Source organism: Nocardia transvalensis NBRC 15921, assembly GCF_000308875.1.
Lineage (GTDB): Bacteria > Actinomycetota > Actinomycetes > Mycobacteriales > Mycobacteriaceae > Nocardia > Nocardia transvalensis.
This window is the reverse complement of the sequence record NZ_BAGL01000063.1, coordinates 1-55,727: the sequence shown is the minus strand read 5'-3', so window position 1 is coordinate 55,727 and position 55,727 is coordinate 1. Positions and strand designations below refer to the sequence as shown.

59 protein-coding genes (1 of these 59 running past the window's edge) are annotated in these 55,727 nt (G+C 68.8%); 36 read left to right on the top strand and 23 right to left on the bottom strand.

The window, feature by feature from the left end; genetic code table 11:
• Window positions 1-68, top strand: partial view of a class I SAM-dependent methyltransferase gene (locus ON41_RS22180; RefSeq protein WP_040749645.1) — the final stretch only. It extends 757 nt beyond the left edge of the window; only the last 68 of its 825 coding nucleotides appear in the window; the start codon falls outside the window, past its left edge; the stop codon is at window positions 66-68.
• Between the two features lie 7 nt (window positions 69-75).
• On the opposite strand, the gene ON41_RS22175 is transcribed toward ON41_RS22180, so the two are convergent.
• The 8 genes from ON41_RS22175 to ON41_RS41765 form a co-directional block, all read right to left on the bottom strand.
• The gene (locus ON41_RS22175; protein WP_040749644.1) at window positions 76-525 is read right to left on the bottom strand and encodes a DUF350 domain-containing protein; all 450 of its coding nucleotides are present in this window, start codon (window positions 523-525) and stop codon (window positions 76-78) included.
• Between the two features lie 34 nt (window positions 526-559).
• Window positions 560-1,726 carry a glutathionylspermidine synthase family protein gene (locus tag ON41_RS22170; protein WP_040749643.1) on the bottom strand — a complete coding sequence of 389 codons (1,167 nt, stop codon included), beginning with the start codon at window positions 1,724-1,726 and terminating at the stop codon, window positions 560-562.
• The gene (locus ON41_RS22165) at window positions 1,726-2,550 is read right to left on the bottom strand and encodes a hypothetical protein (protein WP_246460841.1); all 825 of its coding nucleotides are present in this window, start codon (window positions 2,548-2,550) and stop codon (window positions 1,726-1,728) included. The genes ON41_RS22170 and ON41_RS22165 overlap by 1 nt, the downstream gene beginning before the upstream one ends.
• Window positions 2,551-2,799: 249 nt before the next feature.
• Entirely contained in the window at window positions 2,800-3,081 is a 282-nt protein-coding gene (locus ON41_RS22160) for an acylphosphatase (protein WP_040749788.1), read from the bottom strand.
• A 28-nt stretch (window positions 3,082-3,109) separates the two neighbouring features.
• A complete protein-coding gene (locus ON41_RS22155) occupies window positions 3,110-3,565 on the bottom strand; it encodes an OsmC family protein (RefSeq protein ID WP_040749642.1) in 456 nt (151 codons plus the stop codon).
• Window positions 3,566-3,623: 58 nt separating this feature from the next.
• A complete protein-coding gene (locus ON41_RS22150; protein WP_040749787.1) occupies window positions 3,624-4,295 on the bottom strand; it encodes a response regulator in 672 nt (223 codons plus the stop codon).
• Window positions 4,296-4,393: 98 nt separating this feature from the next.
• Window positions 4,394-6,916: an ATP-binding protein gene (locus ON41_RS22145; protein WP_040749641.1), complete on the bottom strand. Its 2,523-nt coding sequence runs from the start codon at window positions 6,914-6,916 to the stop codon at window positions 4,394-4,396.
• Window positions 6,913-7,065, bottom strand: a complete 153-nt coding sequence (locus ON41_RS41765; protein WP_157185580.1) for a hypothetical protein — start codon at window positions 7,063-7,065, stop codon at window positions 6,913-6,915. Before ON41_RS41765 ends, ON41_RS22145 begins: the two co-directional genes overlap by 4 nt.
• Before the next feature lie 318 nt (window positions 7,066-7,383).
• On the opposite strand from ON41_RS41765, the gene ON41_RS43655 reads away from it, so the two are divergent.
• From ON41_RS43655 to ON41_RS22125, 4 genes are read left to right on the top strand one after another with little or no spacing between them, the layout of a single operon-like run.
• A complete protein-coding gene (locus ON41_RS43655; protein ID WP_306307787.1) occupies window positions 7,384-7,575 on the top strand; it encodes a potassium-transporting ATPase subunit F in 192 nt (63 codons plus the stop codon).
• Window positions 7,576-9,252, top strand: a complete 1,677-nt coding sequence (gene kdpA / locus ON41_RS22135; RefSeq protein WP_040749639.1) for a potassium-transporting ATPase subunit KdpA — start codon at window positions 7,576-7,578, stop codon at window positions 9,250-9,252.
• On the top strand, window positions 9,249-11,405 hold the full coding sequence (gene kdpB, locus ON41_RS22130; protein WP_040749638.1) for a potassium-transporting ATPase subunit KdpB: 2,157 nt from the start codon (window positions 9,249-9,251) through the stop codon (window positions 11,403-11,405). Before kdpA ends, kdpB begins: the two co-directional genes overlap by 4 nt.
• Before the next feature lies 1 nt (window position 11,406).
• Window positions 11,407-12,291: a potassium-transporting ATPase subunit C gene (locus ON41_RS22125; RefSeq protein ID WP_040749637.1), complete on the top strand. Its 885-nt coding sequence runs from the start codon at window positions 11,407-11,409 to the stop codon at window positions 12,289-12,291.
• 16 nt (window positions 12,292-12,307) lie between these two features.
• Here ON41_RS22125 and ON41_RS22120 read toward each other — a convergent pair whose 3' ends face one another.
• Complete coding sequence (locus tag ON41_RS22120) at window positions 12,308-13,027, bottom strand: phosphotransferase (protein WP_040749636.1); 720 nt, start codon at window positions 13,025-13,027, stop codon at window positions 12,308-12,310.
• Window positions 13,024-13,626 carry a TetR/AcrR family transcriptional regulator gene (locus tag ON41_RS22115; protein WP_040749635.1) on the bottom strand — a complete coding sequence of 201 codons (603 nt, stop codon included), beginning with the start codon at window positions 13,624-13,626 and terminating at the stop codon, window positions 13,024-13,026. The genes ON41_RS22120 and ON41_RS22115 overlap by 4 nt, the downstream gene beginning before the upstream one ends.
• A gap of 112 nt (window positions 13,627-13,738) precedes the next feature.
• On the opposite strand from ON41_RS22115, the gene ON41_RS22110 reads away from it, so the two are divergent.
• Window positions 13,739-14,116, top strand: a complete 378-nt coding sequence (locus ON41_RS22110) for an ester cyclase (RefSeq protein ID WP_040749634.1) — start codon at window positions 13,739-13,741, stop codon at window positions 14,114-14,116.
• 15 nt (window positions 14,117-14,131) lie between these two features.
• Here ON41_RS22110 and ON41_RS22105 read toward each other — a convergent pair whose 3' ends face one another.
• Window positions 14,132-14,620, bottom strand: a complete 489-nt coding sequence (locus ON41_RS22105; RefSeq protein WP_040749633.1) for a DinB family protein — start codon at window positions 14,618-14,620, stop codon at window positions 14,132-14,134.
• A 17-nt stretch (window positions 14,621-14,637) separates the two neighbouring features.
• Entirely contained in the window at window positions 14,638-15,264 is a 627-nt protein-coding gene (locus ON41_RS22100) for a class I SAM-dependent methyltransferase (protein ID WP_040749632.1), read from the bottom strand.
• Between the two features lie 87 nt (window positions 15,265-15,351).
• Here ON41_RS22100 and ON41_RS22095 point away from each other — a divergent pair, with 87 nt between their 5' ends.
• Window positions 15,352-15,951, top strand: coding sequence for a helix-turn-helix domain-containing protein (locus ON41_RS22095; protein ID WP_040749786.1), 600 nt, complete (start codon window positions 15,352-15,354; stop codon window positions 15,949-15,951).
• Window positions 15,952-16,016: 65 nt separating this feature from the next.
• Here ON41_RS22095 and ON41_RS22090 read toward each other — a convergent pair whose 3' ends face one another.
• Window positions 16,017-16,688: a TetR/AcrR family transcriptional regulator gene (locus tag ON41_RS22090; RefSeq protein WP_051162161.1), complete on the bottom strand. Its 672-nt coding sequence runs from the start codon at window positions 16,686-16,688 to the stop codon at window positions 16,017-16,019.
• 77 nt (window positions 16,689-16,765) lie between these two features.
• Between ON41_RS22090 and ON41_RS22085 the strand changes: the two genes are divergently transcribed.
• Window positions 16,766-17,695: a zinc-binding dehydrogenase gene (locus ON41_RS22085; RefSeq protein WP_040749631.1), complete on the top strand. Its 930-nt coding sequence runs from the start codon at window positions 16,766-16,768 to the stop codon at window positions 17,693-17,695.
• 149 nt (window positions 17,696-17,844) lie between these two features.
• Complete coding sequence (locus ON41_RS22080; protein WP_051162159.1) at window positions 17,845-18,279, top strand: hypothetical protein; 435 nt, start codon at window positions 17,845-17,847, stop codon at window positions 18,277-18,279.
• Window positions 18,280-18,447: 168 nt separating this feature from the next.
• On the opposite strand, the gene ON41_RS22075 is transcribed toward ON41_RS22080, so the two are convergent.
• Both ON41_RS22075 and ON41_RS22070 read right to left on the bottom strand, forming a co-directional pair.
• Window positions 18,448-19,791 (bottom strand): SCP2 sterol-binding domain-containing protein, encoded by a 1,344-nt coding sequence (locus tag ON41_RS22075; RefSeq protein ID WP_040749630.1) that lies wholly within the window; start codon window positions 19,789-19,791, stop codon window positions 18,448-18,450.
• A 76-nt stretch (window positions 19,792-19,867) separates the two neighbouring features.
• Window positions 19,868-21,097, bottom strand: a complete 1,230-nt coding sequence (locus ON41_RS22070; RefSeq protein WP_040749629.1) for a L,D-transpeptidase — start codon at window positions 21,095-21,097, stop codon at window positions 19,868-19,870.
• A gap of 231 nt (window positions 21,098-21,328) precedes the next feature.
• On the opposite strand from ON41_RS22070, the gene ON41_RS22065 reads away from it, so the two are divergent.
• The 6 genes from ON41_RS22065 (at window position 21,329) to thpD (ending at window position 26,284) form a co-directional block, all read left to right on the top strand.
• Window positions 21,329-22,048, top strand: coding sequence for a response regulator transcription factor (locus tag ON41_RS22065; protein ID WP_040749628.1), 720 nt, complete (start codon window positions 21,329-21,331; stop codon window positions 22,046-22,048).
• Window positions 22,035-23,069 carry a HAMP domain-containing sensor histidine kinase gene (locus tag ON41_RS22060; RefSeq protein ID WP_051162157.1) on the top strand — a complete coding sequence of 345 codons (1,035 nt, stop codon included), beginning with the start codon at window positions 22,035-22,037 and terminating at the stop codon, window positions 23,067-23,069. Before ON41_RS22065 ends, ON41_RS22060 begins: the two co-directional genes overlap by 14 nt.
• A gap of 191 nt (window positions 23,070-23,260) precedes the next feature.
• Complete coding sequence (gene ectA / locus ON41_RS22055; RefSeq protein WP_051162155.1) at window positions 23,261-23,728, top strand: diaminobutyrate acetyltransferase; 468 nt, start codon at window positions 23,261-23,263, stop codon at window positions 23,726-23,728.
• Window positions 23,725-24,987 (top strand): diaminobutyrate--2-oxoglutarate transaminase, encoded by a 1,263-nt coding sequence (gene ectB, locus ON41_RS22050; protein ID WP_040749627.1) that lies wholly within the window; start codon window positions 23,725-23,727, stop codon window positions 24,985-24,987. The genes ectA and ectB overlap by 4 nt, the downstream gene beginning before the upstream one ends.
• 3 nt (window positions 24,988-24,990) lie before the next feature.
• Window positions 24,991-25,383, top strand: coding sequence for an ectoine synthase (locus ON41_RS22045; protein ID WP_040749626.1), 393 nt, complete (start codon window positions 24,991-24,993; stop codon window positions 25,381-25,383).
• Window positions 25,384-25,402: 19 nt separating this feature from the next.
• Entirely contained in the window at window positions 25,403-26,284 is an 882-nt protein-coding gene (gene thpD / locus ON41_RS22040) for an ectoine hydroxylase (protein ID WP_040749625.1), read from the top strand.
• A gap of 294 nt (window positions 26,285-26,578) precedes the next feature.
• On the opposite strand, the gene ON41_RS22035 is transcribed toward thpD, so the two are convergent.
• Window positions 26,579-27,703: an acyl-CoA dehydrogenase family protein gene (locus ON41_RS22035; protein ID WP_040749624.1), complete on the bottom strand. Its 1,125-nt coding sequence runs from the start codon at window positions 27,701-27,703 to the stop codon at window positions 26,579-26,581.
• A 2-nt stretch (window positions 27,704-27,705) separates the two neighbouring features.
• On the bottom strand, window positions 27,706-28,935 hold the full coding sequence (locus ON41_RS22030) for an acyl-CoA dehydrogenase family protein (protein WP_040749781.1): 1,230 nt from the start codon (window positions 28,933-28,935) through the stop codon (window positions 27,706-27,708).
• A 169-nt stretch (window positions 28,936-29,104) separates the two neighbouring features.
• On the opposite strand from ON41_RS22030, the gene ON41_RS22025 reads away from it, so the two are divergent.
• The 5 genes from ON41_RS22025 (at window position 29,105) to ON41_RS22005 (ending at window position 36,778) form a co-directional block, all read left to right on the top strand.
• Window positions 29,105-29,551 (top strand): DUF1707 SHOCT-like domain-containing protein, encoded by a 447-nt coding sequence (locus ON41_RS22025; RefSeq protein WP_040749623.1) that lies wholly within the window; start codon window positions 29,105-29,107, stop codon window positions 29,549-29,551.
• A gap of 69 nt (window positions 29,552-29,620) precedes the next feature.
• Complete coding sequence (gene smc / locus ON41_RS22020; RefSeq protein ID WP_040749622.1) at window positions 29,621-33,241, top strand: chromosome segregation protein SMC; 3,621 nt, start codon at window positions 29,621-29,623, stop codon at window positions 33,239-33,241.
• A gap of 34 nt (window positions 33,242-33,275) precedes the next feature.
• Window positions 33,276-34,094: an alpha/beta fold hydrolase gene (locus ON41_RS22015; protein WP_040749621.1), complete on the top strand. Its 819-nt coding sequence runs from the start codon at window positions 33,276-33,278 to the stop codon at window positions 34,092-34,094.
• Window positions 34,095-34,180: 86 nt separating this feature from the next.
• Window positions 34,181-35,074 carry a hypothetical protein gene (locus ON41_RS22010; RefSeq protein WP_040749620.1) on the top strand — a complete coding sequence of 298 codons (894 nt, stop codon included), beginning with the start codon at window positions 34,181-34,183 and terminating at the stop codon, window positions 35,072-35,074.
• Window positions 35,075-35,284: 210 nt separating this feature from the next.
• The gene (locus ON41_RS22005; protein WP_083905538.1) at window positions 35,285-36,778 is read left to right on the top strand and encodes a trypsin-like peptidase domain-containing protein; all 1,494 of its coding nucleotides are present in this window, start codon (window positions 35,285-35,287) and stop codon (window positions 36,776-36,778) included.
• A gap of 89 nt (window positions 36,779-36,867) precedes the next feature.
• Here ON41_RS22005 and ON41_RS40465 read toward each other — a convergent pair whose 3' ends face one another.
• Together ON41_RS40465 and ON41_RS22000 are read right to left on the bottom strand one after the other, a co-directional pair.
• Entirely contained in the window at window positions 36,868-37,029 is a 162-nt protein-coding gene (locus tag ON41_RS40465; RefSeq protein ID WP_083905537.1) for a DUF397 domain-containing protein, read from the bottom strand.
• Between the two features lie 131 nt (window positions 37,030-37,160).
• The gene (locus ON41_RS22000; RefSeq protein WP_040749619.1) at window positions 37,161-37,928 is read right to left on the bottom strand and encodes a 2-phosphosulfolactate phosphatase; all 768 of its coding nucleotides are present in this window, start codon (window positions 37,926-37,928) and stop codon (window positions 37,161-37,163) included.
• 140 nt (window positions 37,929-38,068) lie between these two features.
• Between ON41_RS22000 and ON41_RS21995 the strand changes: the two genes are divergently transcribed.
• On the top strand, window positions 38,069-38,518 hold the full coding sequence (locus ON41_RS21995; protein WP_040749618.1) for a hypothetical protein: 450 nt from the start codon (window positions 38,069-38,071) through the stop codon (window positions 38,516-38,518).
• Between the two features lie 18 nt (window positions 38,519-38,536).
• Here ON41_RS21995 and ON41_RS21990 read toward each other — a convergent pair whose 3' ends face one another.
• Complete coding sequence (locus tag ON41_RS21990; protein WP_040749617.1) at window positions 38,537-39,427, bottom strand: NmrA/HSCARG family protein; 891 nt, start codon at window positions 39,425-39,427, stop codon at window positions 38,537-38,539.
• A 127-nt stretch (window positions 39,428-39,554) separates the two neighbouring features.
• Here ON41_RS21990 and ON41_RS21985 point away from each other — a divergent pair, with 127 nt between their 5' ends.
• Complete coding sequence (locus tag ON41_RS21985; RefSeq protein WP_040749616.1) at window positions 39,555-40,346, top strand: TetR/AcrR family transcriptional regulator; 792 nt, start codon at window positions 39,555-39,557, stop codon at window positions 40,344-40,346.
• Window positions 40,347-40,355: 9 nt separating this feature from the next.
• The gene (locus ON41_RS21980) at window positions 40,356-40,808 is read left to right on the top strand and encodes a putative glycolipid-binding domain-containing protein (protein WP_157185579.1); all 453 of its coding nucleotides are present in this window, start codon (window positions 40,356-40,358) and stop codon (window positions 40,806-40,808) included.
• A gap of 3 nt (window positions 40,809-40,811) precedes the next feature.
• On the opposite strand, the gene ON41_RS21975 is transcribed toward ON41_RS21980, so the two are convergent.
• Both ON41_RS21975 and ON41_RS21970 read right to left on the bottom strand, forming a co-directional pair.
• Window positions 40,812-41,192, bottom strand: a complete 381-nt coding sequence (locus tag ON41_RS21975) for a GNAT family N-acetyltransferase (protein WP_040749615.1) — start codon at window positions 41,190-41,192, stop codon at window positions 40,812-40,814.
• A 196-nt stretch (window positions 41,193-41,388) separates the two neighbouring features.
• Window positions 41,389-41,778 carry a DUF2237 family protein gene (locus ON41_RS21970; protein ID WP_040749614.1) on the bottom strand — a complete coding sequence of 130 codons (390 nt, stop codon included), beginning with the start codon at window positions 41,776-41,778 and terminating at the stop codon, window positions 41,389-41,391.
• A 172-nt stretch (window positions 41,779-41,950) separates the two neighbouring features.
• Here ON41_RS21970 and ON41_RS21965 point away from each other — a divergent pair, with 172 nt between their 5' ends.
• From ON41_RS21965 to ON41_RS21930, 8 genes are all read left to right on the top strand, one after another.
• Entirely contained in the window at window positions 41,951-42,358 is a 408-nt protein-coding gene (locus ON41_RS21965) for an RpiB/LacA/LacB family sugar-phosphate isomerase (protein WP_040749613.1), read from the top strand.
• Window positions 42,359-42,647: 289 nt separating this feature from the next.
• Entirely contained in the window at window positions 42,648-44,075 is a 1,428-nt protein-coding gene (ftsY, locus tag ON41_RS21960) for a signal recognition particle-docking protein FtsY (RefSeq protein ID WP_040749612.1), read from the top strand.
• A 217-nt stretch (window positions 44,076-44,292) separates the two neighbouring features.
• A complete protein-coding gene (locus tag ON41_RS21955) occupies window positions 44,293-45,639 on the top strand; it encodes an ammonium transporter (RefSeq protein ID WP_040749611.1) in 1,347 nt (448 codons plus the stop codon).
• 4 nt (window positions 45,640-45,643) lie between these two features.
• Window positions 45,644-45,982 (top strand): P-II family nitrogen regulator, encoded by a 339-nt coding sequence (locus ON41_RS21950; RefSeq protein ID WP_024806477.1) that lies wholly within the window; start codon window positions 45,644-45,646, stop codon window positions 45,980-45,982.
• Window positions 45,983-46,118: 136 nt separating this feature from the next.
• On the top strand, window positions 46,119-48,545 hold the full coding sequence (locus ON41_RS21945) for a [protein-PII] uridylyltransferase (protein ID WP_040749610.1): 2,427 nt from the start codon (window positions 46,119-46,121) through the stop codon (window positions 48,543-48,545).
• 214 nt (window positions 48,546-48,759) lie between these two features.
• The gene (locus ON41_RS21940; RefSeq protein WP_040749778.1) at window positions 48,760-49,071 is read left to right on the top strand and encodes a hypothetical protein; all 312 of its coding nucleotides are present in this window, start codon (window positions 48,760-48,762) and stop codon (window positions 49,069-49,071) included.
• 54 nt (window positions 49,072-49,125) lie between these two features.
• Entirely contained in the window at window positions 49,126-50,694 is a 1,569-nt protein-coding gene (gene ffh / locus ON41_RS21935) for a signal recognition particle protein (protein ID WP_040749609.1), read from the top strand.
• Between the two features lie 19 nt (window positions 50,695-50,713).
• On the top strand, window positions 50,714-51,814 hold the full coding sequence (locus ON41_RS21930) for an amidohydrolase family protein (protein WP_040749608.1): 1,101 nt from the start codon (window positions 50,714-50,716) through the stop codon (window positions 51,812-51,814).
• 186 nt (window positions 51,815-52,000) lie between these two features.
• Here ON41_RS21930 and ON41_RS21925 read toward each other — a convergent pair whose 3' ends face one another.
• A complete protein-coding gene (locus tag ON41_RS21925; protein WP_040749607.1) occupies window positions 52,001-52,489 on the bottom strand; it encodes a MarR family winged helix-turn-helix transcriptional regulator in 489 nt (162 codons plus the stop codon).
• A 52-nt stretch (window positions 52,490-52,541) separates the two neighbouring features.
• On the opposite strand from ON41_RS21925, the gene ON41_RS21920 reads away from it, so the two are divergent.
• From ON41_RS21920 to trmD, 5 genes are all read left to right on the top strand, one after another.
• Window positions 52,542-53,678, top strand: coding sequence for a questin oxidase family protein (locus tag ON41_RS21920; protein WP_246460839.1), 1,137 nt, complete (start codon window positions 52,542-52,544; stop codon window positions 53,676-53,678).
• Between the two features lie 254 nt (window positions 53,679-53,932).
• Entirely contained in the window at window positions 53,933-54,364 is a 432-nt protein-coding gene (rpsP, locus tag ON41_RS21915) for a 30S ribosomal protein S16 (RefSeq protein WP_040749606.1), read from the top strand.
• 2 nt (window positions 54,365-54,366) lie between these two features.
• A complete protein-coding gene (locus tag ON41_RS21910) occupies window positions 54,367-54,609 on the top strand; it encodes an RNA-binding protein (RefSeq protein WP_040749605.1) in 243 nt (80 codons plus the stop codon).
• Complete coding sequence (gene rimM / locus ON41_RS21905) at window positions 54,610-55,134, top strand: ribosome maturation factor RimM (protein WP_040749604.1); 525 nt, start codon at window positions 54,610-54,612, stop codon at window positions 55,132-55,134.
• 29 nt (window positions 55,135-55,163) lie between these two features.
• A partial coding sequence (gene trmD / locus ON41_RS21900) for a tRNA (guanosine(37)-N1)-methyltransferase TrmD (RefSeq protein WP_040749776.1) occupies window positions 55,164-55,727 on the top strand: 564 nt, incomplete at its 3' end.

Here is a 55,727-nt window from a genome sequence, read left to right as displayed (position 1 = left end):
TGTACCGGGTGCTCTCGCGAATTCCCGCGCTGCGCAGATCCTTTCGGGTCCTGCGCTACACGTTCTGACGCGCCGCTACGAGATCGCGACGGCGACGACCAGACCGAGTCCGAGGTGCGCGGCGGCGACGACCAGCGACTGCACCGAGTAGCTCTCCGCGTGCAGCAGGTCGCCGATGTCGATGCCGAGCACCCACTCCAGCACTCGGACCGAGACCACCTGCACGACAATGCCGAGCAGGCCGTAGATGGCCGCGGCGATGATCCCCTCGGACAGCTTGCCGCTCGAGGAGTAGACCGCCAGCACGACGATCAGCGCCATGCTGACCATTCCGGAGGCCGTGACCACGACCGCGTTCGGGTTACCGGCGGCGACCATCTTGCGCAGCGGCCCGGGCGTGGTGATGTCGATCGCGTAGAAGCCGATCAGCATGAGGGCCAGCCCGACGATCGCGTACAGGACGATGGCGCCGATGCCGTGCCCGATATTCCCCCAGTACCCCGACTCGAGCGCGAGTGTGGTCATCGATGGTCCTCCAGATGGTGTGTGCGGCACGGTATCAGTGCTGCGGAATACGGTGCGGGACGAAGGTGGAGCTGTCGTCGGTGATCAGGCCGGGAGTCTCGCGGATGCCCAGGCCCGCCGAGGTGTCGCCGACGATCCAGGCGCCCAGTACCGGGCGCATGCCGTCGAAATCCGGCAGCGGATCGAGCAACTGGTAGACGAAGCCCTCCTCGCCGTACACCCCGCCGGTGGCCGTCTCCATACCGGCGCCGACGATGGTCATATTCGCGCCCTCGCGGCCAAGTTTGGGTTTGCGGATGTACTCGGTGAGCTCGTGCGGGTCATCGATGTAGGCGGGCAGCAGATTCGGGTGACCGGGGTACATCTCCCACAGCACCGCCAGCAGCGCCTTGTTCGACAGCATCGCCTTCCACAGCGGCTCGACCCAGGTCGTCTCCGGCAGGGAATCGACTACGCGCTTGCCGAATTCGTCGTCCAGCGCCCACTCCCACGGGTACAGCTTGAACAGCGACTCGATCGGGGCGTCGGCCAGATCGACGAAACGCTCCAGCTCCGTGTCGAATCCGATCTCCTCGATCGGCAGCGCCACCGTGTGGAATCCGGCCTCGGCCGCGGTCTCCTGCATGTACGCGGTGGTGACGTTGTCCTCGCCGGAGCCGTCGGCCGACGACCAGGTGAAGTGCAGGTCGCCCGTCGGGAGCGTCTCGCGCAGTTCGCCCCAGCGCTCGACCAGCTTCTCGTGCAACGAATTCCACTGGTCGTCGCCGGAGTGGGTGTCGGTCAGCCAGTGCCACTGCACGATCGCCGCCTCCAGCAGCGAGGTCGGCGTATCGGCGTTGTACTCCAGCAGTTTCGCCGGGCCGCGGCCGTCGTAGCGCAGGTCGAACCGGCCGTACACGTACGGGTCGGAGCGCTGCCAGGATTTCTTGATCGGCTCCCAACTCCATTGCGGCAGACCGAATTCGGCGAATCGCTCGGTGAGGACGATCTGCTCGACGGCGTGCAGGCACATCGTGTGCAGGACCTCGACCTGTGCCTCGAGCGCGAGGATCTCGTCCAGATCGAATTCGTAGTGGACCGATTCGTCCCAGTACGGCCGCGGCTGCCCGTTGACGTCGCGGCCGGGTGAACCGAAAACCAGGCCCTGATCCTGAATGATCTTCTGCCAGCCCGGTCGCGGATTACTGCGCACCCGCCGCACTAGGAACCTCCACTGGTGCTGCTGCTCTTGGAACCGAGACCGCCGCGAACGACGGTGCCGCTCTTGGTCTTCACCGTCGCGCTCTTGGGCGCGACCGTGCTGCCGCCGGTGGGCGGCCGGCCGACGGTGTTGTTACCGCCGTAGTAGTAGCGGTACTGGTGACCGTTGTAGATGAAGAAGCCGGGGAATCCGCCGCCGCCGTAGTATCCACCGCCGGAGGTGGTGGCGTACTGCTGGGCGCGTTCGCACTCGTCGTCGGGGACGACGGTCTGCTGCCCGTTGTCGTCGGTGATACACGACGCGGTGACCTCGTCGGGCGCGGTGACCGCGCGGTAGGTGAGGTATCCGGCGCCGACCACCGCGGCGATGCCGACCACGGCGACGCCGCCGATCAGCATCCGCTTGCGGGTGCGCTTCTTCTGCTCCAGCGCCTCGGCCGCGGCGCGCTCGGCCTCCTCGGCCCGCTTGCGCGCCTTGTCCCGGGCGCGCGCCTCGGCCACCGTCGGCGGCCGCGGCTGGGTGACCCCCGCCTCCTGCCGCTCGATACTGCCGCGCATGGTGCGCGGGGGTTCGGTTGTGCCGCCGGGGGTTTCGCCGGGCGACGGTACGCCCATGCCGCCGGATTCGGACGCACTCGCGAACGGATCGGGTATGCCGGGCAGGGGTGCGCCGATGCCGCCGGATTCGGTGGTGCTGGGGAAGGGGTCGGGCAGGCCGGGTAAGGGCGTCGTGGGCTGTGCGAATCCGGGCCCGGGCGGTGTGCCGAATCCCGGACCGCCCGATCCGGATTCCGGCCCCGTGGGCCCGCCTGGAGGTTGGGGCATGCGAACGGTCTCGTCGGCGTCCGGACGATTCATGCGTGCCGTGTCGTCCGCATCCGGGCGATTCGCGCGCGAAGGGTCGTCCGCGTCCGGACGATTCATGCGTACGGTGGGCTCGGCATCCGGGTGTTCGGGCGCACCACCCGGAGTGCCGTCGGGTTTACCGGATTCGGAGTCGCCAGGGTCCGGAGAATTGCCGGGACGGTTGCCGGAATGTTCACTTGCCAACGATCGACTCCCTGTTCCCCACCGCTACCGTTCCTCGAATCCGGCCCATTCGCCCTGCGCGGCGCCCCAGTCTTCCACAACCAGGTCGACGCGGCCAGGCGTGTTGCCGGACCGCAACAACGTGAGCAGTCTGTCACATCGGTCCCTCGGACCCTCTGCTATGACATGCACGCGGCCGTCCCGAGTGTTACGCGCGTATCCGGTCAAACCGAGTTCGAGGGCGCGGGATCGGGTCCACCACCGGAACCCGACGCCCTGCACGGTGCCGTGCACCCACGCGCTCAACCGGACCGGATCGGCGGTCATCGCCCGGCCCGCGCGCACCGCCGGATGCTCACGCCTCCACCTCGAACGACAGGTTCACCTTGCTGCCGGCCTTCAGCGTGCGGCCCACGGTGCACACCTTGTCGATGGCTCGCTGCACGGTTACCAGCAGCCGTTCGCGGGCCGCGTCGTCGAGTTCGGACAGATCCAGCTCGACCACCTCGTCGAGTTCGGGATAGACCTCGTTCTCGCGGTCGGCGGCGCCGGACACCCGGATGGTGACGTCGTAGTTCTCGCCGAGCCGGTTCGACAGCGGAAAGTCCGAACTCATGCCGGTGCAGGCGGCCAGGGCGATCTTCAGCAGCTCACCCGGCGTGAACACGCCCTCGACGCCCTCGGACCCGACGAGCACCTCCGCCCCGCGGGAGCTACGCCCGGTGTAGCGCCGGGTCCCCGTGCGCTCGACCCACAGCTGGGCCGGGCCCGAGGCGGTCGTCGAAGCCTGGGCAGAGGTCTGTTCAGTCATGACTCGAGTTTGCCATCCGAGGAGGAGTGAGCGTGGTCACGGCAGAAGTGGTGAGGGCCTAGGACTGGAAGCGGTAGCCCATGCCCGCCTCGGTCAGCAGATGCTTGGGGTGGGAGGGATCGTCTTCCAATTTGCGGCGCAGCTGGGCGAGATAGACGCGGAGGTAATGGGTTTCGGTGGCGTAGGACGGCCCCCAGACCTCGCGCAGGAGTTCGCGGCGGCCCACGAGTTTGCCCTGGTTGCGGACCAGCATTTCCAGGACGCCCCACTCGGTCGGGGTCAGGTGGACGTCGACGCCGTGCTTGGTGACCTTCTTGGCCGCGAGATCGACTGTGAACGAGGAGGTTTCGACCACCGGGTCGGAGCCCTCGCCGACCGCGGCCCCGCGCCGGACCGCCGCGCGCAGCCGGGCCAGCAGTTCGTCCATGCCGAAGGGCTTGGTCACGTAGTCGTCGGCGCCGGCGTCGAGCGCCTCCACCTTGTCGGCCGAATCGGTGCGCGCCGACAGCACGATCACGGGCGACTGGCTCCAGCCTCGCAGCCCGGCCAGCACGTCGATGCCGTCCATATCCGGCAGTCCGAGATCGAGGACGACGACGGCGGGATGTTTCTCCGCGGCCGCCCGCAGCGCGGCGGCCCCGGTGGCCGCGGTGATCACCTCGTAGCCGCGGACCGACAGGTTGATCCGCAGCGCGCGCAGGATCTGCGGTTCGTCGTCGACCACCAGCACCCGGACCGCCGCCGAGGCCGGCTGGTCGCGTTCCCGCGTGCCGCCGTGGTGACGCGCGGCCTCCTGCCGTCCGTCGCTGCTCGGTGTAGTCACGCGTACTACTCCTGTTCTCGTGCCGGTTGCCGGGTCGCGTTCTGCGCGGCCGGGAGATCGATCACCATGGTGAGACCCCCGCCGGGGGTCGGTTCGGCGTGCACCGTGCCGGCCATCGCCTCGACGAATCCGCGCACCACCGACAGTCCCAGCCCGACGCCGGTGGAGTTGTCGCGATCGCCCAGCCGTTGGAACGGTTCGAACATCTGGTCTTCCATGCCCGTCGGCACTCCGGGACCGTAGTCCACCACCGTGATCGACACGCGGTTGCCGGTGGGTTCCGCGGTGACGCGCACCGGCGTGTCGCTCGGGGCGTAGCGCAGCGCGTTATCGATGAGATTGGCCAGCACCCGTTCCAGCAGGCCGCTGTCCGCGTGCACCGAGGCGTCGCCGACTTCGACCTTGATCCTATCCATGGCCGCGCGGCGCAGACCCCGGGTGCCCATCCCGACGCCGACCACCGCGCGATTGACGACCTCCTCCAGATAGACCTGCTTGAGCTGCGGTTGCACCACCCCGACCGCCAGCCGCGACGAATCCAGCAGATTGCCGACCAGCGAGGTCAGTTGATCGACGGATTCCTCGATGGTCTCGAGCAGTTCGGCGGTGTCCTCGGGCGAGAATTCGACGTCGTCGCTGCGCAGGCTGGACACCGCGGCCTTGGCGCCCGCCAGTGGGGTGCGCAGGTCGTGACTGACCGCCGACAGCAGGGCCCGGCGCAGCCGGTCGGCCTCGAGGACGCTGGCCGCGGCCTGGGCCTCGTCGGCCAGCCGGCGGCGCTGTTGCAGCCCGGCCGCCTGATTGGCGACCGCGCCGAGCACCAGCCGGTCGCCCGGGGTCAGCCGGCGGCCGGTGAGCAGCAGCCAGTGCATATCGTCGCCGGCCTCGATCGCGACGTCGGCGTCGGCGACGCGACGGGGTGGATCCTCGCCGACACAGGCGATCACCTCGTCGTCGGTGGCGAAGCTGACCGCGTGCTGCCCGAAGGTCTCGCGCGCGCGTTCCAGCAGGTCGTGCAGGTCGGCGCCGTGCAGGACAGCCCCGGCGAAGACGGTGAGCAGTTCGGCCTGCTGCGAGGCCCGCCGCGCCTCGCGAGTGCGCTTGGCGGACACGTCCACCAGCGCGGCGACCGCGACGGCCACCATCAGCATCACCACGATGGTGAGGAAGTTGTTCAGCTCGGCGATGGTGAGGCTGTGCCGCGGCGAGACGAAGAAGAAGTTCAGCAGCACGCCGCCCAGCAGCGCCGACAGCGCCGCCGGGGCGACGCCGCCCAGCAGTGACACCGCGATCACGCCGATGAAGTACAGCGCGCTCTCGCCCGCCAGATCCAGATGATCGTCCAGCCAGACGTTGCACACCGCGGTGATCACCGTCGGCACCAGCACCGCGGCCACCCAGGAGGCGAGCTTGCGCTGCCGGGGCGTCACCGACGACCACCGGAATCCGCGCTTGGACTCCGCGTGGGTGACCATGTGCACGTCGATCTTTCCCGACGCCTGCACGACGGCTGAGCCGATGCCCTCGTCGAGAATGCGGGCCCACCGCGAGCGCCGCGAGGTGCCCAGCACCAGCTGGGTGGCGTTGACCTGACGGGCGAAGCCCAGCAGCGCCTCGGGCACGTCCTCGCCGGTGACCGTGTGCAGACTCGCGCCCAGGCCGCCGGCCAGATCCCGCAGCCGGGCCAGCCGCTGCGTGGACACTCCGGCCAGGCCGTCGCCGCGGACCACGTGCACCACGATCAGATCCGCGCTGGACTTGGTGGCGATGCGGCTGGCGCGGCGCACGATGGTCTCCGACTCCGGGCCGCCGGTCACCGCCACGACCACGCGCTCGCGGGCCTCCCAGGTGTCGGTGATCTTGTGGTCGTCGCGGTACTTGGCCAGCGCCGCGTCGACCTGGTCGGCCAGCCACAGCAGCGCCAATTCCCGCAGCGCCGTGAGGTTTCCGGGCCGGAAGTAGTTGCGCAGCGCGGCGTCCACCTTCTCCGCGGCGTAGACGTTGCCGTGCGACAGCCGCCGCCGCAGCGCCTCGGGCGTGATGTCCACGAGTTCGATCTGCTCGGCCCCGCGCACCACCCAGTCCGGGACGGTCTCGCGCTGCACGACGCCGGTGATCTGCTGCACGACGTCGTTGAGGCTCTCCAGGTGCTGCACGTTGACCGTGGACACCACATCGATCCCGGCGTCGAGCAGTTCGTGCACGTCCTGCCAGCGCTTCTCGTTCCGGGATCCGGGCACGTTGGTGTGCGCGAGTTCGTCGATCAGGACCACCGCGGGACGGCGGCGCAGCACCGCCTCGACATCCAGTTCGGGCAGGGTGGCGCCGCGGTACTCGATGTTCTTCTGGGGGACCCGTTCGATGCCCTCGAGCAGTTCGGCGGTCTTCTTGCGTCCGTGCGTCTCCACCACCGCCGCGACCAGGTCGCGGCCGCGCTCCAGACGCCGATGCGCCTCGCCGAGCATCGCGAACGTCTTGCCCACACCGGGGGCCGCGCCTAGGTAGATCCGCAGTTGGCCGCGCTTCACTCGTCCATCATGGCGCGCGTATCCGCGCGCGCGTCCCGCGGCACGCGCTGGGTCGCCGCCCCTGTTGTGGCGAGTACCCGCAGGCCCAGCGCGCAGGCCAGGAAGCCGAGGAGCACCGAGGCGGTGACCGCGAAATCCGGCACTGTCATCTCCTTACGTCAGCTGCGACGGCACCCTTTTTCCGGCACGCTTTCGGCCGGAATCCTTAGGTGCCAGACATGGATCCCGGCCAAAAGCATGCCGGGAAATCAAAAGCATGCGGGATGCGGGAGCTGCGAGCGAGCGTGGTCGGCAGTATTAACGGCTTCTTGACGGAACCCTGCCCAGCCTTGACGTTCTCCGAGCGGCCTCCGAGGACGCCTGTAAGGGGTCCGTCAAAGCGGCGACTTTCCCCGCAAAGAACGCGTTAACGACCTCTGAGACAGGCAGAACTGGCGTTTCACTCACTGCGGCGCATCTTGCGATGCGTGTTGTCCAAGAAAGGTTCTCTCCATGTCTGTCGTGGTGTTCACCCTGGTGACCGTGGCGGTTTTCGCTCTGCTCGGTCTGATCCAACGGGGGGTGGAACGGCTGTGACGCAGAACATCATCGGTCTGGTGCTGGCCGTCGGCGTCGCGCTGTATGTCGTTGCGGCGCTGCTGTTCCCGGAAAGGTTCTAGGTGAACACGACTACAGCGGGGATTCTTTTCGCGGTCTCCCTGATCCTCGCGCTCGCCGTGGTGCACATCCCGCTCGGTGACTACATGTATCGGGTGTACGCGGGACAGCAGCACTCCCGCGTCGAGCGCGGCATCTACAAGCTCATCGGCGTCCAGCCGGGCGTCGAGCAGAACTGGGGCGTGTACGCCCGCAGCGTGCTGGCGTTCTCGGCGATCAGCGTGCTGTTCCTGTTCTTCCTGCAACTGGTGCAGGGCCATCTGCCGTGGCACCTCGGCGAGCCGGGCACCGAGATGACCGGCGGCCTGGCCTGGAACACCGCGATCAGTTTCGTCACGAATACGAACTGGCAGAACTACGCCGGTGAGTCCACGATGGGCCACACCGTGCAGATGGCCGGCCTCGCCGTGCAGAACTTCGTGTCGGCCGCCGTCGGCATGGCCGTCGCGATCGCGCTGGTCCGTGGCTTCGCCCGGCGCGATACGAGCGATCTGGGCAACTTCTGGGTGGATCTGGTGAGGGGAACCATCCGAATCCTGCTCCCGATCGCGTTCGTCTTCGCCCTGGTGCTGATCGCCGGCGGCGCGGTGCAGAACTTCCACGTCTTCGACCAGGTCGCGCAGACTGTCGGCAATACCGGATCGCAGACCCTGCCGGGTGGTCCGGTCGCCAGCCAGGAGGTCATCAAGGAGCTGGGCACCAACGGTGGCGGCTTCTTCAACGTGAACTCCGCGCATCCGTTCGAGAACCCGACGACCTGGACGAACTGGGTCGAGATCTTCCTGATCCTGATCATCGCGTTCTCGCTGCCGCGCACCTTCGGCCGCCTGGTCGGCAACCCGAAGCAGGGCTACGCGATCGTGAGCGTGATGGCCGCCCTGGCGATCCTCAGCACCGTGCTGACGAACTACTTCCAGCTGATCCATCACGGCACCGTGCCGACCGCCGTCGGCTCGGCGATGGCCGACGTGGAAACCCGCTTCGGCGTATCGAATTCGGCGACCTTCGCCTCGGCGACCACGCTCACCTCGACCGGTGCGGTCGACTCCGCGCACGACTCCTACACCAGCCTCGGCGGCCTGTGGCCGCTGTTCAACATGCAACTCGGTGAGGTCGCGCCCGGCGGTGTGGGCTCGGGCCTGTACGGCATGCTGATCCTGGCCGTGATCACCGTCTTCGTCGCGGGCCTGATGGTCGGGCGCACGCCGGAATATCTGGGCAAGAAGATCACCCCGCGCGAGATCAAGCTGGCCGCCTCGTATTTCCTGGTCAGCCCCCTGATCGTGCTGGTGGGCACGGCTAGCGCCATGGCGTTGCCGGGCGAGCGCGCGAGTATGGCCAACACCGGACCGCACGGCCTGACCGAGGTGCTGTACGCCTTCGCCTCGGCGGCCAACAACAACGGTTCGGCGTTCGCGGGCCTGTCGGGCAATACCGACTGGTACAACACCGCGCTGGGCCTGGCCATGGTGTTCGGCCGGTTCGTTCCGATCATCCTCGCCCTCGCGCTGGCCGGATCGCTTGCCGCACAAGGACATACCCCCGCGTCGATCGGCACGCTGCCGACGCACCGGCCGCAGTTCGTCGGCATGGTCGTCGGCGTGACCCTGATCCTGGTCGCACTCACCTTCCTGCCCGCGTTGGCGCTCGGGCCGCTCGCCGAAGGAATCCATTCATGACCACCCCCACCCTGGACACCACGGAGACGAAGCCCGAGTCCTCGGCGCACACGTCCGGCCGTGTCGGCAGCGGCGTCTTCACCCCGCGGATGCTGGTGAAATCGCTGCCCGACGCCGTCCGGAAGCTGGATCCGCGCACGCTGTGGCGCAATCCGGTGATGCTGATCGTCGAGATCGGCGCGGTCTGGTCGACCATCCTGGCCATCGCCGATCCGACGTTCTTCGGCTGGGCGATCGTCGTATGGCTGTGGCTCACAGTGCTTTTCGCGAACCTGGCCGAGGCCGTCGCCGAGGGGCGCGGCAAGGCTCAGGCCGACACCCTGCGCAAGGCCAAGACCGATACCGTCGCACGACGGCTGGTGGACTGGGATCCGGGGCAGGAGAACGTCACCGACGAACAGGTTCCGGCGCCGGAACTCGCCCGCGGCGATCACGTCGTGGTCGAGGCGGGCCAGGTGATCCCGGGCGACGGCGACGTCGTGGAAGGCATTGCGTCCGTGGACGAGTCGGCCATCACCGGTGAATCCGCGCCGGTGATCCGCGAATCCGGCGGCGACCGCTCGGCCGTCACCGGCGGCACCACCGTGCTGTCGGACCGGATCGTCGTCGAGATCACGCAGGAGCCCGGCGGCTCGTTCATCGACAAGATGATCGCGCTGGTCGAAGGCGCCAGCCGGCAGAAGACGCCGAACGAGATCGCGCTGAACATCCTGCTCGCCGCGCTGACGATCATCTTCGTATTCGCGGTGGCGACGCTGCAACCGCTGGCGATCTTCGCCAAGGCGAACAGTCCGGGCGTCGATGACACCCTGGCGCTGGATGTGCACGGTGTCACCGGGATCGTCATGGTGTCGCTGCTGGTCTGCCTGATCCCGACGACCATCGGCGCGCTGCTGTCGGCCATCGGCATCGCGGGCATGGACCGCCTGGTGCAGCGCAATGTGCTGGCCATGTCCGGCCGTGCCGTGGAGGCCGCGGGCGACGTGAACACGCTGCTGCTGGACAAGACCGGCACCATCACCCTCGGCAATCGCCAGGCGTCGGAGTTCGTGCCGATGCCGGGCGTCTCCGAGGACGAGATCGCCGATGCCGCACAGCTTTCCAGCCTCGCGGACGAAACGCCCGAGGGCCGCTCGATCGTGGTGTACGCCAAGCAGGCCTACAACAAGCGGGAGCGCACGCCCGGCGAGCTGACCGGGGCCACCTGGGTGGAATTCACCGCCCAGACCCGCATGTCGGGCGTGGACCTGTCCGACGGTCATCAGCTGCGGAAGGGTGCCGCGAGCGCGGTCACCGAGTGGGTGCGTGCGCAGGGCGGTGCGGTGCCCGAGGCGGTCGGTGTGACGGTCGACGGTATCTCCGCCTCCGGCGGCACCCCGCTGGTGGTCGGCGAGATCTCCGGCGGAAAAGCCCGGCTGCTCGGCGTGATTCACCTCAAGGACGTCGTGAAGCAGGGCATGCGTGAGCGTTTCGACGAGATGCGGCGCATGGGCATCCGGACGGTGATGATCACGGGTGATAATCCGTTGACAGCCAAGGCGATCGCCGACGAGGCGGGGGTCGACGACTTCCTCGCCGAGGCCACGCCGGAGGACAAGCTGGCGCTGATCAAGTCGGAGCAGGACGGCGGCCGCCTGGTCGCGATGACCGGTGACGGCACCAACGACGCGCCCGCTCTGGCCCAGGCCGACGTCGGCGTCGCGATGAACACCGGCACCTCGGCCGCCAAGGAGGCCGGGAATATGGTCGATCTGGATTCGGATCCGACCAAACTCATCGAGATCGTGGAGATCGGCAAGCAGTTGCTGATCACGCGCGGCGCGCTGACCACGTTCTCCATCGCCAACGATATCGCCAAGTACTTCGCGATCATTCCCGCGCTGTTCGTGGTGCTGTTCCCCGGCCTGGACGTGCTCAACATCATGCGGCTGCACAGCCCGCAGTCGGCGATTCTGTCAGCGGTGATCTTCAACGCGCTCGTCATCGTGGCGCTGATTCCGCTGGCGCTGCGGGGCGTGAAGTACACGCCGTCGAGCGCGTCGACGCTGCTGTCCCGCAACCTGGCGATCTACGGTGTCGGCGGCATCATCGCGCCGTTCATCGGTATCAAGATCATCGACCTCGTCGTCCGTTTCCTCCCTGGGATGTCCTGATATGCGTATGTCAACCTGGATCCGGCAACACCTCGCGGCGCTGCGTGCGCTGCTGGTGCTCACGGTGATCACCGGAATCGCCTATCCTGTGGCGGTTTTCGTGGTCGCGCAGCTGCCCGGGCTGCACGACAAGGCGAACGGGTCGCTGATCGAACAGGACGGGAGGATCGTCGGCTCGTCGCTGATCGGGCAGGCGTTCACCGACGGCAACGGCAACGCGCTGGCGCAGTACTTCCAGAGCCGCCCGTCGGCGTCCGGAAAGGGCGACGGCTACGACCCGACCTCGACCAGCTTCACCAACCTCGGCCCGGAGAGCACCCTCGCCGAGAACCCGGACGACGCCAAGCAGAGCCTCCTCACCCAGGTGTGCGCGCGCAGCAAGGCGATCGGCGAACGCGAGGGCGTGGACGGCAGCCGTCCGTTCTGCACCCCCTCCGGCGTCGGCGCGGTCCTGGCGGTCCTGGGCCCGCGCGACGCGCGCGGTGGTGTCCCGCACCCGACCCGGGTGGTGAGCGTAAACGAGACCTGCCCGGCCGCACCGTTCCTGGACACCTACGAGGGTGTGGAGGTCGAGTGCGCCCGGATCGGCGAGGACTACTCGGCGGGCTTGATCGTCCCGATCCGAGGCGACGCCCCCGCCGACACCCCCGTCCCCTCCGACGCCGTAGTCACCTCCGCCTCCGGCCTGGACCCCCAGATCTCCCCGGCCTACGCGACCCTCCAAATCCCCCGAGTAGCCAAGGCCCGCAACCTCTCCGAGGCCGACGTCCGCGCCGCCGTAGCCGCCCACACCGACGGCCGCGACCTCGGCTTCCTCGGCGAGCCCCGGGTGAATGTCCTGGAACTGAACCTGGACCTGGACAAAACCCACCCGGTCCGGAGCTGAGGCCAGACGGCCGGCTTCACCCTCGCCCGGTGAAGCCGGCCGTCGCGAACTCCGCGCGGTGTTCGCTGGTCCAGTCGTAGGCGGCGCGGACGGCGTCGACGGCACCGCTGTTGCGGAGGTTCACCATCGCCGGGTCACCGTTGTCGGCGGCGGATTCGATTCCGCGCCAACACCTGTCCTGCCACCACAGGATCGTATCGACCACGTGCGTCCGGTCGGCTAGGCCGTAGGCGTCGCACATCAGCCGCATGCGGTTCGCGGCTACCGTCACGTCGGCTACAGATGGGCCGAGATTCAGGTATTGCCAGCACATATGAGCGATGTCGTGGATGCGGGCGCCGGGTGCGGCGAGATCCCAGTCGAGGAAGGCGACGGATCCGCCGGGACGGTAGACGGTGTTCTTCGGAGAGAGGTCGTTGTGGCACACCACGTCTTGATCGGCGGCCAGTGGTGTCCCGGCCGTCAGGTCGTGAAACTCGCGCACGGCTCGTGCGACGGCTACCAGGCTCTGATCGGTCGAATCCGGCTGTCCCGCAATATCGTCCAGATAGGTGAGCACCTCGCGTCCTTGGCTGTCCATGCCCAGATATCGGGGAGTGCCCGACCATCCCCGCTGCTCGAAACGGCGTAACAGCCGGTGGGCGAAATCGGAATTGTGGCCGACGTCCCGACGGACCGTATCGCCTACGCGGACCACGCGATTGACGAAACCGCCGGGCAACGGGATCTCGGTCATGGGGGAGGGCGAAGGCCGTCGAGGATGATCCGGGCCAGGTGAGCCGAGCGGGCCCGGCTGGACTCGGCGTGGGCGTGGCGAATGGCGGTGAACGCGCCGGCCACCAGGGCCATGGCTTCTTCCACCGTGATGTCGGGTCGGACTGTTCCGGCCGTGCGGCCGCGGTCCAAGAGGTCGGCGACGTGGGCGGTGAGGTCGGTGGCGACCTGCGGGGCCGCGGTGCGGAGGTCGAATTCGGCGGCGGCCAACGCGCTCTTCACCGCCGCGTTCTCTGCACCATTGGCCATCATCCGGGCCAGCAATGTGTAGACGGCGTCGGGATCATCCGCCGCGGTAAGCGCTTTCGCCTCCGCCACCAGCTGCTCCAGCCCGTCGATCGCGACCGCGAGGTACAGCGACTCCTTGGTGGGGAAGTGGCGGTGGACGGTGCCCGGGCCGACTCCCGCTCGGCGGGCGATCTCGTCGAGCGGTACACCTAGGCCGTCTCGCGCGAACAGTCGCTGTGCGGTCCGCAGGACCTGCTCGCGATTGCGGCGGGCGTCCGCTCGGAGTTCCCGGTCGGGCGGGGGCGTGGTGCGTTTCGGCGGTGGGGTGGGCATAGCGATTACAGCATAACCGGGGCGACGCACCGTATATGCTGGAGCCGTAACCGGGGCGGCGCACCGTTTATGGCTCGCGTCGCTCGTTCTTCAGCACGAGGGGATTTCGCTCATGACCGCACCCGACCCCGGCGCTCTCGTCCGGCGCTTGCAGGAATGCTTCAACACCAGGGCCTTCGATCAGGCGGACGACCTGTTCACGCCCGACTTCTTCAGCCACGCGCTGGGCACGACCGGATTCGAGGCGGGGAAGAACGCCTGGCGTGCCCTCGTCACCCGCTTTCCCGATGTCCGGGTCGTCGCCGAGGACGTCCTGGTCGACGGTGACAGGGTGGCCATCCGTTCATCGGTGGACGGCGTCCCGGACGGCGGCGATCGGCCGATGCTGCTCGAGATCTTCCGGGTCCACGACGGCCGCCTCGCGGAGATGTGGGGGATAGGGCAGGGCCTGCCCTTCTCCGCGGAAACGCTCGGTCCCGCAACGCAATAGCCGCTGCGCGACCGCTCAACGCCCGGTCGCGCCGTCGATCAGCTCGCGAAGGATATCGGCATGGCCGGCGTGGCGGCCGGTCTCCTCGATCATGTGAGTGAGTGCCCACCGGACGCTGGGCGCGGGGCGGCCCGGTCGCGGGACGGGCGCGCCGAGATCGTCGCATCCGTCCAGGACGTCGTTCGCGCGGTCGACCGCCTCCCGGTAGCGGGCCACGACCTCGGTCACGCTGTCCTCCGGTGCGGCGTGAAAGGTCGCCTGCCAGTCGGTCACTGTGTCCCCGAGGAACAGCGCGCGCTCGACGTAGGTCAGGTGCACGAGCAGCCCGAGCAGGTTCGTGCCGGAGGGCACGGCGGCGGCGCGCACCTGCGGTTCGGGGGCGCCCTCGACCTTCGCGGCGACGGAGGTCCGCAGGTAGTCGAGGAAACCGCGCAGGGTGTCGGATTCGGTGTTGCCGGTGCGCGGCGGCGGCGCGTCGGCGCGGCGGCGTGAGGTGGTGGGCACGAGGGTTCCTTCGCTGATCAGGCCGTGCGGCGGAGGAGCAGGACGTGGTCGGTGACCTCGGCGGTGCGCCCGCCGGGACCCGTCGCGATCCGGCGCGGCGCGTCGGCTCGCTCGACCGCCCACAGCGCGGGGTCGAGATCGATCTCCGCGGCGACCTCCCGCGGGCTCGGGTACCGGGCATCGGGATCCTGATTCCACGACCAGGGCGCGGTCGAACCGTGGTCGACGACCAGCAGCAGCCCGCCCGGACGCAGCGCACGCCCGGCCCGGCGCAGGACATCCGCCCGGTCCAGGTCGTAGGGCGTGTGCAGGTAGTGCGCGGAGACCAGATCGAACGACTCGTCCGGAAAGGACGCGCGCAGGTCGTGCTGTTCGGCGGCGAGACGGCCGTCGAGACCGTTCGCCCGGGCCAGCTCGGCCAGCCGTTCGACCGCCACGGCCGAGATATCGACCGCCGTGACGCGCCACCCGCGGCGCGCCAGCCACAGCGCGTCGCCGCCGTCACCGCATCCGAGATCCAGCGCGTCTCCTGGCGAGAGGGTCGAAACCATCTCGGAGAGACGGAGATTCGGCTGCGGATCGGTGGCAGGCGGGCGGGCGGCATACACACCGTCCCAGAACGTGACCGCATCGGTGGTGCTCATCGTGACTCCTCGGGTCGGGACTTCCCCAGTCTTTCCGGCCATACCGCGATCTGGCACGCGATCTTGCTGTTCCGGCAAGATGATCTGGTGGATCCCGATACGGACGACGTGCTCGACACCGTGGGACCGCGCCTGCGCGCGCTGCGCCGACACCGCGGTCTCACCCTCGCCGACCTCGCGACCAGGACCGGGATATCGGAGAGCACCCTGTCCCGGCTGGAGAGCGGGCAGCGCCGCGCGACCCTGGAATTGCTGCTGCCGCTCTCCCGCACCTACGACGTCCCGCTCGACGACCTCGTCGGCGCCCCGCGCACCGGCGACCCCCGCATCCACCTGAAACCGATCCACCGCTTCGGCATGGTCTTCGTCCCGCTGTCCCGGCGCCCGGGCGGCGTGCAGGCGTTCAAGATGATGATCCCCGCGGTACCGGAACCACTCGACCCGACGCCGCAGACCCACGACGGCTACGAATGGCTGTACGTCCTCAACGGCCGCCTGCGCCTGGTCCTCGGCACCCGCGACCTGACCCTCCCGCCCGGCGAGGCGGCCGAATTCGACACCTCCGAACCCCACTGGCTGGGCAGCGCCGACGGCGGTGCGGTCGAACTACTGATCCTGTTCGGCCTGCAGGGCGTACGCGCCCACGTCCGCCCCGACCCGAACCGCCCCCCGCCCGGCGCGAGCTGACGCCACCGCCGCGATGTCGATTCGCTCGGACCGGCGGCGTTGCGCTTTGCCGCCGGGAGTGCAGATCAACTTGCGGATGTGTTGGGGCCGTGTGGTTTTCGTGTGGAGATCGTGAGTGTGGTGGTTTCCCGGGCGGCCGCGCAGGCATCGCCGAGGAGGGTGGCCAGGGTGTCCGGGCCGGCGGGGCGGGGGAGCCGGGTCCATTCGTCGAGGGCCCAGTGGAAGGCGGCGATCGTCAGGTCCAGGACGAGTCGCGGACGAGGGTCGTGCGGGTCGAATCCGAAGCGGTCGTTCAGCACCGTCAGGGCGGAACGTGTTGTGCGGTCGCAGAATTCGAGACCATGCGCATTCATCGACGGGACCCGCTCGGCGAGCGTGCGGCTGCTCCGGACGCGCTCGGCCCAGCCCTCGGCGGGCATCTGACCCAGCGCGGCGACCAGGGTGTCGCGGACCAGATCCAGCAGCAGGCCGTCGCCGCCGGGCGGCCGGGTCTCCAACTCGGCGAGGAACGCGGTCCACAGGTCCTGGGTGGGCGCCATGGCCACGTCTTCCTTACTGGTGAAGTAGCGGAAGAACGTGCGCTTGGAGACCTCGACCTCGGTGCACAGCTGGTCGAGCGTCGTCGCGTCGAAACCGTCCGCGACGAACCGCTCCAGCGCCACATCGATCAGCGTCTGCCGCGTGCGCCTCTTCTTGCGGTCGCGCAGCGAGGGCGCGTCGGAGATCGCCGATTCCATGAGCCAACCGTACCTTGTGCGCTATTGCCACCGAGGTTAACATGCCACCGAGTGGCACTTGGTGAATGGGAGAGGTTATGCGCGCACTGCTGATCGACAGGTCGGTCCCCGGCGGATTGCGGCTCGGCGAGGCGCCGGATCCGGTTCCGGCGCCCGGTCAGGCTCTGATCCGGACGACCGCGACCTCGCTGAACTACGGAGAGGTGGCCTTCGGCGTCGCCGACGCCCCGGAAGGTGCGGTGCTGGGCTGGGACGCCGCCGGCGTGGTCGAGCGGGCCGCGGCGGACGGCTCGGGCCCGGCCGCCGGAACGCCGGTGGTGACGGTCGCGCCGGACGGCGGCTGGGCGGAACTGCGGGCCGTGGACACCGCACTGATCGGCGACGTGCCGCCCGGCGCCGATCCCGGCGCGATCAGCACGGTGCCGGTGGCGGGCGTCAGCGCGGTGCAGGCCCTGCGCCGCATCGGTCCGCTGCTCGGCAAGCGCATCCTGGTCACCGGCGCCGCCGGGGGAGTCGGGCGCTATGCCGTGCAGCTCGCCCGCGCGGGTGGTGCGCACGTCGTCGCCTCCACGGGGAATCCGGAGGCACACGGCCCCGCGCTGCTCGAGCTGGGCGCACACGACATCGTCTCGGGGCCTGACGATCTCGCCGTCCGGGTCGACGGTGTCGTGGATCTCGTCGGCGGCCCGCAGCTGGTCGCGGCGTTCGGGCAACTGGCCGGCGGCGGCACGCTGGTATCGGTGGGCCACTCCGCGGGGGTGGGCGAATCGTTCCCGTTCGGCGCTCTCTTCGCCAACGAAGGCCGGCACGACCGCTCCCTCGTGACGTTCTATCTCCTGGCGGGTCAAGGGCTTTCGGACGACCTCACCTGGCTGGCCGGCGAGGTCGCCGCCGGGCGGATCGATCCGCAGATCTCCTGGCGCGGCTCGTGGCGCGAGGCCGCCGAGCCCGCCCGCGCCCTGCTCGACCGCCGCCTGCACGGCAAGGCCGTCCTCGAGATCGACTGAGCCGCAGGAGGTAGCGCCGCCGTGACCAGGGCTGTCGGTCGCCGAGTCCGCACCGCCCTCCCAGATGTGGGGAAGCTATTTTCCGGGGCGGCGGGGGAAATGGTACAAAGCGGACCGATATACAGCTCGGCAAGAAGGGAACCTCCTGCATGATCAATGCCAAGAAGACGGTGGCCGCCTGTGTGGGTGCGCTGGGAATCTCCGCCGCGGCGGCGGTGTTCTTCCCGGCCACCGCGTCCGCGGCGGCGTACGGCGGTCAGTGTGGTGGTGGATACGACGTGATCGACACCCACGACATCGGGGGCGGGACGGTCTTCCTGACGTACAACGGCGACAAGAACTGCGTGGTCACCGTGCGGGACAAGGCGGGTGAGCGCAAGGCGATGGGCGCCGGGGTGCAGGTGTTCGACGGTGGCGCGAACCAGTGGTACGAGAACGAGGGCGAATTCGAGGAGTACGCCGGTCCGGTCTTCGTCGAGGCGAAGGGCCAGTGCATCGACTGGGGCGGCTACATCGGCGGCCGCGACAAGCAGTGGACGGCCACCGACCACGGCAAGAATCCGCCGGTGCACTGCGGGCGGTAATGCCGACGGAGGCCGTTCGCGCCATGGTGTGAGCGGCCTCCGACCACAATCGTTTCCCGGCATGGGTCACAATCGTTTCCGGCATGCTTCTGGCCGGGAACCATCGGCGGTACCGGTGGATTGCGGCCAAAAGCGCGCCGGAAAACGGGGGGTGTCGGGCGGTGGGGTTCAGCTGGGAAAGCAGCGGCCGAAGGCCAGCAGAAGTCGCGGCGAACCGTGAATCCTGATGCGGCCCAGCATGATCGCTCGTGGCAGCGCCGACTTCTTGGCGAGCGAGCGTATCCAGGCGCGGGAGTCGGCGGTGACGCGGATGTCGGGATCGCCCTGATGGCCGTCGGTGATCTCGAGGGTCCGGTCGTGAATGGCGATGGTGATCGAGCGCCGCTCGGCGCCGGTGAACGTGAAGTGATAGGTCGCCGACAGGCCCCGGGACTGCTCACGCTGGAAGACCAGCGGTAGCCCGTTCACGAATTTGTCGATACTCGTCGGGCGCAGGCCGCGGTTCACCAGCTTGGCCGTCTTGTGCGGGAACCGCTGCGCGACATACTGTTCGGCGTCGGAGCCCCGCACGACGTAGACCGTCTCCTCCTTGTTCTGCAGCGGCCGCACGACCTGGTTCAGATGCTCCTTGCTGTTGTCGAGGTACCGGCCGATGACGTCCTCACCCGCCGGGCATACCGACATGCAGTAGGCCGCCTTGTAATTGCCGCCCCACGACAGGCTCTGCCACATCGAGGCGGTCTCGTTGTCGGCGACCCGTGATCGGTAGTCGTCGGCGCTGCCGCTGTCGGCGACCTGCTCGACCCAGTCCCCGAACCCGCCCAGGAACTCCCGGTAGTTGTGGGTGTAGCAGGCGGAGAAGTCGAAATGGCCGTCCGGTGAGATCGCGCCGGTCGGGCACGCGGCGACACAGAGCTTGCATTCCAGGCACGGATCGAAGTCGATCGGCCGGGAGTACTCGGAGATCTCCGCATCGATCACCACGGTGGCCAGCAGGACGAAGTTGCCGAACGTCGGATGGATGACGTTGCGGTGTATGCCCATTCGGCCCAGTCCGGCCGCGACCGCCACCGGTTTGTGCGAGACGACCCACATCCGGTCCGGGAACCGGTCCATCTCCATCGGGAAGCCGACCGACGGATTCAGCGCGCGCACGCCGCGGCGCTCCAGCGCGGTGACGATCCCGCGGGCCACGTCGTTGGTGTCGTCGGTGCCGTGGTGGAACTCGAGATTCGACACCGATCGCGCCGGGGTGCGGATGTTCTCGCGATTGAGCCGGCACACGATGCTGATCAGCGCGCGGGCCCCGGGCATGGCGGCCTCGATCTCCGCGCGCTCGTCGGCCAGCTCCGGCCGGTCGATCTCGACGAACCCCACATCGTCGGCGCCGGCGTCGAGGGCCACCTCGCGCAGCCACGCCGCGTCCAGCGGACCGGGCGGACGGGCGGCTTCGGATCGCTCGCGGACCCGGACGACGGTGGGGTGTTCCTCGAGTTTTCTCCGTTTCGCCATACGGCAGCCGCCAATCCACATCCCACGTCGTTCACAGGCGGGCGCATCGTAACCCGGGGGACGGCGGCGGCGTCGCTCAGTGCAGGGCGCTCCCCGCCAGCCACTGATCCCACGGCACGGCCCAGTCGCCGTTGTTCCAGGTCGGCTGCGGCGGGCCGGTGGTGCCGCGGATCTCCACGACATCGCCGGGCTGTGCGAAGTTGAAGAACCACCGCGCGTTCTCGAGGCTGAGGTTCAGGCAGCCGTGCGAGGTGTTCTGGCTGCCCTGCGCCCACACCGTGGAATCGAGCTGGTGCAGGTAGACCCCGTCGCCGCTGATGCGGGTGGCCCAGCCGATGGTCTCCTTGTAACCCAGCCGGGAGTTGACCGGCAGGCCGTAGGTGGCGGAGTCCATGATGACCGGGTTGGCCTTGTCCATGACCGTGTAGATGCCGGCCGGGGTGTTGAAGTAGATCGTCTTGTTGCCGACCTGTTCGCTGCCGCCGCGGCCCATCGAGGTGGGCATGGTGCGGATCAGGTTGCCGTTCTCGAACACCTGGACCTGATGGGTGCTGTCGTCGGCGATCGAGACGTGCGACGGGCCGATGGTGAAGGAGGTCTTCGTATCCTCCTGCCCGTACATGCCGCCGCCCAGCTCGGCGCCGAAGATGTTGGCCGCCACCGTCACCTTGGTGCCCGTGGCCCAGTATTGCTGTGGCCGCCAGTGCGCGTTGCGATCGTCGAGCCAGTACCAGGAGCCCTGCACGGGTGGGTCCGATGTCACACTCATGCGCTTCTCGGCGGCCGCGCGGTCCTGGATGTCCTCGTCGAACTTGGCGACGATCACGGTGCCGACCCCGTAGCTACCGCCCTCGGCAAGCGTCTGGCCACCGGTGGTGGTCAGATACGCCTTGGTCTGGTTGCGCGGCGTCAGGGTCGAGAAGGTGGCCGTCGCCGGACCGCTCGGGCCGGTGATGGTCAGCCCCTGCGCGGTAACATTGTAGGTATGGCCGTAGCCGAGCGGACCGGTCGGTTTCCAAGCGGTTTTGTCCGGTGTGAGAATCCCCTCCACCGGTTTGCCCTGTTCGTTGGTCATCTCGACCGACGACAGGATCCCGTCGGAGGTGGACACCTCGATCGTTCCTAGCGGATCGACATCCTCGCTCCCGGCCGCCGGGGTCACCGAGATCACCGGCTTCACCGGGCCCGATGTTGCGGGACCAGCCTTCGGGCCGGATCCCGACGAGGATGAGCACGCGGCCATCAGCATCGTCACCAGGGCAATTACGCCCAGTGTGACACCGAATCGGCAGCGGCGACCTGACATTGTGTCTCCTGCGCTCGCCGTACGCCTGCAGAGTGAAAACTCCACAGCGCACCATCGCTTTACTGTTTCGACCGGCAGTTTACGGGTCGATCGTGGGTGCCAGCACATCGAGGTGTTGCCCTGCGTTTACGAAAGGGCTCAGCGGGTACTCCAGCTACCGGCCTATGTCCTTCGTAATCAGGCCGTCGAGGCGTTGGGGCACCGGACCGAGTATCTGCTAGGGAAGTACTTATGAGCGCTAACCTGATGATCGTAGAAGACGACGACCGGGTCCGGAGCGCCCTGCGACTGGCCATGGAGGACGAGGGATACGACGTCGAGGAGGCCGAAGAGGCCGAGGACGCGCTCGAACATCTGCGTGACAACGGCGCCCCCGATGTGATGATCGTGGATCTGACGCTGGGGGAGATGGACGGTTTCTCCTGTATCCGGGAGATCCGCCGCGATCACGATGTCCCGATAATAGTGGTCAGCGCACGTGACGATACTCACGATGTGGTCGCCGCCCTGGAGGCCGGCGCCGACGATTTCGTCACCAAACCGTTCGAGATCAAGGAGATCACCGCGCGCATGCGAGCGCTGCGCCGCCGCGCCCAGCAGTTCGCCGAGCCCGAGGAGCCGCCGGCGCCGGAGGAGATGATCCTCGACGCCGATCCCGAAGCGCCCCTGGTGCTCTCGGCCGACGGCGGCACGGTGCGGCGCGGCGAGGAGGAACTCCACCTGACGCTCACCGAATTCCGGCTGCTGTGTGAACTCGCCGAGACGCCGGGCCGCGTGCTCTCGCGCAGCGTCCTGCTCGAAAGGGTCTGGGACCGCGGCTTTTTCGGTGACGAGCGGATAGTCGACGTCCACGTGCGCCGGTTGCGCACCAAGATAGAACGGGATCCGTCGGAGCCCTGCATCGTCGTCACGGTCCGGGGCCTCGGTTACCGTCTCGATGTCCAGCGCTGAGCCGCGCCGGGGATTTCGCGAACTGGGTCGCCGGACGCTGCGCGGTCGCGCCATCTTCGCCTTCGCCGTCATGTCCGGGCTGGTGTCCGGATTGCTGGTGGTGCTCGTCTCCGCGCTGGACGCCGGTTTCTGGGTGACCCTCGCCGTGTGCGTGGCCGGCGGGATCGCGGTCGGCGCGGGATTCGGCGTGTGGTTGTCGCGCCGGTTGCTGGTCCCGCTGCGCCGGCTCACCCGGGCCGCCGCGCGGATCGCCTCCGGGGAACTCGGCACCCGGCTCTCCGATACCGACGATCCCGATCTGGCCCCGACCGTGGACGCCTTCAACACCATGGTCGATTCCTTGCAGCAACGTATCGATCGCGAGCGCCGGCTGGTCGGTGACGTGAGTCATGAACTCCGCACGCCGCTGACGACGCTGACCACCAGCGTCGGTGTCATGTCGCGCTACGAGGACGAACTCCCGGAGCGATCGCGCCGGGCGCTGGTGCTGGTCCGGGCCGAACTGGAACATCTCCGCCGGTTGCTGGACGATTTGCTGGCGCTGGCGCGCGCGGAGGCCCGCATGCACCGGGCCGACGCCGAACCGCTGTCGGTGCGCGACCTGCTCACCCACACCCTGTCGGATCTGCGCTATCCGCCGGATCTGCTGACCGTCTCCGGCGACGCCACGGTGACGGGGCGCAAGCTCGAACTCGAACGGGCGCTGGTGAATCTGCTCGAGAACGCCGACCGGCACGGGGGCGGCGTGATGCGGGTCACCGTCGAGCGGACGGACGCCCAGGTGGTGATCACCGTCGACGACCACGGGCCGGGCGTGGCGCCCGAGGACCGGCAACGCATATTTGAACGTTTCGTAACAGTGCGGCGCGGCCGCCGCGCTGCCGCGGGCACCGGTATCGGGCTGGCCCTCGTCGCCGAAACCGTTGCGGCGCACGGTGGATCGGTGGAGTGCATCGATCGCCCGGGCGGCGGCGCCCGGTTCGTCGTCCGGCTCCCGAATGTGACGAAAACAACTGTTTAAAATGGTTGTAACACAACCGTAAAGTATTCGACCGGTTGGCCTCAAAGTTCATTGGCAATTCTGGAAGGGTGATAGAGACCCGAACACGGAGTACTCCTTTCGGTTCCCCTGCTCCCGATAGTCGCGAAAGTGACCGGGATAACTCTGCGCCAGCGGTGATTCGCACGCCGCGGCTTGGTGACGGGGCGCCGATGTGGCGTATTGCCGTCGAATCCCAGGTACTGGACGCCAATACCAGCTATGCTTATCTGCTGTGGTGCCGCGATTTCCGTGCGACGTCCGTCGTCGCCGAAATCGGATCGGAAATTGCGGGATTTGTCACCGGATACCTCCGGCCCGAGTCGCCGGATACCGTATTCGTCTGGCAGGTGGCCGTCGACCACGCCTTCCGCGGTCGCGGGCTCGGTGTGGCGATGTTGGAACAGTTGGTAGACAACGTCGCCGAGCACGGCGTCACCACGCTGGAGACGACGATCTCCCCGGACAACGCGGCCTCGCAGGCGATGTTCGCCTCGCTGGCGCGGCGCCGGGGCGCCCAGCTCAACCAGGAAACTCTGTTCGAACCGCAAGATTTTCCGGACGGTCACGAATCGGAAGACCTGTACCGGATCGCGCCATTGAACAACGTGGCGCACGCCACACGAAAGGATCATCGATGACCACCGCTGAGATGACCGTTTTCGAATCGCTCGAATCCAATGTCCGCGGTTATTGCCGATCTTGGCCGACACTGTTCGACACGGCGCAGGGATCCTGGATCCGGGACGACAGCGGGCGTGATTACCTTGATTTCTTCGCCGGCGCCGGTGCCCTCAACTACGGCCACAACAATCCCGTGTTGAAGCAGGCGCTCATCGATTACATCGCGCGTGACGGCATCACCCACGGCCTCGATATGTCCACGGTCGCCAAGCAGCGGCTGCTGGAGACGATCGAGCGCGTGCTGCTGGCGCCGCGCGGGCTGGACTACAAGGTGCAGTTCCCCGGGCCGACCGGCGCGAACGCGGTGGAGGCGGCGCTGAAGCTGGCCCGCAAGATCACCGGGCGCACCGCGATCCTCAACTTCACCAACGCCTTTCACGGCATGACGCTGGGCGCGCTGTCGGTCACCGGCAACGCCGCCAAGCGCGCGGGCGCGGGTGTGCCGCTGGTGCACGTGAACCCGATGCCCTACGACGGCTACCTGGACGGCTCGGACGGGCTGGCCTGGATGGAGAAGGCCCTCGACGACGGCTCGTCGGGCATCGACAAGCCGGCCGCCGTGATCGTGGAGACCGTGCAGGGTGAGGGCGGTGTCAACGTGTCGCGGGCCGAGTGGCTCAAGCACCTCTCCGAGCTGTGCGCCGCGCGCGGCATCCTGCTGATCGTCGACGACGTGCAGATGGGCTGTGGCCGGACCGGACCGTTCTTCTCCTTCGAGATCGCGGGCGTCACCCCGGACATCGTCACGCTGTCGAAGTCCATCAGCGGTTACGGCATGCCGATGGCGCTGGTGCTGATGAAGCGCGAGCTCGACCAGTGGGCTCCGGGCGAGCACAACGGCACCTTCCGCGGCAACAACCCGGCCTTCGTGACGGCCACCGCGACGCTGGAGCACTTCTGGTCCGACCGCGCCCTCGAGGAGGCCACCGCGGAGAAGGGCGCGCGCATCCACAAGTCCTTCAGCAAGTTGTCGGACACCTACGAGGGCGTGTCGAACCGCGGCCGCGGCCTGGTCCACGGGCTGGTGTTCGAGGAGCCGTCGGAGGCGAATAAGGTCACCCGCATCGCCTTCGAACAGGGCTTGCTGGTCGAGACCTCGGGGGCGCAAGATGAGGTGGTCAAGCTGCTGCCGCCGCTGACCATCACCCACGACGAACTCGACCACGGTCTGACCATTCTGGGCAACGCGGTCGATATGGCCCGAGGAGGCAACTGACACATGATCGTGCGCACCACAGCGGAGATCACCGGTACCGATCGCGACGTCGCCGCCGAGGGCTGGCGAAGCAAGCGCATCATCCTGGGCGGCGACAAGGTCGGGTTCTCCTTCCACGAGACCACAATTCAGGCAGGCACCACCCACGTGTTCCATTACGCCAACCACGTCGAGGCGGTGTGGTTGGTCGAGGGCGAGGGCACGCTTCACGACCTCGACAACGGTGTCTCCTACGAATTGGGGCCTGGCTCGATGTATTTGCTGAACGGGCACGAACGCCATCGGCTCGAGACCCGCACCCAGATGCGGATGCTGTGCGTGTTCAACCCGCCGGTCACAGGCCAGGAGGTGCATGACGAGAACGGCGTCTACCCGGTGGTCGCCGTCACGGATTAGCTAGGAGGACAACACCGCGATGACGTTGGCCGACAGTCGAATCGATCGATACCGCACCCGCACCATGACCGAGGTGCCCTCGATCGAACGCAACGATCCGACCGTGTGGGGCCGGATCACCTCGCCTGAACTGGCGAACTTCGACGCCGACGGGTACGCGATCATTGATCAGCTACTGTCGCCGGAGGAGGTGGCGGACTTCTCCTTCGAGATCGACCGCCTGGCCTCCAATCCTGAACTGCGCCTGGACGAACGGGTGATCATCGAGAAGAAATCGAACCGGGTGCGGTCGATCTTCGAGGTGCACAAGATCAGCCAGGCGGTCGCCGACCTGATCCGGGACGAGCGTGTGGTGGGGCTCGCCCGGCAGGTACTCGGCTCCGAGGTGTACGTCCACCAGAGCCGGGTCAACTACATGCCGGGTTTCGAGGGCGCCGGGTTCTACTGGCACTCCGATTTCGAGACCTGGCATGCCGAGGACGGGATGCCGTCGCCCCGGGCGGTGAGTCTGTCGATCGCGCTGACCGACAACTACTCGTTCAACGGCAGCCTGATGGTGATGCCCGGTTCGCAATGGACGTTCGTGCCCTGCCAGGGCGAGACGCCGTCCGAGAACTACCGGCAGTCGCTGAAAGAGCAGGAGATCGGCGTGCCGTCGCACGACGAGATCACGGTGCTGGGCAACAAGCACGGCATCGCGCAGTTCACCGGTTCGCGTGGATCGGCGCTGCTGTTCGACTCGAACATCATGCACGGCTCGTCCAACAACATCACCCCGTTCCCGCGCTCGAACATCTTCGTGGTGTTCAACAGCGTCGAGAACGTCCTGCAGGATCCGTACGCCGCGCCGACGGCCCGGCCGACGTATATCGCCGCCCGGGATTTCGATCCCGTGCGGTAACCGGGACCCCGGCCGCCGAGCGAGCACACGGCGACCGGCACCGAAAACGACGAGGCGCCGCCCACTTCTCCGGAGAGCGGGCGGCGCCTCGCCGTATGTGCCGTGTCCGGCACCTCTCGTCGTGCACCGTGCCCCCTTTTTTCCGGCACGCTTTTGGCCGGAATCCACCGTCTGGATTCCGGCCAAAAGCGTGCCGGAAAAAAGGGGTGGGGTTGTGCCGGAAAAGTGGTGGGGGTTGTGCCGGGAAGTGGTGGGGTGTGCCGGGAAGTGGTGGGGTGTGCCGGGGGAAGGGGGTCAGGGCCGGGTGAGGGCCGCGTAGCGGGCGGTGTGGTAGTCGGCGGAGCCCCACTCGTGCTGGACTGCGGTGAGGCGCTTGAAGAAGTGGCCGATGGCCAGTTCCTCGGTCATGCCCATGGCGCCGTGGAGCTGGACGGCGTGCTGGCCGATGAAGCGGGCGGCGCGGGCGACGGTGGCCTTGGCGGCGGCGGACGCGCGGGCGCGCTCGGCCGGTTCGGCATCCAGCTTCAGGGTGACGAGATACGTTGCGGCGATGGCCTGTTCGAGTTCCAGGTGCATATCCACCATGCGGTGCTGCAGCACCTGGAAGCTGCCGATCGGCACCCCGAACTGCTTGCGCTGCTTGGCGTATTCGACCGTATCGGCGAGCACCTTGCGCATCCCGCCGACGGCCTCGGCGGAGATGGCGGCGATCGCCTCGTCCACGGCCAGCGCCAGCGACTCGTCCGCGCCGCCCTCGGCGCCCAGCAGCGCGTCGGCGGGCACCCGCACACCCTCGAGCACGACGTCGGCGGCGCGGCGTTCGTCGATGGTCCGGTAGGGATGCAGGGTCAGCCCGGCGGCCTGCGCGTCCACGACGAACAGCGACAGGCCTGCCGTCCCCGGCGTCCGGGCGGTGACCAGCAGGTGGGTGGCCAGTGGCGCGCTCGTCACCACGACCTTCGCGCCGTCCAGGATCCAGGAGTCGGCGTCGGGACGCGCGGTCGCCGAGACGCGCCGCACGTCGTAGCCCGAATCCGCCTCCAGCGCCGCGAACGCCGTCAGCACCTCGCCCGCGACGATGCCGCGCAGCAGGGCCTCGGCCCGCTCGCCGCCCGCGCGGCGCAGCAATCCGCCTCCGAGGACGACGGTATCCACGTAGGGCTCGACGACCAGCGCCTCGCCCAGCGCCTCGGCGATGAGCATCGTCTCGATCGGCCCGCCGCCGAATCCGCCCACGCTCTCGGGCAGGCTGGCGCCGAGGATGCCGACCTCCTGGGCGAGGGCCTGCCAGATCTCGGGCTGGCGGCCCGCGCCGAGGCGGGCGGCGGCGCGGCTCTTGTCCATGTCGTAGCGGGCCGCCAGGAACTCGGTGACCGTATCGCGGAGCAGTTGCTGTTCGGCGGTGAATTCGAAGTCCATGTCTACAGTCCCAGGGTTGCCTTGGCGATGATGTTGCGCTGAATCTCGTTGCTACCGGCGTAGATCGAGCCGGCGCGGTCGTTGAAGTAGCGCTGCGGCGCGACCGCCTGCCACTCCTCGCCGCTGACGTAGCCGTCCTCGGGCGCGGTGAAATCGGCCACCGGGCCGCCGGGCATGGTGGCGTGCGGCTGGTAGACCCGCCCGCGCGGCCCGGCCGCCTCCAGCGCGAGTTCGGTCAGCTGCTGGCTCAGTTCGGTGCCGAGGATCTTCAGCGTGGACGCCGCCGGCCCCGGGTTCTTCCCGTGCGAGATCGCCGCCATGGTGCGGTATTCCAGGATCTCCAGCACGTCGGCGCGGATGCGGGCGTCGGCGAGGCGGGCCGCGAAGGCCGGATCGTCCAGCAGCGCACCGCCGTTCGGTCCGGTCTGCGTATTCGCCTGTGCCGCCAGCGATTCGGCCAGCACCTGGAGCATGGGTCCCAGTGCGCCACCGCGTTCGAAGTTGAGCAGGTATTTGGCGACGGTCCAGCCGTCGTCGACGCGGCCGAGCACGTTCTTCTTCGGTACCCGGACCTGATCGAAGAACACCTGGTTCTGTACCTGCTCGCCGGAGGTCATCACCAGCGGCCGCACCTCGATGCCCGGGGTGTCCATCGGGATCAGCACGAACGTGATGCCCTGCTGCTTGCGCTCCAGCTTCGAGGTGCGCACCAGGCAGAAGATCCAGTTCGCCTCGGTGGCGTGGGTGGTCCAGATCTTGGATCCGGTGCACACCAGGTCGTCGCCGTCGTCGACCGCGGCCATGGTGAGCGAGGCCAGGTCCGATCCCGCCTCCGGTTCGGAATAGCCCTGGCAGAAGAACACCTCGCCGGTGAGGATGCGCGGCAGGAAGTACGCCTTCTGCTCCTCGGTGCCGAAGGCGACGATCGCGTGCGCCACCATCCGGATCCCCATGGGCGAGAGCGCCGGCGCGCCGGCCAGCGTGGTCTCGCGGTCGAAGATGTAGTGCTGGATGAGGCTCCAGTCGCAGCCGCCGTACTCCACCGGCCAGGCGGGGGCGGCCCAGCCGCGCGCGTGCAGGATGTGCTGCCACTCCATGCTGGCTTCGTGGTCCGGGTAGACGCTCGTGGAGAGTCTGCCGGCGCGGCGCAGCTCGGGGGTCAGATTCTCGTCCAGGAAGCGCCGCACCTCGTCCCGAAACGCCAGATCGGCAGGCGACCAGTCCAGATCCACGAAGAACTCCTTGTGCGATAAACGGAGCTTCACCTTCTCATTTAGTCGCACCCGAATGCAAATGGTCGTTAACTTAATGACCGACTCCTTGACATTCCACTTTGGAAGGCGGATCCTGTATCTACGTTCCACTTTGGAATATTGGATCCCATCGATAGGACATCGAGCCATGGACATCACGACCGGCACCCGCGCCTCCGACGCCGAGCGCCAGCAGGTGGCCGATCTGCTGAGCCGGCACCTGAGCGAGGGGCGTCTCGACCTCGCCGAATACGACCAGCGCCTCGAGCGGGTCTACGCCACCGCCACGCGCGAGGACCTGACGCTGGTGCTGTCGGATCTGCCCGAATTGTCGCGGCCGCGCGCCACTCATCGGCCAGCCGCCTCGAAAGCTCCTGCGCGCGTACCGATCTGGCAGCGTATCGAGGGCAGCGCCTGGCTGGGCGTCAGCCTGCTGTGCCTGGCGATCTGGGCGATGATCTCGATCGGTTCCGGCGAGATCACCTATCCCTGGCCGATCTGGGTGATCGGGCCGTGGGGCGCGGTGCTGGTATTCCGCGTCCTCATGGGCTGGGAGTCCCGGGCCTGCCGCCGTCCCGGCGCGAACGTCTCCTAGCGGGCGGAATGCGCGGCGCGGACCGGCATACTCGGAGCTACCTCCGGTCACCGGGTAGATTGGCCTGCTGTGCACCTGAAGAGTCTGACGCTGAAGGGCTTCAAGTCCTTCGCGTCCGCGACGACCCTGCGCTTCGAGCCGGGCATCACCTGCGTGGTGGGGCCCAACGGCTCGGGTAAGTCGAACGTCGTCGACGCGCTCACCTGGGTGATGGGTGAGCAGGGCGCGAAGGCGTTGCGGGGCGGCAAGATGCAGGACGTGATCTTCGCCGGCACCGCCGGCCGCGCCCCGCTCGGCCGTGCCGAGGTCACGCTGACCATCGACAACTCCGACGGTGCGCTGCCCATCGACTACTCCGAGGTGTCGATCACCCGCCGCATGTTCCGCGACGGCGCCGGGGAATACGAGATCAACGGGAACACCTGCCGCCTGATGGACGTGCAGGAACTGCTGTCGGACTCCGGTATCGGCCGGGAGATGCACGTCATCGTGGGGCAGGGTCAGCTGTCGGCGATCCTGGAATCGCGTCCCGAGGACCGCCGCGCCTTCATCGAGGAGGCGGCCGGGGTGCTCAAGCACCGCAAGCGCAAGGAGAAGGCGGTCCGCAAGCTGGAGGCCATGCAGGCCAATCTGGCTCGCCTGACCGACCTCACCACCGAGCTGCGCCGCCAGCTCAAACCGCTGGGCCGGCAGGCCGAGGTGGCGCGGCGCGCCGCGACCGTGCAGTCCGAGCTGCGCGACGCCAAGCTGCGGCTGGCCGCCGACGATCTGGTGAGCCGCCGCCGCGAGCTGGAGAGCCAGCAGAGCAAGGAGTCCTACGCCCGCGAGCAGCAGATCAACGTGCAGGCCGAACTCGACGCCGCCAATGCCGCGCTGGCACAGCAGGAATTCGAGCTGTCGAAGCTGACGCCCGGCGCCGAGGCCGCCGCGCAGACCTGGTTCCAGTTGTCGGCGCTGGTGGAACGCGTGAACGCGACCATCCGCATCGCCCGCGACCGAGCCCGCAACCTGACCATCGACCAGCCCGCGGGCACCGGCCGCGATCCGGAACAACTGGAGGCCGAGGCCGCGCGCGTCGAGGCCGAGGAGGCCGAACTGCTCGAGGCCGTCGAGGTGGCCACCGCGACCCTCGAGTCCGCCCGCGAGCAGCTGTACGAGCGCGAGCAGGCCGCCAAGGCCGCCGAGCAGGCCCACCTGGCCGCCGTCCGGGCCATCGCCGACCGCCGCGAGGGACTCGCCCGGCTGTCCGGTCAGGTCGACAATCTGCGCACCCGCGCCCAGTCCGCCGACACCGAGATCACCCGGCTGTCCACGGCGCTCGGCGAGGCGCGGCGGCGCGGCGAGGACGCCGAGGCCGAATTCGAGTCCGTCCAAGCGGAACTGAGCGAACTCGACGCCGGCGAGGAGAGCCTGGACACGACCTACGAACACGCCGCCAAGGCCCTGGAGGCGGCCGAGCGGCGAGTCACCGAACTGCGCGAATCCGATCGCGAGGCGAGTAAGAAGGTGGCCTCGCTGACCGCGCGCATCGAGGCGCTGACGATGGGCCTGGCCCGCAAGGACGGCGGCGCCTGGCTGGCCGAGCACCGCGCCGAGGGCCTGCTCGGCCCGCTGTCGGGGCTGCTGCGGGTGCATCCCGGATACGAGGCGGCGGTCGCGGCCGCGCTGGGTCCGCTGGCCGATGCCGTCGCCGCCGATACCGGCCATACCGCGCACGCGGCCCTGCGCGCGCTGAAGGATGCCGACGGCGGGCGCGTCGCCATGGTCTTCGGTGGCGCGCCGGGTCCTGATGCGGCACAAGGGGATCGGCCCGCGCTGCCGGGGTCGGCGCGGTGGCTCGGCGAGGTCGTCGACTGCCCGGCGGAGATGCGAGCCGCCGTGGACGCGCTGACCGCCGCGACCGTGGTCGTCGACGACCTGTCGCAGGCCGCCGGAGTGCTGGCGGCGCACGCGGATCTGCGGATCGTCACCCGCGAGGGCGACCTGACGGGGAACGGCTGGCTGCTGGGCGGTTCGGACCGGGCACCGAGCCAGCTCGAGATCCAGGCCGATATCGATTCCGCGAAGGCCGAACTGGTGTCCTGGCAGCGGCACGCCGAGGAGTTCGAGGCGGCGCTGTCGGGGGCCGAGGCCGAGCAGACCGATCGCAAGCAGGCCGTCGACCAGGCGCTGCTGGCGTTGCACGAATCCGATCAGGCGCTGGTGTCGATCTACGACCGGCTCGGGCGGCTGGGCCAGACCGCGCGCACCGCGCAGTCCGAATGCGATCGCCTCCAGGAGCAGCGGGCCGACGCGGAGACCGCGCGGGACGAGAATCTGGCGAAGCTGGCCGAACTCGAGGACCGGCTGCGGCACGCGGAATCCGAACAGTCCGACCTGGATTCGGATGCCGACGCGGGCACCGAGACCGCCGGGTACGAGCGCGAGGAGGCCGCGGGCGCCCTCGCCGAGGCCCGGTCGATGGAGGTCGAGGCGCGGCTGGCCGTGCGCACCGCGGAGGAGCGCGCGGAATCGGTACGCGGCAAGGCGGATTCGCTGCGCCGCGCCGCTCGGGCCGAACGGGAGTCCCGCGCCCGCGCCGAGCGCGCCCAGGCCGCCCGGCGTCGCGCCGCGGAGGTCGCCGCGGTCGTCGCCGAGTCCGCCGAGCGGGTCGCCGCCGAGCTGGAAGTCGTTGTGGGCGAGGCATCTTCGCGCCGCGACGAGCTGGTGCGCCGACGCACGGACTGCGCCGCCCAGGTCGATCAGACCAAGGAGCGGGTGCGTGCGCTGACCACCCAGCTGACCCAGCTGACCGATGCCGTGCACCGCGACGAGGTGGCCCGCGCGGAGGCCGCGCTGCGCATCGAGCAGCTGGAACAGACCATCTCCGAGCAGTTCGCCTTGGCTCTGGACGATCTGATCGCCGAATACGGCCCGGACGTGCCGATGCCGCCGACGTCGCTGGAGCTTCAGGAGTACGAGGCGGCCAAGGAGCGGGGCGACCAGGTCAGCCCGCCGCAGCCGATGCCCTACGACCGGGCCACCCAGCAGCGCCGCGCCAAGCGCGCCGAGAAGGACCTCACCACCCTCGGCAAGGTCAATCCGCTGGCGCTGGAGGAGTTCGCGGCCCTGGAGGAGCGCTACACCTTCCTGTCCACCCAGCTCGAGGACGTGCGCAAGGCGCGTCAGGATCTGCTCGACGTGGTCTCGGAGGTGGACGCGCGGATCCTGCAGGTGTTCACCGAGGCGTGGGAGGACGTCGAGCAGGAGTTCGTCGGCGTCTTCGCGAAGCTGTTCCCCGGCGGCGAGGGGCGGCTGGTGCTGACCGACCCCACCGACATGCTGACCACCGGTATCGAGGTGGAGGCCCGGCCGCCGGGCAAGAAGGTGAAGCGGCTGTCGCTGCTGTCCGGCGGGGAGAAGTCGCTCACCGCTGTGGCGCTGCTGGTGGCCATCTTCCGCGCCCGGCCGTCGCCGTTCTACGTCATGGACGAGGTCGAGGCGGCGCTGGACGACACCAACCTGCGCCGGCTGATCGGGCTGTTCGAGCAGCTGCGGGAGAAGTCCCAGCTGATCGTCATCACCCACCAGAAGCCGACCATGGAGATCGCCGATGCGCTGTACGGCGTCAGCATGCGGGGCGACGGCATCACGCAGGTCATCTCGCAGCGCATGCGCGGGGAGAATCTGGTGGGTGCGGGGACGTCGTAGCTGGTCTGTCGTAGGTGGCCACTACGCTGCGGGCATGGAGCTCGACGACACGTTCGAATGGCAGGGACGCCGGATCGCGTGCGCGACCCGGGGGAGTGGGCCCGATGTCGTGTTCTGTCACGGCACCCCGTTCTCCTCGCTGCTATGGCATCCGTTCGCCGAGGCGCTGGCTCGGGATTTCACCGTGCACGTCTGGGATATGCCGGGCTACGGCCGGTCGTCGAAGGACGCCGCGCATCCGGTCGACTTCGGTTCGCAGGCAAGCGCTTTCGCCGCCCTCCTCGACCACTGGGGCCTGACCGCACCGCACGTGATCGCTCACGATTTCGGCGGCGCGGTCTCCCTGCGCGCGCACCTGTTCGAGAAGGCCCGCTACGCCTCCCTGATGCTGGTCGACGTCGTCGCCATCCCGCCCAGCGGCTCCCCGTTCTTCCGCTTCGTCGCCGAGAACCCCGACCTCCTCGCCCAGCTCCCCGACTACATCCACCGCGCCCTCGTACGCGCCTACATCGCCAATGCCGCCCTCCACGAGCTACCGCCCGCAATCCTCGACGCTCTCGTCGACCCGTGGACCGGCCCCGAAGGCCAGCCCGCCTTCTACCGCCAGATAGCCCACTACGACGAAAAGTTCCTGCGAGACAACGAGAGCCGCGCCCCCGCCATCGACATCCCCGTCCACATCGTCTGGGGCGAACAGGACGCCTGGATCCCCACCGACCTGGCCCACCGCCTCCACACTCTCATCCCCGCCTCCACCCTGCGCCTGATCCCCGAAGCCAACCACCTGATCCACTACGACCAGCCGGTAGCCCTGATGCACGAGGTCCGGTCCTGGCTGGACAGTCAGGCCTGAGCAACCGTCCAGAACCTTTGTGTCAGTGGCGATTTCGCGGAATCACTGCGGCGAATATGTCGGTGCCCCCGCGTACTGTTCGCGGTATGCCGTCCTACCTGCACGAGGGTTTGGTTGAGCTCTTCCGGTCGCAGCCCATGCTCGCGGCGTGGTACCTGGCGCATGTCTTCGGCGAACATGTCCCGGACTGCCGCATCGCCCGCGCGGAGCCCTGCGACTTCACCGATATCGGTCCCAAGGAGTTCCGCGGCGACTCGGCGATCGCGCTGTACGGTCCGGACGACAAAGCGATCGTCGGCATCGATGTCGAGGTGCAACTCGGGATAGATGAAACGCGCAGGTGGCAATGGCCGGTATACCTGTCCACCTTGCGGTCGAGACTGCGATGTCCGACGTACCTCCTGGTCGTAGCCCCCGCACCGGACGTGGCCGAATGGTGCCGCAAGCCGATCGATCTGGGACATCCGGGCTTCGTGCTGCGGCCCTTGGTACTCGGCCCCGACCGGATCCCCGTGATCACCGACCCCGCGGTCGCTGTCGCCACGCCCGAGCTAGCCGTGCTCTCGGCCATCGCACACGGCGACGATCCCCAGCGCGACCAGGTATTCGACGCATTGCTCGCAGGACTACACGAAACCACCGATGAGCAGGCCAGAATGTATTATGACGTGGTGTTGACGGCCCTGCCCGCGGCATCCCGGCACCGTTTGGAGGAAATGATGGCGACCAGGGAGTACCAGAGCGATTTCGCCCGCATGTACGTGGCGCAGGGGCGGAGTGAAGGGCACACACAAGGGCTTGCCGAGGGGCGCACCGAGGAAGCAGTGTCGGCTTTGTTGAGGGTGCTGAGGGCGCGGAGGATGGCGGTGACGCAGGACGCGCGGGATCGCATCGCCGCGTGCGGTGACCCCGATCGCATCGAGGATTGGATCGAGCGCGCCGTTACCGCCAAGTCCTTGGACGAGGTATTCGACGAGTGACCTCGTGCTGATCATCTTCGGGTTGGTACCGGCGTAGTTGGTTGAACTCCATGTCCGGCGCCGACGGGTGAGTAGGCGGCTGAACCGAGGTGGGGTGGTGGGGCGTGGGTAGGAACATCGCCACCTAGGGTGCGTACCGGCGGTGGGTCGGGGGCGTGACCATGGGTGGGCAGATGTTCTGCGTTGGTCCATTTTCCCGGAGGAGTACCCATGTCCAGGGCTTGGTCGTGGTTGAGAATTGTTGGCGTATCGGCCTTGTCGCTGGTGGTGGTCGGTGTGGGGGCCGGCTGTTCCAGTAGGAGCGGTACGGCGCCCGCGGAGTTGCATCCGCCGAATCAGATGGAGAAGGCGGCGGCGTTGATTCGGCCGGCGATCGCCTCGCTCGATATGCGGGTCAGGGGGTACGTTCTCGACGAACTCGGCAATGTGTTCAACGACGGGGAGCCGTACGAGGTCGAGGCGACCTGTACCGGATTCGTCGTCAATCCCGACGGGTACATCGCGACCGCGGGGCATTGCGTCGACATCGGGCCGGGGTCGGAGTCTTTCCGGGACAACTACATTCAGATGGCCGCGGTGGAGGCGCACAATCGGCGGCCGCAGGTCGGCGCCGACGAGTTCTACGAATTCGGTTCCAAGAACTGGACTGTGGAGGGCGACGCCAAGGGGTCGCCGCTGGATCTGCAGGCGGCGGTGCGGATCGGAGGGAAGGGCGATGCGCTGCCCGCCCGGGTGGTCGACTACCGCGCGCTCGGCCAGGGGGACGTGGCCCTGCTGAAGGTCGAGGCGCACGCGCTCGCCTCCGCCGAACTCACCACCGACACCGATGTCAGGATCGGTGATCAGGTGCTGGCGGTCGGCTATCCGGCCAGTACCGACAAGGTGACCGATCGGTCCGCGGAACCGTCGAACAAGGAAGGGGCCGTCAGTTCCAAGAAGACCCAGGGCAGCGTGCCGGTCTACGAGATCAGCGCCGCCGTCTCGCCCGGGATGAGCGGTGGCCCGACGGTGGGCGGCGACGGCCGGGTGATCGGGGTGAACAGCTTCCTCATCCGCGGCGAATCCCAGCCGTTCAACTTCATCGCGCCGGCCACCGGGCTGTCGGAACTGTTGAAGCGCAACGGTGTTCAGCCCGCGCTGGCGGCGGTGGACACCAGCTACCGCGCCGGGCTGACCGAGTTCTACGACGGCAGGTACACGGCCGCCATCGCGGATTTCGACAAGGTTCTCGCGCTGTCGCCGAATCACGCCAAGGCGAGCGAGATGAAGACGTCCGCGGCACAGATGCGCGACAAATTCGGTGACTGGGGCGACTCCTCCACCGACACCGCGCGCTGGTACCTGATCGGCGGCATCGCTGGTGCCGCGCTGCTCATCCTCATCGCGGTCCTCGTGGTGCTGCGCCTCCGGCTCCGATCACGGCGTCGCGGTGTCGTCACCCTCGAGGCACCGCCGAATGTGCCCGCCTCCGAACAAGTTACGACCGCAGCCGTCGGCGCTGCCACGCCCGCCCCGGCCCCCGATTCGCCCGTGCTGACCGCTCCCATCGGTGGATCGGCATCCACCAGCGGCACGTTGTCTCCCGCAGTCGGCGCGGTATCACCCTCTGTGCCAGGGGATTCGATCAACGCCTTCTGCGGAACCTGCGGCACCCGCGCCGAACCCGGCAACAAGTTCTGCCGCACCTGCGGCCACCCCCTCTGAACCGCCGACCGTGTATCCAGGCAGGGGGCGTCCGCAACCCCCTCTGGATGCACGGTCTCCCCGGGTGCGCAGTGATCAACCCGGCAGCGCTATGACTCCGACAGGGCGGCCGTGAAGGCAGTCCATTCGCCGGTCGTGAATGCAAGAGTCGGTCCCGTGGGATTCTTCGAATCGCGGACGGCGATAGAGTCGCTCGGCAACCAAGCGACCTCGACGCATTGTCCGCCGGTGTCGCTGTAGCTGCGGCGAATTCACTCTAAGGCCGTACTCCGTCGGGATTCTAGAGATTGACATCACTCGCCGGTGCACCCTCCAGGTCGAACGGAGAAGGCGCCCATCCCGGATGCTCTCAACCCTTGGTAAGGGGTCGCGCGGGCCGTAGTCAGGTCGCGTCGGCGAAGTATCCCTCGGCGAGAACGGGTACGGCTCGGCTGGACTCGAGTTCGGTTGCGACAGTGACGTCGTCGGCGAAACCCATGGCGGTCAGTTCTCGGCCTGACGCACAGTCGCGGACCAGTGCGCGAACATCGTCGACGGCACCGTAGCCCGACTTGGCTACCGACGCCTCCGGCGACAGTGGGCCGGTCCCGCGTTCGGCGAGTGCGGTGATGACGGCGGCGGCGCCGAGCCAGTCTTCGACGGCGGTGCGAAGGGTGTCGAGGGCGGGCCAGTGTTCGCCTGCGGCGATCACCGCTACAGGGTGCTCAGTGGTTCCCCAGCCTTGGTCGGTGATCCATTCGGCGACAGCGGAGGCGTTGCGGAGGCAGGCCGCGACTACCGGAATGCCGGTGACGGCAGTGGAGATGGTGGATCCGTTCGGGGACGGGAGGACCAGGCGTGCGGGGGTGGGTGCGCGGCGCAGGGCGGCGGGGGAGAGGGACCACGGCTGCCGCTCCGAGACGGCTCGGCGTCCCACGGCAAGTTCCGCGTCGTGCTCGGCGGCGAATTCCGCGGCATTGCCGTCGCGCCACGGATACGGCAGGACTCGGGTTCCTGCCTCGATCGCCACGGAGACCGTGGTCGTGAACGACAGCACGTCGATCACCACGAGAGCAGCGCAGTGCGGGCCGAGTGCCCGCGCACCGGCCGCGCCCCAGTCGAATCGCACACCGAACGGCGACTGCGCCGACCATTCCGGAAACCCCGACATCCTTCGATCCCCTCCGCAATCCCGGCTGACCAGCATGCCAGAGATCGGGTGGGATAGCGGCCCGGGTAGTCCGGACCCGTTGACCGATTCGACGGCTCGCAGCCCTGTCGGTGCTTTCCCGGACCTGCGATCATCGGTGTGTGGCGGCCGAACGATCCGACCAAGAGGAAGTCGACTGCGGGGGAGAACCCGTCACCGGGAGTGAGGGGTGGTTCTCGCAGAAGAACGAACAACTGCGCCGGTGGGAGGAGACCCTCGCCCGCCGGGAAGTCGCCGTGAACGAACGAAACGAGGCCCGAGCGGACGGTCGTGACGACGTCGCCGCGGCCCGCGAGAGACGACCCGGGGCGGGTCCGCGCCAGCCGGGCGGTAGACCCCGCAAGCACCGGCGGTCGCCGGACGCCGCCAAGCGGCACAGCCGCGAGGCGATCGAGCAGTCCCGAATTCTGCTGGCCGCCAGCGCGGAACGCCTGAAACGAAGCCGAGCCGCGTTGGCGCGCAGCGAGAATGCCGCACGGCGAGCGGCCACCCGGATACGGGCCGAAGCGTGGCGGCCCGGCGGCGAGGACCCCGCGCCGCGCGGCGAATAGCACGGGGTCCCGCGGGCGCTAACCGGCGACCGACAACTTCAGTTGCGCCGCACCGGTTTCGGCCAGCCAGGCATCGAGTGTGCGCAGGCCCGGATGGATGACCCGGAGCGCGTGAATATCGGCGTGCCAGACCGAACCGCCCGTAATGCGCCGGGCGACAGAGGCGATCGGCTCACCCAGAGCATCCGTCTCGGCCTCGGTGAGCTGGTGGTAGCGGACCGGCGTGCCGATGGCCTCGGTGATCTTCGCGGCGGCGGCCGTGGGCGTGAGGGCATCACCGGCCAGCTCCAGGATCCGGCCGTGGAAGCGTTCCGGGTCGGCGAAGGCCAGCGCGGCGATGATGCCGATATCCTCGACCGCGATCATCTGGACCGGGCGATCCGGCGGGAACAGGTGCCGATGCACCCCGTCGACGATGCCGTCGATCGGCGAACCCTGCGCCAGATAGTTCTCCATGAAGCGCACCGGCCGCAGCAGGGTGTAGCGCATACCGCTGGCGATCACCGCCTGTTCGATGGACTTCTTCCCCGAGGCGATCCGCTCGTCGTCACCCGAGAACGACCCGATGCCGGTGAAGACGATATGGTCGACGCCCGCACGCCGGGCCGCCTCGACGAGCCGCTCGCCGCGCCGGGCCTCGATGTCCTTGTCGGTGACGGACGGGTCGAAAGGGTTGGGCGGTACGGCGAATACGCCGCGCACTCCGGATACGGCGGCATCGATACTGGCGGGATCGTCGAAATCGCCGACGACGAGTTCGGCGCCCGCCGCCGCCAATGCCCGGGCCGCGGTCGCCGCCGGATTGCGAACCAGGGCGCGCACGCGCCGGCCGCCGGTGAGCAGATGCCGGGCCGTGGCGCCGCCCTGCTTGCCGGTGGCTCCGGTGATCAAGATGGTGTCCGTGGACATATGTGCCTCGTTTCTCGGTGGAGGACGGATCGGTCGCGGGAGTAGAATCCGGGTTATTCGACCCGTATTCGCACGGTAGGAGCCCGGCGCCGCCCAGGCCACCCGCCGACCGGGAGGCCGTAACGAAATGACAACCGCAGCATCGACACCGGCCGTGCGGGCCGACGCCCGCCGCAACCGCGCGCTCGTCCTGGCCGCCGCCCAGGAGGCCTTCGCCGAATACGGCACCGCGGTGTCGCTGGCGGAGATCGCCCGCCGCGCGGGCGTCGGCGCGGGCACCGTGCACCGGCACTTCCCGTCGAAACTGGACCTGCTGGAAGCCGTTGTGCAGCAGCGCATCGACCGGCTCACGGCGGTGGCGCTGGACCGGCGCGACGGCTCGGCGGCCGGCGCGGCGTTCCTGGATTTCTGTACCCGGGTGGTGGTCGGCACGCGCGGTAACAAGGCCCTGTGCGACGTCCTCGAGACCGACGACGGCTGGCCCCGAATGCTGTTGCGGGAGGCGGGGGAGCGGTTCCGCCGCGCGCTCGGAGCGCTGCTGGTCGCGGCCCAGCGGGAGGGATCGGTGCGGGCCGATCTCACCCTGCCCGACGTGCTGGCCGTCTTCGCCGGATGCGTTGCCATCCAGCGCGCTTCGCCCGCGCGCCGCGGTGTGTCGCGCCCGGTCGCGATGGTGCTGGAGGCGATGCTCACCGAATCCGGCCGGGCGGTAACGAAATCCGGGACATCGACCGGCGGCCGTAACGAAAACGGAGCCGATAACGTTACGCGGGGTCACGTCGGCGATTGCGCGATCTGCGGTGCGCCGCTGCGGCATACGGGTGCGGGCCGCCCCGCTCGCTACTGTTCACCGGCCTGCCGTCAGAAGGCGCATCGCCGCCGCCGCGGAGCGCCGGACATCGCCGCCGTTCCCCGCTAGCCTCGGGACGTGCGAACCTTCGTGTGGCAGGGCATCGATGAGCCGCGGATGGAGATCGTCCGGGTGGAATCGCTGGACCGGGCGTCCGGGACTCAGATCGGCCTGGTGTACCAATTGCGGTGGCAACTGGACGGATCCGAGCTGACGGTCGATACGGGTGGCGGCCCGGTGCGGCACCGGCTGGACGGGGCCGACTACTTCGACCTCCAGCACTCCGCCTTCTTCAACTCCCTGCCCGTCGTTCGTGACGGGCTGCTGGATGCCGGCGCCGCCTCGCGGGATTACACGATGCGGTTCGTTTCCGTGCCGGATCTGTCCGCCACGCTCACCACCCAGCGGTACGAGCCGCGAGGCGGGCGCACGGTCCAATTCAGCTCCGGCGACTACCGGGCCGATATCGACTTCGACGAGGACGGCTACGTCGTGCTCTACGAGGACTATCTCCAGCGGCTGCAACCCTAGGGCTCAGCTGCGGGGGTAGAGCCGGAAGCCGTCGAAGGTGGTGTGCGGGCGGTCGCGGTAGTACTCGCCCGCCTCGTCGGTGACCAGATCCAGCCGGGTCACCCCGCTGCGCCGGAACACCTCCGCGATCAAATGGCCGCCGACGCCCCGGCCCCGATACGGCTCGGCGACCAGCAGCAGCGACAGATAACCCCACCAACCGTCGCTGAGCGCGTGGGCGAAGCCGAGGACGTCGCCGTCCACGGCGACCAGGGTGAGGCTGCCGGGGGCCCGCAGGGCGTCGTGGGCGCGGTCCGGATCGGCCGGATAACTGGGCCAGTTCTCGGCCCGGCACATCGCGACGATCGACGCGAGATGTTCGTGGGCGTAGTGCACGACCCGCATGGGGCGATTGTGCAGCCGCCGCGGGCCGCGTGTCCCGGGGTTGGCGGATACCGGCCGACGCGCCAGGGTGATCGGAGCGTCGGATTCGGTTGTGCCGTCGCGACTCTCCGGGGCCGGAAGTGTGACACTCCCGCTTTTCAGATCGATGATCCGAACGTCCCCGGAGTAGCTCGCGACCGGGAGGGCGGTACCGGTGCTACAGCAGATCGCTGACGTCGTCGGGGACGTCGACCGCGTACTTGCGCAACGTATCCATCGGGACCACCTCGAGCGCGTTCTCGTGGGTCGCCGCGAGCACGACGGGGGCGGCGACTCCGTCCTCGTGCGCATGTAGCCAGCGCACCGCGACCACGCACCAGCGATCGCCCGGCTGCAGGCCGGGAAAGTTGTTCTCCGGGCGCGGGGTGATCAGATCGTTGCCGATCGACTTCTGGTGCTCCAGGAAATCCTGGGTTACGACAGTGCACACCGTGTGGCTGCCCAGGTCTTCGGGGCCGGTGCTACAGCAGCCGTCCCGGTAGAAGCCGGTGAGAGGATCGGTGCCACACTCCTCCAGCGGTCCCCCAAGCACATTTCGATCGGTCACGTCGCCGATCCTATTGTCTCGGTATCGGATTCGCCGAGCCTTCCGCAGCGTGGTGCTCAGACGAGCAGACCGGTCGGTTGTTGAAGGTGTCCGCTACTGCCCGCGCGGCGTGTCATTCCGGGGAGTAACCGACTGGTGTGTTAATGCGCCGCAGGGGTCGTACGCTCGGGGCATGCGGATCGCCTTCGGTACCGACGAGTCCACCGACCTGACCCGATATGTGAAGGAGTGGCTCACCGCGCAGGGCCACGAACTGGTGGTGGTCGGCGAGGATATCGCCTGGCCCGAGGTGGGCGGCGGGGTCGGCGAGGCGGTCGCGCGGGGCGTGGCCGATAGGGGTGTCGTGTGCTGCTGGACCGGTACGGGCGTCTCGATCGCCGCGAACAAGGTGGCGGGCGTGCGCGCCGCGCTGTGCACCGACCGCGCCACCGCCGCGGGCGCCCGCACCTGGAACGACGCGAACGTCCTGGCCTTCGGCCTGCGCCTGACTTCACCCGCGCTGGCCGAGGAGATGCTGGACGCATTCCTCACCACCGACCCGGATACGTCCGAGGCCGTCAATTACGGCCGCCTCGGCTGAAGGTCGCCACCGCACGAGTCCGGCCTGTGCCGTCGTGACGGGTTCCGGCCTGTGCCGTCGTGACGGGTTCCGGCCTGTGTGCTCGTGGCGAGTTCCCGGCATGTGCCGTCTTGACGTGTGTCGGTATGTGCCTGTCTCGACGCGTGTCCGGCATATGCCCAGCCTGATGCGTGTCGGCATATGCCCAGCCTGATGCGTGTCGGCATCTTCCCAGCCTGTCCCGGCACGCTTTTGGCCGGGACCCCGCCACCCCCGCAGGTGTTACCCGGCGTTCTGAAAGGATGGGGGCGTGACTGCGCAAGCTTGGGTTCTGATCGCCGCGATCGCCGCCGTGCTGCTGGTGGCGTTCGTATCCGGATTCGTTCTGTACAGACGCCGCCGGGTGACAATGACCCCGGCCGCTCCCGAGAAGGAGCTGACCGATCGGTCGGGCGGGTACAAGGCGTCCGGGGGATTCAACTTCAGTCAGGGGAGTACCGGGTCGGGCACGCTCGCGCCGCCGAGCCCCGAGCCCGTGCCGGTCGAGCGGACCGACGACGAGGGCCAGCCGCATGTGGGCGACGACGCCGCGGTTCCGCGGGACTCGCCGCGCCGCACCATCACCGATGTCCGCCTGCCGGAACCGGAGACCACGGAGGACCGCGATACGGCCGCGCCCGCCGACGGCCTAGCGGGCCCGGCCACGGAGGACGACGGCACGGCCGCGCCCGCCGAGACCGACGCGCCCGCGCCCACGACCACTCCCGAGCGGAACGGCGTGGCCCCCGCGGCTCCCGCACCGCAGATCGAGGAGATCGAGCCCACCGCGGGCCGGCTCACCAAATTGCGCGGGCGGCTGTCGCGGTCCCAGAACGCCATGGGTAAAAGCCTGCTCGGGCTGCTCGGCGGCGGCGACCTCGACGAGGACTCCTGGGAGGAGATCGAGGACACCCTGGTCATGGCCGACCTGGGCACCGCCAGCACCACATCGATCGTCCTGCGGCTGCGTGAGGAGCTGGCCTCGCGCAGTGTCCGCACTCCCGAGCAGGCCCGTCAGGTGCTGCGCGATGTGCTGATCGAGGCGCTGCGGCCGGATCTGGACCGGTCCATCCGGGCCCTGCCGCACGACGACCATCCGTCGATCCTGCTGGTCGTCGGCGTCAACGGCACCGGTAAGACCACGACCACCGGCAAGCTGGCCCGGGTCCTGGTCGCGGACGGCCGCCGGGTGCTGCTCGGCGCCGCCGACACCTTCCGCGCCGCCGCCGCCGACCAGCTGCAGACCTGGGGCGAGCGAGTCGGCGCGGACACCGTGCGCGGCCGCGAGGGGGCCGATCCGGCCTCGGTCGCGTTCGACGCCGTCAGCGCCGGTATCACCGAGGGCGTGGATGTGGTGCTGGTCGACACCGCGGGCCGCCTGCACACCAAGACCGGCCTGATGGACGAGCTGGGCAAGGTCAAGCGGGTGGTGGAGAAGAAGGCGGCCGTCGACGAGGTGCTGCTGGTCCTCGACGCAACCGTCGGGCAAAACGGATTGACCCAGGCTCGGGTGTTCGCGGAAGTGGTCGATATCACCGGCGTGGTGCTGACGAAGCTCGACGGCACGGCCAAGGGCGGCATCGTATTCCAGGTTCAGCACGAACTCGGCGTGCCGGTCAAACTGGTCGGTTTGGGTGAGGGCGCCGATGATCTCGCACCCTTCGAGCCATCCGCCTTCGTCGACGCCTTGCTGGGCTGACCTGCGGCGATGTCGTCGGAAGCGCGCACACCGCCGGGGTGCTCGCGCTGAGCTAATTAGCGTGGTGAAGGTCACGAAACGTGGCGGCAACAATGAAAGTTCATCCGTTCACTCAGCGGAAACACCGCGGCGTCACGTCTGAAACACCGACTGAGGAACCTTCTTAGTCAGGCTCGTTGTGCCGTAATCGGCAGAGCCCGAGATGAGGAGGAACAAGGTGGCGTTTCCCGTAATCGGTGAACCCAACACCGGTGACACCGCATGGATGCTGGCGAGCTCGGCACTCGTGCTGCTGATGACACCAGGCCTGGCGTTTTTCTACGGCGGCATGGTGCGCGGCAAGAACGTGCTCAACATGATCATGATGAGCATCAGCGCAATGGGGCTGATAACGGTCCTGTGGTCGCTGTACGGCTTCTCCGTCGCATTCGGCGACGACAAGAGCAGCCTGTTCGGCGACCCGACGCAGTACTTCGGACTGAAGTCGGTCTTCGGCGGCAGTTATCTGGCCACGACGGATCCCGCGGCTCCCGCCGCGGTGCCACTGTCGGGCAGTATCCCGCTGTCGGTCTTCGTGGCATTCCAGCTGATGTTCGCGATCATCACCGTCGCTCTCATCTCGGGCGCGGTCGCCGACCGCCTCAAATTCGGCTCCTGGCTGGTGTTCGCCGGCGTGTGGGCCACGATCGTGTACTTCCCGGTGGCGCACTGGGTGTTCTCGTTCGACGGCATCACCGGTGAGCACGGCGGCTGGATCGCCAACAAGCTGAAGGCGATCGACTTCGCCGGCGGCACCGCGGTGCACATCAACGCCGGCGTCGCCGGTCTGGTGCTGGCGATCGTGCTCGGTAAGCGCAAGGGGTGGCCCAAGACCCCTATGCGCCCGCACAATCTTCCCTTCGTCATGCTCGGCGCCGGGCTGCTGTGGTTCGGCTGGTACGGCTTCAACGCCGGGTCGGCCACCGCCTCCAACGGCATCGCGGGCGCGACCTTCGTGACCACCACCATCGCGACCGCGGCCGCCATGCTGGCCTGGCTGCTGGTGGAGAAGATCCGCGACGGCAAGCCCACCTCGCTGGGCGCGGCCTCGGGCATCGTGGCCGGTCTGGTCGCCATCACCCCGTCGTGTTCGTCGGTGAACGTGGTCGGCGCCCTGGCCATCGGCATCGTCGCCGGCGCGCTGTGCGCCCTGGCGGTCGGCCTGAAGTTCCGGTTCGGCTTCGACGACTCGCTCGACGTGGTCGGCGTGCACCTGGTCGGCGGCCTGGTCGGCACCCTGATGGTCGGCCTGGTGGCCACCTCGGAGGCGCCCGCCGGTGTCGAGGGCCTGTTCTACGGCGGCGGCTTCGATCAACTCGGCAAGCAGGCCGTCGGCGCGTTCGCGGTGCTGGCCTTCTCCGGCATCGCCACCACGATCATCGCGCTGGCGATCAAGTACACCATCGGCCTCCGCGCGAGCGAGGAAGCCGAATTCCAGGGTATGGACGAGTCGGAGCACGCGGAGACGGCATACGATTTCGCTGCTGTGGGTGGCACGGCACGGACCACCGTCAAGGAGGCATGACGCAATGAAACTGATCACCGCAATCGTGAAACCGTTCACGCTCGAGGACGTCAAGAGCGGTCTGGAGCAGGCGGGCGTGCTGGGCATGACCGTGAGCGAGGTCCAAGGCTACGGACGGCAGAAGGGCCACACCGAGGTCTACCGCGGAGCCGAGTACTCCGTCGACTTCGTGCCGAAGGTCCGCGTCGAGGTGGTCGCCGACGATGCCTCCGTCGAGAAGGTCGTGGAGGTGATCGTCGAGGCGGCCCGCACCGGCAAGATCGGTGACGGCAAGGTCTGGGTCACCCCGGTCGACGCGGTGATCCGCGTCCGGACCGGTGAACGGGGCGCCGACGCCCTGTAGGAACCGCGCAGCATTTCGGTGAGACAGGCGGGATCCGTGCCCGCGGCGAACACAGAAGCGAGCGGCGGCCCCGCTCCCCGCCGGACGATGGCGGGGGCGGGGCCGTCCCGTGCCGGGCAGAGATTGGGTGGTGTTTGTGGCTTCACAGGCGAGAGACGAATTACCCGGCGGTGCAACGGATCTGGTACGAGCTCGCGATCAGCTGCTGGACGGCGGGGATGCCCGCCGTCCCCGCCTGGACGCCGAATCCCTGCGCCAGGCCCTGGTGGACCTGCACGATCTGTGGCTCACCACCAAGGGCGCGGACCTGGGCATCACCCGTGACAGCGGCCTGGCCGTGGTCGCCGTCGGCGGGCTCGGGCGCCGGGAGATGCTGCCGTACTCGGATCTCGATCTCGTGCTGCTGCACGATGACGTGGACCCGCAGCGGGTCGCGGAGGTGGCCGATCAGCTCTGGTACCCACTCTGGGACGCCCACATCAAACTCGACCACAGTGTGCGCACGGTCCCGCAGGCGCTGCGGGTCGCGTCCGACGATCTCACCGCGGGCCTCGGCATGCTCGAGGCCCGGCACATCGTCGGCGACGAGGAGCTGAGCAATCTGCTGATCGGCGGGGTGCGCCGGGAGTGGCGCACCGGAATCCGCTCCCGCTTCGGCGAACTCGTGGAACAGGCCCAGGCCCGGTGGCGGCGCAGCGGCGAGATCGCCCACCGCGCCGAACCCGATCTCAAGAACGGCCGGGGCGGCCTGCGCGACATCCAATTGCTGGACGCGCTGGCCATCGCGCAGCTGACCGACGCCATGCCCGGCCTGGGCCCGGACGTTCCCGGCGGCGGCCTGAAGCAGGCGCATCGCCGCCTGCTGGACGTGCGCACCGAGCTACACCGGGTGGCCCGGCGTTCGCGGGATCAGTTGCGGGCCCAGGACGCCGACGAGATCGGCGCGGCGCTGCGCATCGGGGACCGCTTCGATCTGGCCCGCACGCTCAGCGACGCCGCGCGCACGGTCGGGTACTCGGTCGACGTCGGGCTGCGGACCGCCGGTAACGCGCTGCCCCGTCGCGGCCTCGCCAGGCTGCGGCGGGTCCCGGTGCGGCGACCACTCGATGAGGGGGTGGTCGAGCACGCGGGCGAGGTGGTGCTGGCCCGGGACGCGCGCCCGCAGAAGGATCCGGGCCTGATTCTGCGGGTGGCCGCGGCCTCGGCGCAGACCGGGCTGCCGATGGCGGCGACCACGCTCAACCGCCTGTCCGAGGACGCCCCCGAACTGCGCGAGCCGTGGCCGCGGGAGGCGCTCAACGACCTGCTGGTGCTGCTCGGCGCCGGGCGCGGGACCGTGGACGCGGTCGAGGCGCTCGACCGGACCGGGCTGTGGGGCCGGCTGTTCCCGGAGTGGGGCGCCGTGCGCGACCTGCCGCCACGCGATCCGATGCACACCTGGACCGTGGACCGCCACCTGGTCGAGGCGGTCGCGTACGCCGGGGCGCTGAGCACCCGCGTCGTCCGCCCCGACCTGCTGCTGCTGGGCGCGCTGCTGCACGACATCGGCAAGGGGCGCGCCGAGGACCACAGCGTCGTCGGCGCCGATCTCGCCACCCAGATCGGCCGGCGGCTGGGGCTGTGGCCGTCGGATGTGCACACGCTGTCGGCGATCGTGCGCTACCACCTGCTGCTGCCGGATACCGCGACGCGCCGTGATCTCGCGGATCCCGCCACCGTGCACATGGTTGTCGACGCGCTCGGCGGCGATCCGGGACTGCTGGAACTGCTCTACGCCCTGGCCGAGGCGGATTCGCTGGCCACGGGCCCGGGGGTGTGGGGCGACTGGAAGGCGTCGCTGATCGGGGATCTGGTGCGGCGCTGCCGGCTGGTCATGGCGGGAGAGCCGCTGCCGCAACCGGATCCGGTCGCCGACGACCTGCTGGAGAAGGCGAAGTCCGGCGGCGTGCACGTCGAGCTGGTGCCCGGCGACGGCCGCTACACGCACGTCGTCACCGTCATCGCGCCCGATACGCCCGGCTTGCTCTCGGATGCGGCCGGTGTGCTCGCGCTGCATTCGCTGCGCGTGCTGTCGGCGTCGGTGCGCGGCAGCGGCGACGCGGCGATCGACCGGTTCGTGGTGACGCCGATGTTCGGCGATCCGCCGGATCCCGGGCTGCTGCGCCAGGAACTGATCCGCGCCGTCCGGGGCGACCTGAATCTGTCGACGGTGCTGGCCAAGAAGGAGCGCGACGCGGCCGGCGTGCGGCCCAGCCAGTACTCGCAGGCCCAGCCCCGGGTGCTCTGGCTCGAGACCGGAACGCCCGGCCAGGTGCTGCTGCAACTGCGTGCGGAGGACCGGATCGGCCTGCTCAGCCGATTGGCCGCGGCACTGGCCACCGCGGGTGTCGATGTGCAGTGGGCCAAGGTGGTCACGATGGGCGCGGCGGTCGTCGACGCGTTCTGCCTGGAACTCGGCGACGACGACACGCCGGAGCGGCGCGCCGAGATCGAGGCCGCCGTGCTCGCGGTGGTTCCGCAGCAGGAACCGAAGAAACCGCCCGAAACGGACACCGAGGCCTAGTCCGGCGCTGGTTACCGGACGATCGCCCCGACTGCCGAATCACCCCCGAACCGATCGTTTGCCGGTTAACCAGATCGTTGCGTGGTATTTGCTACAACCTGAGCCGTGTGTGACGCGGGCCACCCTAGTATCTGAGCTGTCCGAAGCTCTCCATCCGAGTTGTCGCATGTCGCAGTACCTGTCTTGGCGTCGTAAGCACGAGGGGAGCAGGTCGGTGGCTATTGAAGTCGTCTCCGCGTCGATGATGACCAGCGATATGACCCGGCACATCGCGCGCTGCGTGGGCGGAGACCGCTGGGTGGTCTCCTGGTTGCCGGGCCGGACGCTCAGTGGACAGCAGGCGGTGACCGCCATGACCATCGCGTCCACGGTCACCCACCGCGACACCACCGAGGCCGAGTGGGCCATGCTCGACAACATGGCCCTGGAGCTGGGCCTGACCGCCCGTGAGGCGGTCTACATGGTGGCCTCGGAGGACCACGACATCCGCCAGGCCCCGCGCCCGCGACGGCGATCACTGGAGTAGCCCGATACCCTGGTGTGTCGAGTGACTTCCGTCGAGATACCAGGAGCGCGATCGGTGTTCGAATCCCTGTCCGACCGGCTGACCGGTGCCCTACAGGACCTGCGTGGCAAGGGGCGCCTGTCTCCGGCCGATATCGACGCGACCGCTCGCGAGATTCGTCTGGCCCTGCTCGACGCCGATGTCGCGCTGCCGGTGGTGCGGCAGTTCATCAACCGGATCAAGGAGCGCGCCAAGGGGGCCGAGGTCTCGGCGGCGCTCAATCCGGCCCAGCAGGTCGTCAAGATCGTCAACGAGGAACTCGTCGGCATCCTCGGCGGCGAGACCCGGCGGCTGCAGTTCGCCAAGACGCCGCCGACGGTGATCATGCTCGCCGGCCTCCAGGGCGCCGGTAAGACGACGCTGGCCGGCAAGCTCGCGAAATGGCTGAAGGGCCAAGGGCATACGCCGCTCCTGGTGGCCTGCGACCTCCAGCGTCCCGGCGCCGTCACGCAGTTGCAGGTGGTCGGTGAGCGGGCCGGGGTGCCGGTGTTCGCGCCGCATCCGGGCACCTCGGTCGGTGGTGAGAACCCGCTGGGAATCACCGCCTCCGACCCGATCGACGTGGCGCGTCAGGGCGTCGACGAGGCCCGGAGCAAGCAGTACGACGTGGTCATCGTCGATACCGCCGGCCGCCTCGGCATCGATGAGGAACTGATGCGGCAGGCCGCGGGCATCCGCGACGCCGTCCAGCCCGACGAGACCCTCTTCGTCCTCGACGCGATGGTCGGCCAGGACGCCGTCAGCACCGCCGAGGCGTTCCGCGACGGCGTCGGCTTCACCGGCGTCGTGCTCACCAAGCTCGACGGCGACGCCCGCGGTGGCGCCGCGCTGTCGGTGCGCGAGGTGACCGGCCAGCCGATCCTGTTCGCGTCGACCGGTGAGAAGCTCGAGGACTTCGACGTCTTCCACCCCGACCGGATGTCGAGCCGCATCCTCGGCATGGGCGATCTGCTCACGCTGATCGAACAGGCCGAGCAGGTCTACGACCAGCAGCAGGCCGAGGAGGCCGCGCGCAAGATCGGCTCCGGCGAGCTCACCCTCGAGGACTTCCTCGACCAGATGCTGGCCATCCGCAAGATGGGCCCGATCGGCAACCTGCTCGGCATGCTGCCCGGCGCGGGCCAGATGAAGGACGCGCTCGCCCAGGTCGACGATCGGCAGCTGGACCGGGTGCAGGCCATCATCCGCGGTATGACGCCCGCCGAGCGCGCCAATCCGAAGATCATCAACGCCTCGCGCCGGCTGCGCATCGCGAACGGTTCGGGTGTGACCGTGACCGACGTCAACCAGCTGGTCGATCGCTTCTTCGAGGCCCGCAAGATGATGGCCCAGATGGGCCGCCAGATGGGCATGCCCGGCGGCGCCCGGCGAAATGCCAAGGGCAAGAAGGGGAAGAAGGGCAAGAAGGGCGGCCGCGGGCCGACGCCGCCGAAGGTGCGCGGCGGGTTCCCGGGCATGCCCGCGATGCCGGGCGGGATGCCCGGTGGCATGCCCGACCTGTCGAATATGCCCGGCGGACTCGGTGAACTGCCGCCCGGTCTGGAAGGTATCGACATCTCGAAGCTGAAGTTCCCGAAGAACTAGCCGCGGCCGAGGAGGCGGTATGCGACTGCATCTGCGGGGAGTGGTTCTTCCGGAGGACGAGGTTCGTGACCTGTGGGTGCGGGACGGGCTGATCTCGGTCGAGCCCGTCCGCGATGCCGAAACCCTCTGCGGCGCGGGCTGGATCGTGCCCGGTCTGGTGGACGCGCACTGTCATGTGGGTATTCGCTACGGCGGCGGGCACGAGGATCACGACGGCGCTGTCGAGCAGGCCGAGACCGAACGCGATGCCGGGGCGCTGCTGCTGCGCGACGCGGGATCGCCGATCGACACCCGCTTCATCGATGAGCGCGAGGACCTGCCGAAGATCATCCGCGCGGGCCGGCACATCGCGCGGCCCAAGCGCTACATCCGGGAACTGGGCATTGAACTCGACGACGAGCGCGATCTGCCGGAGATCGTCGCCGAACAGGCCCGGCTCGGCGACGGCTGGGTGAAGATCGTCGGCGACTGGATCGACCGTTCCGTGGGCGACCTCCGCCCGCTGTGGAGCGACGCGGTGCTGAAGGAGGCGATCGACGCCGCCCACCGCGAGGGCGCGCGCGTCACCGCGCACGTCTTCGGTGAGGATGCGCTGCCGGGCCTGATCGATGCGGGCATCGACTGCATCGAACACGGCACCGGCCTGACCGACGACACGATCGACATGATGGCCCGGCGCGGCACCGCGCTGGTCCCCACGCTGATCAATATCGACACCTTCCCCGATATCGCCGACAGCGCCACGAAATTCCCCGTCTACGCCGCCCACATGCGCGACCTGCACCGCCGCGTGCGCGAGACGGTCGCGAACGCCCACGCCGCCGGAATCCCGATCTACACCGGCACCGACGCGGGCGGCTCGATCCGCCACGGCCGCATCGCCGACGAGATCGACGCCCTGTCCGGCGCGGGCATGACCCGCCACGAGGCCCTCGGCGCCTCCTCCTGGAACGCCCGCACCTGGCTGGGCCGCCCCGGCATCGCCCCCGGCGCCCCCGCCGATTTCGTTGTCTACGAGCAGGACCCGCGCACCGGCCCCGAAGTCCTCGCCGCCCCAGCCTTCGTCGTCCTGCGAGGCAAGGTCTATTCCCGCCGAGACCCCGTCACCGGCCACCGCTGAGGTCCCGGCCCCCAGTCTCACTTGGCTTCTGGCTCCGAGTCTCCCTGGACTCCCGGCTCCGCGCCCCCTACTTTTCCCGGCATGCTTTTGGCCGGGAACCACCCGCACCCACGATGGATTCCGGCCAAAAGCGTGCCGGAAAATGCGAGAGGCGTGAGTCGGCCGCTCCAGTTCCGGAGGCGTGGGTCAGGCGCTCCAGTTGCGGATCTCATGCGCCCAGGCGCGCAGTCCTGCGGCGAACCCCTCGCGCTGTTCGGGGGTGAGGGTGGTCAGGGCGGTGAGCAGCGGGTCGGCGCGGCGGGCGACGAAAGTCTCCATGTGCTCGCGCTTGTCGGGCCGCAGGCTCACCAGGGTGCGGCGGCGGTTGGCCGGGTCGGGGCGGCGGGTGACCCACCCGGCGCGGTCGAGATCGCCGACCAGTTCGCTCACCGTCGACAGCGCCAGGCCCATGCGGGCGGCCAGTTCGCTCACGGTCAGCGAGTCGTCCGGGATCAGCTGTACACAGACCGCGCCGTGGCGTGAGGTGAGCCCGTGCCCGATGAAGGACTCGTGGTGCTCGGCGGGCATATCCGCACGCACCCGCGCGAAGTAGTTCGAGATCAGCGGGACGAATCCGATGATCTCGGTGATCTCCTCGCGGCTGGGGACCCGGGGGCCGCCGGTCTTGTCGGGCACCAGAGCATCCTATATCTTCGGATTCACAAATAGTTTGTATATCCGAAGTGAGATGAGTGTGATGACCATCTACCACGACGCCGTCAACGACGCGCTCGAGCGGCTCGACGATCTGGGATACGAACGCAGTCTCGGGGGAGGGGACCTGGCCAATCACGGGCCGATGGGCGCGGAGGCACTCGCCGTCCTCGGCCACGGCGACGCCGTCCCGGAGTGGATCGAGGTGTACCGCGCCGCGGCCCCGCACCACGAACCGCCGGTGCCGTACCAGCGACTCGGCGACGAGGAGGCGGAATGGCGTGCGGCGCTGGGTGATATCGGCCGTGCCGGCGATTTCGAGGAGCTGTTCGCGCGGCAGATGGCCGAGGAGGGCTGGCGCGCGGTGCTGGTGCGCTGGTGGCCGCGGCTGCTGCCCGGCCCGATGACCGGCCTCACCCACGGATTGATCCGCACCGCTCACGCCGTGCGCGGCCTCGGCGCGACCGACCGTCCGACCGCGCTGCAGGAGCGAGAATTGGCGCGGGGACTCGGCTACTGGGCCGCGCGTTTCGTCGATGCGCCGGGGCGCGGCCGCCTGGTCGGCAACCTGTCCCTGCCCGACGCGATCGCCGCGGTCCGGCGGATACCGCGACCTCCGGCGAGTCCGCAGGAGGGCCTGGCGCGCATGCGCGACCCGCGTTCGATGCCCGGCTACGGCGAGGCCCTCGACGCCCTGGCCCCCGATCACATCCAGCGGCTGATCTCCGAGATGACCGCGCAGTTCGCGGGAGTCTGTGTGGCACATACCGACTCGCACTTCCCGATCCCGCTGCTGCACGGCGTGACCGCTCCGGCGGCGGCCCGGCTCGTGCTGCCGCACCTGCCCCCGGAACTGCACGAACCCACCCTCGCGGCCCTCTGGCAGGCGCAGGTCACCTTGCTGATGATGGTCACCACCGCCGATACCGGCGAGGTGGAGGCCCTGGATCGGGCCCGGCAGGCGGATCCGCCGTCGTGGGACGAGCTGATCGCCCGCGCCGTGGACCACCGCGACGAGCACGTCATCAAATTCACCGAGGCGTGCCTGCGCGAGCATTCCCTGCGCCCCGATCCCCGTTACGCCTGGGCCGTCGACATCGCCCAGCAGCACATCGAGCGCCCCGATTCGGCGACCGGTCCGGCCGTCGCCGTCCGCTTCGGACGTTCCTAGGGTCGGGCTCTCGGTCGAGCGGGGCCGATTTCGGTCGTGCGGGATCGGTCTGGCAGAATGAACGATCGTCCTCGCGGGCGACCTCGGAACCTTCCGCGGTCGCCGTTATGGACAGTGTCAGCCCGTCTCCGGTTACGTACCGCGCGGCGGTCACACACTCTACGCAAAACCGGGCCGGCCTCCGTGCTGGTCGCTGAATTGCGCCGTGACCGATCGGCCGTCTCACGACGGCCACCACCGAAAGGCATACAGCCATGGCTGTCAAGATCAAGCTCACCCGGCTCGGGAAGATCCGCAACCCGCAGTACCGCATCGTCGTCGCCGACGCGCGGACCCGCCGGGACGGCCGCTCCATCGAGAGCGTGGGTAAGTACCACCCCAAGGAAGAGCCCTCGCTGATCGAGGTGAACTCGGAGCGCGTGCAGTACTGGCTGGGCGTCGGCGCGCAGCCGACCGAGCCGGTCAAGCGCATCCTGGAGATCACCGGTGACTGGCAGAAGTTCAAGGGCCTGCCGGGCGCCGAGGGCACGCTGAAGGCCAAGGCCGCCAAGCCGAGCAAGCTGGACCTGTTCAACGCCGCGCTGGCCGCCGCCGACAGCGAGCCGGTCGCCGAGGCCGTCACCCCGAAGAAGAAGGCGTCCAAGAAGGACGCCGAGGCGGAGGCCCCGGCCGAGGCTGCGGAGTAGTAATGACCGCCGTCGTCGCTGATGCCGTGGAGCACCTGGTCCGCGGCATCGTCGCCAATCCCGATGACGTCCGCGTGGACCTGATCACCAGCCGTCGCGGTCGCACCGTCGAGGTGCACGTGCACCCGGACGACCTGGGCAAGGTGATCGGCCGCGGTGGCCGCACCGCGACCGCGCTGCGCACCCTCGTCGCCGGTATCGGCGGCCGGGGTATCCGGGTCGACGTGGTCGACACCGACCAGTAGATGGAACTTGTCGTCGGGCGGGTCGCCAAATCGCACGGGGTGCGCGGCGAACTCGTCGTCGAGGTGCGTACCGACGAGCCGGAACAGCGGTTCGCGCCGGGCATCGTCCTGCGCGGGCGGCTGCCGCGGGCGACGTCGACGCAGGACTACACCGTGGAGTCGGTCCGGGAACATTCGGGCCGGCTTCTCGTGTGCCTGCGCGGGGTGTCGGATCGCACGGCCGCGGACGCGTTGCGCGGCACCCTGTTCCTGATCGATACCGCCGATCTGTCGCCGTCGGAGGATCCCGACGAGTTCTACGACCACGAACTCGAGGGCCTGTCGGTGCAGCTCGTGGACGGTGCCGTCGTCGGCGAGGTCACCGAGGTGCTGCACTCCGCCGCGGGTGAACTGCTGTCGGTGCGCGCCGCCGACGACGGCCGGGAGATTCTGATCCCGTTCGTCACCGCGATCGTGCCCAGCGTGTCGGTCGCCGAGGGCCGGGTCGTGATCGATCCGCCCGAGGGACTGCTCGACAAGGAGTGAGGATGGGTTCCGGCGACTCCGCCGCCGCGCTGCGGATCGATGCTGTCACCATCTTCCCCGAATACCTCGAACCGCTGCGAACGGCATTGCTGGGCAAGGCGATCGACAAGGGGATCGTCGAGCTGGGCGTGCACAACCTGCGGCAGTGGACCCACGACGTGCACCAGTCCGTCGACGACGCCCCGTACGGCGGCGGACCGGGCATGGTGATGAAGCCGACCGTCTGGGGCGACGCGCTCGACGCGGTGTGCCCGGACGGCGCGCTGCTCGTGGTGCCCACGCCCGCCGGTGTCCCCTTCACCCAGGCCACGGCCGAACGCTGGGCCGCCGAACGGCATCTGGTGTTCGCCTGTGGCCGGTACGAGGGCATCGATCAGCGCGTCTTCGACGACGCCGCGCGCCGGGTGCGGGTCGAGGAGGTCAGCATCGGTGACTACGTGCTGATCGGCGGCGAGGCCGCGGTGCTCGTGATGGCCGAGGCCGTCGTCCGCCTGATTCCCGGCGTGCTGGGCAATCAGCAGTCCCACCAACAGGATTCGTTCTCCGACGGCCTGCTCGAGGGCCCCAGCTACACCCGCCCGGTCACCTGGCGC

What these genes read in the sequence shown, in the direction of transcription:
- ON41_RS21910 (WP_040749605.1), top strand. Translation starts at nt 54,367, where the DNA reads ATGACCGCCGTCGTCGCTGATGCCGTGGAGCACCTGGTCCGCGGCATC.
- kdpB (WP_040749638.1), top strand. Translation starts at nt 9,249, where the DNA reads ATGACCACCCCCACCCTGGACACCACGGAGACGAAGCCCGAGTCCTCG.
- ON41_RS22070 (WP_040749629.1), bottom strand. Translation starts at nt 21,097, where the DNA reads ATGTCAGGTCGCCGCTGCCGATTCGGTGTCACACTGGGCGTAATTGCC.
- ON41_RS22005 (WP_083905538.1), top strand. Translation starts at nt 35,285, where the DNA reads ATGTCCAGGGCTTGGTCGTGGTTGAGAATTGTTGGCGTATCGGCCTTG.
- ON41_RS22175 (WP_040749644.1), bottom strand. Translation starts at nt 525, where the DNA reads ATGACCACACTCGCGCTCGAGTCGGGGTACTGGGGGAATATCGGGCAC.
- ON41_RS22035 (WP_040749624.1), bottom strand. Translation starts at nt 27,703, where the DNA reads ATGGACTTCGAATTCACCGCCGAACAGCAACTGCTCCGCGATACGGTC.
- ON41_RS21920 (WP_246460839.1), top strand. Translation starts at nt 52,542, where the DNA reads ATGAGTGTGATGACCATCTACCACGACGCCGTCAACGACGCGCTCGAG.
- ON41_RS22160 (WP_040749788.1), bottom strand. Translation starts at nt 3,081, where the DNA reads ATGACCGCCGATCCGGTCCGGTTGAGCGCGTGGGTGCACGGCACCGTG.
- ON41_RS22090 (WP_051162161.1), bottom strand. Translation starts at nt 16,688, where the DNA reads ATGGAATCGGCGATCTCCGACGCGCCCTCGCTGCGCGACCGCAAGAAG.
- ON41_RS22085 (WP_040749631.1), top strand. Translation starts at nt 16,766, where the DNA reads ATGCGCGCACTGCTGATCGACAGGTCGGTCCCCGGCGGATTGCGGCTC.
- rpsP (WP_040749606.1), top strand. Translation starts at nt 53,933, where the DNA reads ATGGCTGTCAAGATCAAGCTCACCCGGCTCGGGAAGATCCGCAACCCG.
- ON41_RS21930 (WP_040749608.1), top strand. Translation starts at nt 50,714, where the DNA reads ATGCGACTGCATCTGCGGGGAGTGGTTCTTCCGGAGGACGAGGTTCGT.
- ON41_RS22080 (WP_051162159.1), top strand. Translation starts at nt 17,845, where the DNA reads ATGATCAATGCCAAGAAGACGGTGGCCGCCTGTGTGGGTGCGCTGGGA.
- ON41_RS22100 (WP_040749632.1), bottom strand. Translation starts at nt 15,264, where the DNA reads ATGAGCACCACCGATGCGGTCACGTTCTGGGACGGTGTGTATGCCGCC.
- rimM (WP_040749604.1), top strand. Translation starts at nt 54,610, where the DNA reads ATGGAACTTGTCGTCGGGCGGGTCGCCAAATCGCACGGGGTGCGCGGC.
- ON41_RS22045 (WP_040749626.1), top strand. Translation starts at nt 24,991, where the DNA reads ATGATCGTGCGCACCACAGCGGAGATCACCGGTACCGATCGCGACGTC.
- ON41_RS21990 (WP_040749617.1), bottom strand. Translation starts at nt 39,427, where the DNA reads ATGTCCACGGACACCATCTTGATCACCGGAGCCACCGGCAAGCAGGGC.
- ON41_RS22065 (WP_040749628.1), top strand. Translation starts at nt 21,329, where the DNA reads ATGAGCGCTAACCTGATGATCGTAGAAGACGACGACCGGGTCCGGAGC.
- ON41_RS41765 (WP_157185580.1), bottom strand. Translation starts at nt 7,065, where the DNA reads ATGACAGTGCCGGATTTCGCGGTCACCGCCTCGGTGCTCCTCGGCTTC.
- thpD (WP_040749625.1), top strand. Translation starts at nt 25,403, where the DNA reads ATGACGTTGGCCGACAGTCGAATCGATCGATACCGCACCCGCACCATG.
- ON41_RS22115 (WP_040749635.1), bottom strand. Translation starts at nt 13,626, where the DNA reads ATGCCCACCCCACCGCCGAAACGCACCACGCCCCCGCCCGACCGGGAA.
- ON41_RS22010 (WP_040749620.1), top strand. Translation starts at nt 34,181, where the DNA reads ATGCCGTCCTACCTGCACGAGGGTTTGGTTGAGCTCTTCCGGTCGCAG.
- ON41_RS21950 (WP_024806477.1), top strand. Translation starts at nt 45,644, where the DNA reads ATGAAACTGATCACCGCAATCGTGAAACCGTTCACGCTCGAGGACGTC.
- ON41_RS22155 (WP_040749642.1), bottom strand. Translation starts at nt 3,565, where the DNA reads ATGACTGAACAGACCTCTGCCCAGGCTTCGACGACCGCCTCGGGCCCG.
- ON41_RS22165 (WP_246460841.1), bottom strand. Translation starts at nt 2,550, where the DNA reads ATGCCCCAACCTCCAGGCGGGCCCACGGGGCCGGAATCCGGATCGGGC.
- ON41_RS22110 (WP_040749634.1), top strand. Translation starts at nt 13,739, where the DNA reads ATGACCGCACCCGACCCCGGCGCTCTCGTCCGGCGCTTGCAGGAATGC.
- ON41_RS22025 (WP_040749623.1), top strand. Translation starts at nt 29,105, where the DNA reads ATGGACATCACGACCGGCACCCGCGCCTCCGACGCCGAGCGCCAGCAG.
- ON41_RS22120 (WP_040749636.1), bottom strand. Translation starts at nt 13,027, where the DNA reads ATGACCGAGATCCCGTTGCCCGGCGGTTTCGTCAATCGCGTGGTCCGC.
- ectA (WP_051162155.1), top strand. Translation starts at nt 23,261, where the DNA reads ATGTGGCGTATTGCCGTCGAATCCCAGGTACTGGACGCCAATACCAGC.
- ON41_RS22125 (WP_040749637.1), top strand. Translation starts at nt 11,407, where the DNA reads ATGCGTATGTCAACCTGGATCCGGCAACACCTCGCGGCGCTGCGTGCG.
- ON41_RS22060 (WP_051162157.1), top strand. Translation starts at nt 22,035, where the DNA reads ATGTCCAGCGCTGAGCCGCGCCGGGGATTTCGCGAACTGGGTCGCCGG.
- ON41_RS22015 (WP_040749621.1), top strand. Translation starts at nt 33,276, where the DNA reads ATGGAGCTCGACGACACGTTCGAATGGCAGGGACGCCGGATCGCGTGC.
- ON41_RS22000 (WP_040749619.1), bottom strand. Translation starts at nt 37,928, where the DNA reads ATGTCGGGGTTTCCGGAATGGTCGGCGCAGTCGCCGTTCGGTGTGCGA.
- ON41_RS22075 (WP_040749630.1), bottom strand. Translation starts at nt 19,791, where the DNA reads ATGGCGAAACGGAGAAAACTCGAGGAACACCCCACCGTCGTCCGGGTC.
- ON41_RS21975 (WP_040749615.1), bottom strand. Translation starts at nt 41,192, where the DNA reads ATGCGGGTCGTGCACTACGCCCACGAACATCTCGCGTCGATCGTCGCG.
- ON41_RS21965 (WP_040749613.1), top strand. Translation starts at nt 41,951, where the DNA reads ATGCGGATCGCCTTCGGTACCGACGAGTCCACCGACCTGACCCGATAT.
- ON41_RS21985 (WP_040749616.1), top strand. Translation starts at nt 39,555, where the DNA reads ATGACAACCGCAGCATCGACACCGGCCGTGCGGGCCGACGCCCGCCGC.
- ectB (WP_040749627.1), top strand. Translation starts at nt 23,725, where the DNA reads ATGACCACCGCTGAGATGACCGTTTTCGAATCGCTCGAATCCAATGTC.